The following is a 56,825-nucleotide window of genomic DNA, read 5'->3' as shown; positions in this document are numbered from 1 at the left end:
GGTGAGGGAATCAGGCCATGGTTAACGCAATGAACCATTACACCTCATGCTCTATGTTCTCTATTTTCCGATCCCCAATCCCCAGCCCATGATCCCTATGCTCTATGTTCTATGCTCTATCCTCGCTAGGCACTTGCCGCAAAACGACTGGTGCGCAAGGTTGATGGCGCTTGGCGACGACGAGCAGCGCGTAATGGCCGCACTGGCAATTGCTCACTCACCACGGCAGTGCGCACTGGCAGAGGCTTGCGGGCTGGTTGCTCAATCGTGGCGATGCTATAACCCAAAGCACTCATTTGAGCCATCAAGTTTTGCGGTGCAATCTCGCGCATCACCAATTGATCGTCATCTTGTTCGATGATAATGCGGCGCATTTCGGGGTTCAAACAGTGATGTGCGCCACCTTTACCGCCAATCATGGCTTGGTATGCGCCAACGCCACAGACCGCCAAGACCATGCCTGCTTGGAATTCAGGCAACATCAAGGCTGGGCGATGCGAACGTGGATACAGATCGTCGGAATCGCAGGTGCGGCGGCCACCCAAACGCACTGCTTGCACCGCTGTATCCCAGCCATCCAAGGGCACAACCACAAATTCTTGATCAACAATTAAGGTATCTGGGGCCGAAACCATCAATGAGCCATTCAACAAATACCAAGGCTCAATTGCGCCAGCTTCCTTCACGCGGCCAACTTCAATCAAATATAGGTTGTGGTTGGCAACGGTGTAGCGGCCACATTCAGCGATGATCATGGGTGCTGCCACGCCATGCTCAGCACAAATGGCTTGGGTATTCGCCATCAAGTTGGTCAAAAAGCCAACATAATCAAATTTGAAATTCAAATCGTAGCCCGAGGTTGGCATGCCGCCGCCAAAATTGAACATCGTCAAGCTTGGGGTAGCGCTGGCCAAAGCAGCATAGGCGTTGGCGGAACGAGCCAAACGAGCTTCCCATGCAGCAGCATCCTCAATTTGTGAGCCAACCATGGCGTGATAGACCACCAATTGATGGGCAGTGCCAGCCAAACGTTGAGCAACAAGTTGCATTTCTGCGGGCGTTAAGCCGAAGCGCTCTGCACCAGCATGATTGCGATCCACGACTTCAGGGGCGTGGCGCTCACGAACACCAAACAACATTGGTTCACGGCATTGAGCCAATACATAATCAAGTTCATCGAGATCATCAAGCACTGTTACGACCCGTTCGTAGCCAGCGTGGCGCAAGGCCAAGATCCCATCGAGATACATCGGCTCTTTCGAGCCATTACAGAAGATATAGCGATCTTCGGAAAGCACGCCTTGCCGCCAGAGATGGTGAGCAATCACCACATCGGCAGCAGCCGAGGTTTCGTAGTGAGCACCAGCATTCAAGGCTGTACGCACCACTTCTTCCGAAAAATTGGCCTTGGTAGCATAGGCATACAAGAACGAGCCTGTATAGCCTGCTGCTGCCTGTGCAGCCATCGCATAATCAAGCATATTCTGCACCTGCGTGGTAATTTGCGGGCAGAACGAAACCTCAAGGGGCGCACCAAATTGCTCAACCAATGCACCCAGATCGACCGTATCGCCCAAGAGCAAGCGCTCGTTGCGGCGCGTTAGAAAATCGGTCAAAGCCCCAGCACCCGAAAAGCCAAATGAATCATTCAGGTAGCCAGCATAGGTTTGCTCGATCAACTGGACATGTCCCTCCAAGCCGTGATAGCCACGACGATAGTGCTCAGCCACAACAGGGGACTGAGAGAACAAAGTACAATCAAAATTAGCGGTGTTCGTTCGTGTGTTTATTGACGGAGACTCCCAAGTGCATTGCCCGTTTTTTGGGCATAAAAAAACCACGTGTCATGGCGACATTTGGCTTAAGCACTGGGCATAAAAAACCTGCCCAATTGTGGCAGGTGAGGAGATAGACAGAGAACCATTGCTAGTCTGCTAGCAAGATTTCAATACTCACCAACCTAAATTGAGGGAGGTTCAGCACAGCGCCGCGTAATTTGTCGCAGCGTGCAAAAATTCTGTCTACCGTTCATATAGCCTCGTTGAAAGCCCGCTCGGAAGTCAAAAACCAGCGCTCAAAACAATGTGATGCGCCCCAGAAAACAACCACCACTCATCGTTCCAATTGATGCAGCGACCTGCTGCCGATGAGCGCCGAGAAGGCACGGAAACCGTTGGTGAATTTCGATCACCGTTGCATATTTTAGCGTACTTTTGATGCTTGTCAAATAAGAAATTTGTATAATTATGCCCAAACAAATGTGTGATACTTGAATCGAGCTACATTGCCGTAACTGGAGCCAACTGAAATGCTGGCACAATCAATTGGAAACACGATCCTTGCCCTTGAACACTTTCAACCATAACATCGCCACCTAAAAGTTTAGCTAACGAACGACTAATCGCTAGCCCCAAACCTGTGCCGCCATAGCGAGCGGCGGTCGATTGCTCGGCCTGCAAAAACGGCTGAAATAAATTAGCAACTTGTTCGCTGCTCATCCCAATACCGTTATCGGCAACTTCAAAATGCAACCAGTTGCCATCGCGCCGCACCCGTAGGGTAATTGTGCCTTGCTGGGTAAATTTGGCCGCGTTGCTCAGTAAGTTAAGTAAGATTTGGCGCAGCTTTTGCACATCGCTGTGCATCAAACCCACATTCTCAGCAATATCCAGCACCAAACGATTGTTATTTTTGGCGATTTGTGGCTGGCAATACAGCACCAAATCATCAATGAGCTCGTGAACATGAAAATCTTGGCCAAACAATTCCATACGCCCAGCCTCAATCTTCGCCAGATCAAGCATATCGTTGATCAGCCCCAACAAATGCACGCCAGCGTTGTGAATAACCTTCAGGTCTTGCTCGTAATTGGTTAATTGCTCAGCAGCAGCATCTTCTTGCAGCAGCTCGCTATAACCAATGATTGCATTCAGCGGCGTACGCAACTCATGGCTCATCATGGCCAAAAATTGGCTTTTTGTGTGATTCGCCAACTCTGCATCTTCTTTGGCGGCAAGCAGCGATTGCTCGATTTGCTTGCGTTGGCTAATTTCGTTGGCCAACAATTCGCGCTCGCGCTCAAGCTCGCCAGTTTGGGCCTGAATTGTTGTGAGCAACGAGCGCAACCAACCAATCATGCCAATCATCAGGCCACTCATCAGCGCTGGCGGCCATAATGCGCGCAACTGCACCCACTCCATACCAGCCCAACGCAGCATCCACAAGGTAATCGACAGGCCAATGACTGTCGCCACCAAGCCTCTGCGCCAGCCAAACGACCATGCAACCAAGCCAATCGGAATCAAGACAAAGGCTCCAATCGTGCCACCAACTAAGCGATAAAGCCAAGGAAAGGTAAGCACATAAATCACGACAATTATCAGAATTGTCGCAATTCGGTAGAGCTGATTGATCGATTGGTTAATCGTTTGGCGTTTCATACATACCAATTCTAGCCTTACTCATCAAGATCGGCAATTTCGAGGCTAAGCGCATCGATCGAAACCTGAATTTCGCGCAACGACAAGCCCAGCGAGGTCAACAATAGCAATAAACTGCCCCCAAAGGTCAATTTGCCCAAAAAGGCTTGGCCTGCAAACAACACAAACATACACAGTACGCAGAAGAAAAATGCTGCTACGCCGCAAATTTGCATGCTGCGAATAATCCCAATTCGATAGCGCAAATTTTCCAGTTGGCCACGAATCCGTGGGTCGCGATCGATTTTATAGCGGCCTTTGAGTTCGCGCATTAACGATGCAATTGAGAGAAAGCGATTGGTATAGGCCAAAAACAGCAACGAAATTGCTGGAAACAACAGCGCCGGAGTGGTAAACGTCAATTCCATAATGAGCCTGCTTTGATGCTAAATCGAACCTCATAACCAGTCAGTTTAGCACTTTTAGCGCAAGCAATTGGAAAAAGCAGCACAGCTTACAGCACGCGATTAATCACAATTAACGCCAAAACCGCCCATTCGGACGAATGAGCGGCTTGGAACAGGCGAGCGAGCTTATGAAAGTGACTCATATAAGAGGCCGCCAAGCCCCATATAATCGATGCCCTTCAGTTGATAGCGTTCAACCTCAAGGTCGGTTTGGGTCATCAAGAACGAGCCAAGTTCATTTTTGAACAAGGTATATTCGCGGGCCATAGCATGGCTGCCGCTATATTGAATTGTCACAAAAACCGTGGTTGTGGAGGGCAAGCTAAACATGCGCACCAGCAACTCGGCTTCGGTTGGGGTTACACCGCTGCGTACCAACGTATCTGCTGATTGGGCGGTTTGGCCTTGTTCGGCCAATTGGCGGGCCATCACCAGTTTTTCGCGGCTAATATCGACGTGGAGGTTAACTGCTGCAGTATTGGCTGCATAATCGCTCAATTGAAACACCGTTTCGATCAAGCGGTCAAGATTGGGCATCTGCGCGAGGTTGTGAACTTCGGGGTTGATCACCGTATGCACGACTAAAAATTCATCGCGTACATGGCCAAAACCTTGAAGCACCACCCCATCTGCACGAGTATGATAAACCACCAGTGAGCGTTGTGGATACGCGCAACTTGCCACAACTCCAAGTAAATCTCGAACAATTAATAGTTGACCATTTTCATCGACCGCCGCAGCGTTGCGAGCACGGAGCGAATGTTCAGCCTGCAACAACTCCAAAGCGCGTTGATTCTCATCGGCGGTGGTCGCTTCGACACCCATCAAAGCCGGAGCTTTTAAGAGTGCACTAATTAACAGCAGTTCACTCCGTGAAAGTGTCACTGCGACCAAGGGTTGGGGGGTTGTCATGCCCTAATCTCCTACGGTACAACCGCAAAGGTACTGTCAATTGCAATAGGATTGGAATATTGCTGTTCCCATGCGTGGCCCGAAGCATTGCGATCATCGACTCCACGCTGGCGCGATTCGCGGGTGTTCACCGCAATCCGTTGGATCGTTGACCATTGCGCTTGTTCATTCGGGGCGATGGGAATTACAAATGAACGCTGATTGAGATTACTAACTTTTAATGCCTCTAACCAGTTCGCTTGATTTGGTTCTTCCCGTTCAAATTCGATCGTGGTGAGTTCGCCATTAATCTCTGCATCGACTAAGCCCACGATCAGTCGATAGCCATCAATTTCGAATAAAGCCGTTTGCAAAGGCGCATCGGGAAACTGGCGACTCAAGGGTAGCGAAAAGACTGCTGCGCCTGCATGAGGCTCAAGATAGGCCACGGTTGTGGGCTGGCCTGCTTGGGTTTGAGCCTGAATTAAGCTTAAACGCTGATACCGTGGGTTGTCACCCAACCACGGACTGATATCCAACGTGCCAATTGTCTGAATCGACTGTTCGTCGAGGCCGCTACGCACGGCCTCGGGAACAGCACTTGATCCACATCCAAAGAGTGATGCCAACAAACCCATTGCAAGCATCCTCCACCATACTCTGCACACAAGCTTCATGGGTTATTTCAGATATGGTGCAACTTCGGGATAGCTGTTCTTAATGATGCTAACCACGTCGTTGCTGGTCCAATAGGAGTTGTGATTGCTAATTGGGTTACCCGCATTCGCATTGGTCGTAAAGTAGTTAATCCCAGCATCACGGAAGCCACGATCGGCACCGAGCACCCCAGGCACCACTAATGGCAACGACTTCGGCGCGAGAATCCCTGTCATCAACCCCGGCGTGATGAAATTGCGGCCTTCGTCGGAGCGAATCCATGGCTGGCCAATGTAATCGCCCTTGTCGCTAATGCTGAGGAACTTAGCATGTTGCATTGCCCGATCAGCGTTCGCCACTGGCGACCCCATCGTAACCACCCCGGAAACATCAACGCCCATATTGTTTTCGAGCATTGGCGCAAGATTGCTAACAACCGCACCACCACCGCTATGCCCAAGCAGCATCACCGATTGGCCAGGCAGCAATGGGTTGCGCGCAAGGTCTTGCTTGATAAAGTTGTAGCTTTCTTGGGTATACTTGCCCTGATCTTGCATCGTATACTCTTGCACAACTTCGCTAACCCCAACGACGGTATTGAACAGCTGTGAGCCACCGTTGATTAGGCCTGCACCTGCGCCAGTAACTTTGTTGATTGCACCAGCACCCAAACCAGTCAGCCAATCAACTGGCGACAATAACCCACCATGATTGGTTCCTTTGAGGTCGGTTCCTTTCAGATCGGTCACATAGTTGGTGTTGTAGATAGCGGGCATCGCCTTAACTTGGCTTGGATCGTAGCCGTTGGCGGCTAACAAACGGGCCAGTTCTTGCGGGCCGCCGCCTGGCGTACCATCAGCCTCGGTCGCATTAATCCCATTGACAATGTACATGCGTGGTGGTGGCAATTGGTTGCCAGCCGCCGAGCCTGCTGCAAAGCCTTGAGCCGCAGCGCTGAACGATGTCGACCCATTGCCAGCACCTGCGCCGCCTTCGCCAAACGTCATGACCTTCGAAGCTTCTTGTTCAGCTTGCTGAAACACGCTGCTAATTTGTTGGGTCACAGTTTGGGCTTCCCGTAATACACTGGTTAGACGTTGCATAACGGGAAAGATTTCCGACTGCATTTCGTTAAAAAATGCCTTGGCCGCATCACCCATCCATCCGCCATTTGCTAAGCTATCATAGCTCTGGCGAATCTGGCTGTTGATTTGATCAACTACCTCCGATTGCTTGCCAAACCGACTTGCAACTTGAGTGAGTTGGTCATACTGAGCTTGAACGATTTCAGCTCCCATGCCAATACTCCTTAAAAGTGCGCTTCAACCCCTGGAATATTCTTACTCTCGTAGACCGAATGTGGGGTAAAAAACCGAAATGTAGCAGTATCATCGTATAAAAACAGACTTACGTCAAGATCTTTATTAATAAAAAGCCCGAATCTAGCACCTAGCTAGTTAGTTATTGTTAAGTTTTATTGGTAGCTTAGTAAAATTTGGCTGATTGAAGCCCCTACGAGCCTACCAAACCGTTGCAAGAACAAGACCATGCAGCAAGCAAAAGCCCCATGCTCATTTGATCATGGGGCTTGAATAGGGCTTAAACGAACGGCAGAGCTCGTTAATTTCTAAAGCACTATTAATAATTGCGCGAGCTTAGCCATTATTGGGTAGAGACTTCGCCACTATTTGCCAAAAATTCCAACATCCAATCAGCGTCGTGACGTTGGCTGCCATCAGCTTCGGGGCTAGCATCAAACCAGCCACTAAAGCGCCCAGCTTCAAGCACTACATCCTTAGCCTGTAAACCAGCAACCGCTAGATTTTCAAATCTTTTGAGTTTGCGTAAACTTGCTGCATTCAAGCTCACACCCCGCAAATCGCTGTTATAGAGCGTCGCAAAATCAAGAATGGCATGATCAAGCTGCACCCGTCGCAACGAACTGCGACTAATATTCAGCCGAATTGCATTGGTATAGCTAAGGTTGGCGTGATCTAAAATGCTGGTTTCAAAATCTGTTTTGTTGAGGTCGGCATAGGCTAGGTTGGCTTGGCTAAAATCGCTCATTTTAATAATTGCGCTAATCAGATCAGCCTGTTGCCAATTGCTTTGGCGTGCATCAACCTGCTTACAAAAGCTCGATCCAAAGCAGGCTTTGGCCAAATTGGCTGCTTGCAAATCGACCTGTTGCAGCGTTGCGCCAAAAAAATTACAACCGCGCAAATCACAGCCTGCCAAAACTACATTTTCCAACTGCATGCGCATCAACGAACGGCCACGCAAATCCATACCGCGCAAATCGCAATTGCGTAAGCTTATGGCTTCGCCAAGCTGCTCCTGCAACCATTCGGCATGGGCTTCGAGCAGTTGATCAAGTTTTTGTTGCGAAAAGTAGCGCATCACCAATCCCTCATTCCACGGTTAAGGCCTACAATTACTTAGCTGAGGTATATGCGCTGTTCGATAAGCTCGACTGCGCGGCTAATCCCTTGCTCTGCTTGCAGGGTTTTGGCCATGGCTTGGGCCTTTTGCTGCATTCGAGGCGTATTTGCTGCTTGGGCAATCGCCCATGCTAAGTTCTCTGCCGTTAATTTGTTGCGCGGAATTGCTTTTGGGCCTAAACCCAAGCTGGCGATGCGCTGGCCCCAACGCAGTTGATCGCCCAAATGGGGCACGATTACTGTTGGCAAGCCGGCTGCAAGGCTCGCGCAGGTTGTGCCCGCCCCGCCATGATGCACCGCCGCTTTAACATGACGAAAAAGGATTTCATGCGGCGCAGCGCCAATTCGAAAGACAGTTTTTGGAAGTTCGATTTGGCCCAAACCTGCCCAACCAGCTTGGATAATTGCCCGCTGCCCGCTATGCACTACTGCCTTGAGCAACAGTTCGCTAAAGGCATCGGGGTTGGCCCCAGTCATGCTGCCAAAACCGATGTAGATTGGGGTTGGCCCAGCGGCCAAAAATTGCTCCAGCTCAGCTGACATTTGCCAGATTTCATCAGGCGGCAAGCGCCAAAAGCCCACCGTTTGAATATTGGCGGGCCAATCGTAGGGATGCGGAATAAGCGCTGGGCTAAAACCCTGAATAATCGTGGTTTGGCGAAAGCGTTGCAAATATTCGGCCCTGGTTTGGGCTGGCAATTTGAGGCGCTGCTGACGAAATTGATTCAAAAATTTGCCGCCAATTTGCCAAGGAAATGGTTCAATTATCAAGCGCCCAAACCAATAATTAAGCCAGCTATCATGGCTTTCCAGTAGCGGCGCGACGCTCGATGGCCCAGAACGAGTGGCTAACATTGCTGGTTGCAACGGCGCACTGATATGTACCAAGCCTAAAACCTCGGCCAAGGTGACCGCAAAGGTATCCGAGGTAAAACTGCTGATTAACACATCGCACTGTTGAGCAGCCTGCCATGCATCCTCAATCATCGTCAGCGCATGTTGCTCCAACAAGCGGCGCATCGCTTGCATTTGCTTGGCTGGATTCGCACCATGTTTGACCCAATCGTTGCCTTGGTCGCTCAGCATAAGTTGCTGAATATCAACCCGGGCGATTGCCACCTGCAAGCCAAACGATTCGACCCACGCCTGAAAATTACTGCTGACCAAAAGCGTCACCGGATGCCCGCGCTCTTGCAAGGCCAAGCCCAAAGCAAGCATTGGCTGCACATCGCCGCGCGTACCCAATGCGATGATTAATATTCTCACACGCTGGCTCCTAATACAAAGGCCAAAGGCAATTCTGCTCGTTCGCGCCAAGCTTGCTCGGAGTGGCCAGCCCCAATAAATTTTTTGGTCAGCCAATCGTCGCCTTGACGATAGCCCGCCGCGTGCATAAAGCCATCCATCTCGCGTTGAAATGGCTCGTATTCTGCATCAAGATCTTCGGTGCCAAAATCAAAATAGATCCGATGCTCGCTTGGCTCAGGTAAGCGCTTGCCAAACCACTCAACCAATGCACTACCGCCAATTGGCCAGTGGGTCGAAAGGCAGCCAGCATTGCCAAAAACCTCAGGGTATTGCACCAAGGCATAGAGCGAGATCAAGCCGCCCATACTTGCACCCATAATGCTGGTAGCTTCAGGCTCAGGGTCGGTGCGATAGGTCGCATCAATTTGCGGCTTGAGTTCGTTCACAATCCACGCCAAATAGTGGTCGGAAAGTGGCTCGCCGCCAACCGCAGCCACAAATTGATCTTGCATTGCTTTGCTGCTGCTGTAAAACGGCTTGGCTGGCAGGTAGTCGCGAATCCGCTGCTCGCTATTCCAAATGCCAACCACAATCGCGCCATTAATCGTTTGGCTGGCAATCAAGTTTTCAATTGCCTCATCAACGCCCATATCAATCCCGATGTAGGCCAGCGCTGGGTCAAACAAGTTCTGGCCGTCGTGCATATAAATTACGGGAAACGTTTCCTCGGAGCTATGGTAGTTGGCTGGCAACCAGACATCAACATGGCGTGGCAAGAGGCCAGCAATCGCTACATCAGCGTAGCGTTCTAAAAATCCCGTTGCATCGGATAATTCAATCGTTTGCATAGATACCTCATCAACTAATCGAAACTCTTGAGCATTGTTTTGATCAACTTAATTGCTGGCTTTGATGGCAGCCTCGAACCAGGCCAAACCACTTGCTGCATGCTGCTATAGCTCCGTGGATTGAGCAAAACCATCGAGCGATAATAGCCATTACTCGGTGTCGAAAATGGCAATTGGACTAGCTTTATACATTCGGCGCTAAATGGACGGGCACTGACCGCAATCGTCATTGCATTGGGAATATGCAGCCGTAGCCAGCGCTGACGCGGAAAATTGGCCTCGACGACCGTTAATTGCGCAAGATTCGCTTGCTCTAAAACATAGGCTTGCTGTTCCAACGGAATCGCCAGCCGATCGAAATCCCAAAATGCGAGATCGCTGGTCACTTTGCCAATCAATGGCAGGGCTTCAACCCAACGCAACTGGAGATCGGCTGCTTGAGAGTTGTGCTGAATTGGGCAGCTGTATTGATAGCCATGCTGCGTCAACCAGCTGCGTAATTGGTCAAAGAAGTAATAATTCATGCCATGAGCCACATCCAAAGCGTACCAATTAATAATGATGGTAGCACAAAGATCAAGCCCAATTTTAAGTATTCTTTAGCACTAATTTCAATCCCTTTGCGCCGCAGAATCACGAGCCAAAGCATGGTTGCCAAGGAGCCAACAATCGTTAAATTCGGGCCAAGATCGGCTCCGAAAATTGTGCCGTAGATCAAGGCTGGTGCAGGTTGGGTTGGCAAATGCTCAAGCGTCGAGGTCATCACCAAAGTCATCGGCACGTTGTTGATCATATTCGAGCCAAGCGCACTACCGAAAATCACCCGTGCAATGTTGCCCAAGCTGGCGCTGCTGCCCTGCAACAAACTTGCGCCAAAGCGCTCAGTCCAGCCCAAGTGCTCGATTGCGCGCACCACTAAAAACATGCCGCTAATAAAGCCAAATAAGGCTGGCGAGAGTTCATGCAAGGCATGCTTGGGCTTGAAGCTACCAGCCCACCAGCTCAGCGCTGCCAAAAGCGCCGCGCCCGCCAAAGCCACAAATGCCAATGGCACTTGCCAAAGCGAGCCACCAACATAGGCAAGCGCAATCAATGCCAAGCCAATGAGGGTTGCGCGATACAGTTTGGGGTTGGCGATCGTGAAATCATCAAGCAGCGCCAAATCATAACTGCCCTGCAAATCACACCGAAACAACCAAGCAAATAAGCCAATGTTCCAGCCAATGCACACCAGCGATGGCACCAACAAGTAAGTCCAATATTCCCACAACTCGCGATTAAAGCGGGTCAGCACCAGAATATTGATTGGGTTGGAAACTGGCAATAAGGCCGAGGCCGTATCGGCGATAAAGGTACAGGCAAACATAAATGGCAAGGCCCGCAAACGCAAACGGCTGGTCAACGTCCAAACCACTGGCGTAAGAATCAAGGCCGTGGCATCGTTGGAAAGCACCGCCGTGATTAATGTGCCAACGAGAAAGACCGCCACATATAAACGCTGGGCTGAGCCATTGGCCCAGCGCGCAGCATACAACGCCAACGCTTGAAATACCCCTGCTTGCTCGGCAAAAAAGGCAATCAACATCAAGCCAACAAAAAAACCATAGACATTCCATTCGCGGGCCAAGGTTGGCACAATTTCGTTGAGCGGCAAAATGCCCACCAAGAGCATGGCCAATGCGCCAAGTAACGCTACCCAAGCTTCCGAAATCCGACGCGGACGAACCATCACGCCTAAGAGCGTGGCCCCAAAAATTGTTCCACCAAGCAGCAGTTGCATGATCTTCCTACAGTAAACGAGGGTTTAAGCACCAAGCGCACTCTTTAACGCCGAGGCGCAGAGGCATTCTGGCTTTTGGCTTTTGGCTATTGACTTACGCATGACAAAAGCAACCCCTATGCCGATAATTTATGTTCTACGGGTATTGGTTCATTGCTTTAACCATGCCCTGATCCCCTCACCCCCTAGCCTAGCCCCCTCTCCCGCCCGCGGGCGAGGGGGAACCAGCCAGTCCGTACTCCCCTCGCCCGCGTGCAGTGGGAGAGGGGATGGGGGTGAGGGCATGCTCACGTTGCCAATCCAATAATCAGTAGATATATGTTCTATGTTCTATGCTCTATGTTATTTCACTGGCCTCTAAAACAGAGAAAACCGCCAACCACAGCGTGGTGACGGTTGCTACGAATGATCGTTTTTAAGCGCCTACAAATACTCGAATTGGCTCATGCGTCGTCGCCACTCTTCCTTGATTTGGACAGTGTTTGCGCCGCGACTGGTGAAGAAATCGAGAATTAAGCGATTGAACTGCGAATTGGTTTCCAAAAATGGAAAGTGAGTGCTGTTTTCCAAAGTCAAAACTTGGTGCTCAATCGCCGCAGTTTCAAACAATTGGGCATGATCGCGGGCCACAATTTGGTCGTTGCCGCTATAAATGCCCAAGGTTGGCGTTTTGAGCGTTTCAAGGCTTGAACGCAAATCAGCAGCCAGCACCGAATCAAAAACCCGCTGAATCACCTCGCCAGCAGTGGCGTTGGTATCTTCGAGCACTTCGCGATAGGTATCGTCATCGATTTTGATATTTTTGAGCAGCTTGTTCCAGGTTTCGGTTGGGTTGGCCTTGCCCATCAAGCGCGAAAGCGTGCTCGGCTTGACCAAGCCACTCAACGGCTCGCCATAGACCGGCATATTGGAGGTGATGACTTTGATAAAACTGTTCGGAGCTTGGGCCGCCGCCCGAATTGCGACCATGCCGCCAAGGCCGTGGCCAACGAGGTTGGTGCGAACCATCCCCAATTCGCGCATAAAGGCCAACAATTGCTCAACATAGGCATCGATGTTGTAGGTGCCAATCGCGCGATCCGAATCGCCAAACCCCCAAAAATCGAGCGCATAGGTTCGAAAGCGATCCGAGACCATCTCCATTGATGGCATCCAATAGCGCCACGAGCCAAGCCAGCTATGCAAGAAGATAATTGGCTGACCACGGCCAAAAACTTCATAATGCACAACCCGATTTTCGATAAAAATTGCACTCATGCCCGCGTACTCAACAATTCGCGTACCCGACCAATGAGGGTTGCTGGGGCATAGGGCTTGAGCATATACTCGGTCGCGCCTGATTCCCAGCCTTCCTCAATTTCGGTTTTTTGCCCTTTGGCCGACAGCAAAATAATCGGCGTAGAAGCAAATTGCGGATACGTGCGCAACTCGCGACATGCTTCATAGCCAGTCATCTTTGGCATTTTAATATCAAGAACCAGCAATTCTGGCTCAACCTGAAGGGCTAGCTCAACCGCTTCAGCTCCATTATGTGCTTCGATCACCTCAAACCCGCCAAGGCTCCGCAGGCTGAAGCTGGTCATAAACAGCACATCTGGCTCATCGTCTGCAACGAGAATTTTGATCATGCCCATCGAAGCTCCTGTGTTCTGCCGATGCTAGACCTCATCACGTTCGCCTAAGTCGGGGCGGGGCTGCATTTCTGGCAGCGAGAAGCTAAATGTACTGCCTTCGCCATAAACGCTTTGCACCCACATATCGCCATTATGCAATTCGATAAACGACTTAGCGATTGAAAGCCCTAAGCCTGTGCCGCCAACCTCATCACGTAGGGGACTATCGGCTCGATAGAATCGTTTGAACAGGCTCTTTTGTTGCTCTGGTGTCAAACCGACCCCAGTATCTTTGACATCAAGCTGGATCATGTTGTCCTCGTTGATGAAGGTGCGGATGATCACGCCGCCATCAGCATAGGTATACTTGATCGCATTCGAAACCATGTTCGTTAAGACCTGTCCAATCCGCTTACTATCATACTCGATTAATGGCAATGTGTCGTCAAGTTCAAGCTGTAAGGTCATGTTCTTCTTCTTGATCTCAAGGTCCCAAGTTGCCACTATATCGCGCACTAATTGGTTGATATTGCTTGGCGCAGTGTTCAAGACAATCTTGCCTGCTTCCAAGCGTCCAATTTCGAGCAAGTCTTCGACCAAGCCGACCATGCGCATAGCGTTGGTCTTAACAGTTGTAAGCATTTCGCGCTGCGGGTCGGACATTTGACCAACTGCACCGAGTAAAAGCAAATCGACAAAGCCGCGAATTGGGGTAAGCGGCGTGCGCAGCTCGTGCGAAACGGTCGCGATAAAGTCGCGCTTGGCGCGGTCGGCTTCAACTTCACGGGTAATGTCGCGCAAAACCACCACAACCCCGAAGCGCGAGCTTTCTTCGCCAACCACCGGCGCGAAGTTGGCAGCAATCGATTGGCCAGGCAATTCGATCATGCTGCGATGCACGCCCTCTGAGCGTTGCACAATTTGAATCCCTTCGTGCAAACCAGTGTAGAGCAGCAAAGCCCGACCTTCTTCGTGCAATTCTTCTTCGTTGCGCGGTGCGGCAATCACTTGCAAGCTGTTATGCATCACTTCCGAGCGCGGAATCCGTAGCACATCTTCGGCAGCTGGATTATACAGAATGATCTTCTCGGTTTGGTGGTCGAGCACCATAACCCCTTCCGAAACACTCTGGAGAATAGCAGCGGTCTTGCTGGCTTCTTCGCGTTGTTGCCACATCGCATCGGAGAGCCGGTCAGCAGAATCATAAACCAAGGTGTAAAGGTCGGCGTTGTGCAAGGCCGAAGAAACTTCGCCACCAATCGTTGAGAGGAAGCGCAAGTGGTCTTGGGTAAAGAAGCCGATTTCGTTGCTATAGAGCATCAGCACCCCTTGAGGTGCATCGCTCGAAAGCAATGGCACGGCAATTACCGAGCGTACATCGTCGCCACGCCCGCTTTGGGCATTCGTCCAACGCTCATCCAGCCATACATCGGAGATAACCACGCCTTCGTTGTGCTCGATAATCCAGTTGGCTAAACCTGGGTGCTGGAAGCGCACGCGGGTTTCAATCGATTTCAAGCCCAATTCCTCGTTGAGCACCGCATGACAGACCAAATCTTTGGATTCGCGGTCGAGCAAGAAGACTGCTCCACGCCGAACCATCAAGGCCGAAGCCGCCAAATCGAGGGTTCGCAGCAACAGTTCATCGCGGTCGAGGGTCGTACCAAGCTCGGTTGCAATGTTGTAGAGCGCTTCGACCCGTTCTTTTTCGCCCTTGAGTTCCAAGGTACGTTGATCAACGATTTCTTCAAGCTCAAGGTTGAAGCGGCGAATTTGATCAAACAATTGCGCATTGTTGATCGCTTGGCCAATTTGGGTTGCCAAAATCATCAAGCTCGAAATGGTGCGTTCGTTGAAGGTAAATGGTTCATCCATCCCCACAAAGACCACGCCCCGCAAGCCTTCGCGTAACATTGGCAAGAAGATCGAGCCACGCATGCCGATGCTATTGACGAATGGCGCTAAAGTGGCATCGGTGCTGGCATCAAACACCGCCAACGGATGGCCAGAACGCAATGGCCGCAGAATTTCCATGCTGCCAACATCAAGCTCGTTGGCATTTGGCAACTCTAGTTCCATATGGTCGCGGTTAAGCGCCAACGAGTTGGTGATGGTGTAGCCATCGCCCGAAACCACGATAATGCCGCCAAAATCTGCCCGCGACATTTCAATTGCACTCGACGAGCTGATTGCCATCAATTCGTCGATTTCCAAGGTACTGGCCAAGGAAACGCTGGTTTCTGAAAGCGTCGAAAGTTCGCGCACGCTTTGGCGTGATTCCGAGAAGAGGCGGGCATTTTCCAAGGCTTGGGCTGCTTGCGAGGCAATCGTCAGCAACAATTGCACCAATTCGTCGCTATAAGCATTGTCTTGCTCATAGCTCTGAACCGTCATAACCCCCACAACTTTATCCGCTGCAATCAGCGGAATGCCCAACCACGAGCGTGCCATCTCGCCAACTTGGTCGACCTTCATTTCGGCCATGCGCTCGGCGATGTGTGGGCCTTGCAGCAACAGAGGTTGACGCTTGCGAATCACGTATTCGGTAAGTCCGTTCACGCCGCGCTGTGGCAAGACGTTGCCCGTCGTGCCATGCTCGTAATAGAGCGGGAAGGTCACTTCTTTGTTACGCTCGTCGTACAGCGCCAAGTAGAAGTTTTCAGTATTGACCAACTTGCCAGTTTGTTCGTAAATCACGCGCAGCAAGTCGTCAAAGCGCACCGTCGAACTCAAGGCTTGACCGATGTTATTCAACGTATTCAAGCGTTGAATCGATTGCTCACGCTCGGAGAACAAGCGCGCATTGGCAATCGCCGCGCCAGCTTGAGCCGCAACCGTGGTCACAAAACTCATATCATATTCAGAGAAGGCATATTCCTCGTAGCTCTGAATATTGATAATCCCAATCACATCGACCCCAACCACAATTGGCACAACCAAGTACGATTGTTCAAGTTCGCCGCGGTCGCCAATCCGCATTGCGCTTGCTTCGGTCGTTAATTGGGTTTGAGCATCGCGATATTCGTTGGCTTCTTCCGATGTGTTCAGCAACAGCGGCTGGCGATGTTCAATCACCCAGGCTGGCACCCCAACCGACAAACGGCGTGTGCCGATCGTGACTGGCTCGCCACGGTCGTGGGCTTCGCGGAACTCCATCGAGTGGGTTTGCGGATCGTACAAGCCAATAAAGGCCGTGCTCACATCGACAATTTCGCCCAAGCCAGCATACAAGCGCTCTAAGATTTCATCCAAACTAATCGTCGATGTAATCCCTTGGCTGATGCGGTTGAGCGTATCCAACTCGCGAATCCGGCGTTCGCGTTCGGTAAACAGCATCGCTTTTTGGACTGCTGCCGACGATTGGTTGGCCAATGATTCCAGGAATTGAAGCTGGCCACGGCTAAATGCGTTGGCTTGCGGGCTTTGAATCACAATCACGCCCAACGGCTGATTGATATTCATGCCATAGGTTTGGCTTCCCATCGTGATCGACGCGGCGATTACCGATTCTGGCTCGATAGCATCGGGAATGCCTTCCAGCCGAGGCGAATAGCGTTCGTTCTGCAAATCGTGCTTGCTGTTGAACATCAATGGGCGTTGCTCAAACAACATCGTTTTGAGGAAGCTGTTGCTCAGCACATGCGAAATCAACGAATACTGCTGGCCATTGCTAAACCCAACCGTGGTCGAAATCATATTGGTTGGGGCATCGTAGAACACGATATAGGCGTTGTCGGTATTGTAGATTTCGGTCAAGCCCTTCAAAATTGAGCTAGCCAATTCTTCTGGCGAGAGCGTTGCCGTCATCGATTGGCTGATCGACGACAAAATTGCCGCTTCGGTTACTTGGCGTTCACGCTCAGCAAACAAGCGTGCATTTTCCAAGGCGATTGCGGTTTGGCTGGCAACTGCCTGCAAGAATTGAATGGTTTCGGTGCTAAATGCGCGTGGCAGTGGGCTTTGAATGGTGATAACACCCAAAACCATATCGCCAAGCATAATCGGAATCCCGACCCACGAAGCCATCGGCGTATCGTGGCCCAGCAAGAAGCGCGAGGCGTTGGCGGTTTCTTCAATCGAGTTCAACACAATCGTGCGTCGCCCGCGAATAACTCGACTCAGCACGCCTTCGGCCAATGCTTGGGGTTCGAGCCGTTCCTCGCGACCGCCATTCATCACCACAGGGAAGGTCAAAATGTTGTGATCGCTGTCGTAGAGCACAATGAATGAGTGGCGCGTATCAACCACGCTGCTCAAACGCAGGTGCAATTGGCGTAGCAAGGTTTGCGGATCAAGCGTCGAGGTGATCGCCTGGGTCACATCATTTAATGCTTGCAGCACCGTAATTTGGCGTTCGCGCTCGACAAACAGGCGCGTGTTTTCAATTGCAATTGCCGCTTGATCGGCCAAAGCGCTCAAGAGCGCGGTATCGTCCTCGTTGAAGGCAGCGCCTTCGCCAGACATCACGCTGAGCACACCCAACAATTCGTTGCGATAAACAATCGGCACACCCATAAAGACCGAGAGGCCATGGTCGCGATTGAATTCGACATGTTGCGAGATGATTGGCGATTGACCATCGGTTGCGCTGGTCGTCAACGGCTTGCGCAGCTCGGCGACTGTCCCAACCAAGCCCTCGCCGCGTTTGACCCGCAGGCTTTGGACAAAATCGGTTGGCAAACCCAACGATGCTACTGGCTGAAGCTCTTCATCGCCAGTAAACAAAATCACGGTTTCGATTTTGAGTTGGCGGGCCACCAAGCGCACCAAGGTATCCAACACTTGGGTTGGCTCGTGAATTGAGCTAAGTGCTTGGCCTGCTTCGAGCAACACCGACAATTCGCCAACTTTGCGGCTCAGCACTTGGGCTTGGCGCTCAGTTTCAGCAAACAGACGGGCATTTTCCAAGCCTTGCGAAATTTGATTGGCGATCGTTTGGCAGGTTTCAGCATCGCGTTGGCTGAAGTTGCGCCCTTCGACCATATGATCAAGCCCAATCGAGCCAACCACTTCGCCCTTGACGATCAACGGCACCAACATCAATGATTGAATGCCTAGTTGCTTCGTCGTTTCGCGGAACGATTCGGTCATTTCATGCTCAAGCGGATTGTTGATCACCAATGGGCGGCGATGGCGCTGCATCCAAGGAATCGTGCCGTTGTTGGCAACCGGAACCTCGATGCTGAGATCGCCTTTGGGAAATTCAGCCCGCGTGTAGCCAACTTGCGCCTCGTAATCGAAAATCACCAAGCGCGCTTGCGAAGCATCGGTCACTTGGGCCATTTCTTCGACGGCCAAATCGTAGAGCACTTGGGTATCGAGGGTTGAGGCCGTCAGATCAGAAACGTGATTGATCAGCGCCAAACGCTCAGCTTCAGTTGCTAGTTGATCCAAACCATCTTGGGTTTGGCTATACAACAGCACGTTTTGCATCCCCAAGGTCACCTGATAGGCCACGTTGATCAGCAATTGCAAATCGCGTTCGTCGAACATTGCTTGCTTGTAGTGTTGCAGCAGCAAAATCCCGAGCGGTTCGTCGTTATTGGTGAGCAATGGCACGCCCATCAACGATTGCGAAAGCACCGTGTCGGCAGAGGCAACCCGTGGATGAATATCCGGGTAGGCCTTCATTTCCTCGTCAACCGACTTGAACAGCAACGGCTGGCGATGCTCCAGAATCCACGCGGTCAGCGAGTGCGGCGTAATTGGCGTGGCTTTGGGATAATTGATAATCATGCCACGATCAATCACGAAGCTATGAATCCGTACCGTCAGCTCGCTATCGAAGACGCTAAGATTGAAAATATCAATCGGCAAGAACTCACGCAACACGTTATACACGCCTTGCATCAACTCATCGGCGTTCAAGGTCGAGCTGGTCACTTGACCAACCCGTCGAATCACATCAAGCTCTTTGATTTGGCGATCGCGTTCGTTGAAGAGCTGAACTTTTTGGATGCCCAAGCTGATGTGCGAAACCACGTTGGTCAAGAAGGCCACCGTGCGTTGATCAAAGGCGTTTGGTTGATAATCTTGCAACGAGAGCATGCCAATCGGTGCGCCGTCGCGGGCAATAATCGGCACGCCAACCCATGAACGCGGCGATTTGTTTTTGCCCTGAATTGGGTTGGCCATGGGCTGAACGCCCTTTTGCTCCAACTCAGCTTTATTGGTCACATCGGCCAAAATCAATGGCGCACGATGTTGCACGACCCAGGCGCTCGGGCTGCCAACTCGTGGCTTGCCGCGCGGAGTGCGTTCTGCGGGCACACCTTCTTGCACCGCATAGCCATCGATCACTTGGTCGTGCTCAGCATCGTAGATCATCGTATAGAAGACTGGGGCTGCGGTAACTTCTTGCAAGTATTCAGCAGTCAAGCCCAGCATTTCATTCAGATCAAGCGAGGCGCTCATCAACTGACCAATTTGGCTAATCGCATCCAACTCGCGAATTTGGCGTTCGCGGTCGCCAAACAGGCGCGCGTTTTGCACTGCCAAGGCCACTTGGCTAGCGATCGTTTGCAGCAACTCAGCGTCGCGTTCGCTATAGACATTTGGCTCGTAATGCTGAACTGAGAGCATCCCCACAGCAGTATCATCACGAATCTTCAGCGGCACACCAATCCACGAACGAACCCATTTATCGGGATTGCCAAAGCGTTTGATTGTATATTTGCCCTCAATTTCTTGAGGCATATCGCGGAAGACCAACGGCTCAAGTGAATTAACGACGTGGGCCGAAGGCGAATTAGGCAAGAGCTTTTCGCGTTGTTCTTCAATAAAGAACTTACCTTCTTCAACATTCACCCGCAGCACAATCTCACCCAGCATTGGGTCGTAGACGAAGCTGTAGAAAACATTTAAATCTAAGATTGTGCGCAACGACTCGTACACACCTTGGAGAATTTTCACAAAATCAAGCGTTGAGTTGGTTAGGCTACCGATTTTATTGATCAGCGCCAATTCAGCCAAGCGCGATTGACTATCGCCGTATAAGCGCGAATTTTCAATCGCCACTGCCAATTGATTAGCAATTGTATCCAGCAAGGCTGCATCGCGTTCGCCATAGCGCCCAGCTTCATTATGTTGCAGCGAAAGCACCCCGCGCACCGTGCCATCGCCCAAGAGCAGCGGCACGCCAATCCACGAGCGTGGCACATCGGTGCTATTACCTGCTTCTGAACGCGGTGGGCTATTGCCATCGTTGGCGAGCAACTCGGCGGTCATGTCGTTGAAGAACAATGTTTCGCGTTGTTTGATGATTCTAGCCATCAACGAGTTTTCGTTAATTGGCCCATTGACGACATCGGGCATAAAGTGTTCATCATCAATCGCCAACGATTCGACCACACTATTGCGTTCGGTATCGAATACTGCCAAATAGTAGGCCCGAATTGGCAGATTTTCGCGCAACACGTTATAGACTTCACGCGCCAGATCATTGAATTTGAGACTGGTGGTGGCAGCGCGGCTAATGCGGTTGATAATCGCCAGCTCTGCAATTTGGCGCGAACGCTGATCAAACAAGCGTGCATTTTCAATTGCAATTGCCGCTTGGTTGGCAAAAATTTCCAGCGTTTCGACGGTGCGGCGGGTTGGCGCTTCATGGGTAAACGGATCATCGACCGTCATAATCCCAATTAATTCGCGCTCGGTTGAATACAATGGCACCAGCAGTTGGTCGCCATCGTGCCAAGCACTCGAATCGTTGCCGCGAGTTATATAGTAGGCTCGCCCAATCCGATATTGCGAGTCGAGCAATGGATGGATGGTCTCAATCGCAATATCTTCATTGCGCAATTGCTCCAAATCGGAGAGCGCAATCCCCGCGCCAGCAACCGTGCGCATAATCGTTGGATGGGCTTGATCAATCAGATTGAACAAGACCATCCGATAGCCAGCGGCTTCGGTAACGCTAAATGCAATTTGCTCAAGCAGATTGCCAAGCTCCATATCGGCGCGCAGCGCGTTGCCAATCTCCAACACTTCATTCAAAAGGCTAGCGCGTTGTTGCAACAATTCACGTTGTTTAACTTGCTCTTCGTAGTGTTGGGCATTACCAATTGCCAAGGCAGCTTGGTCGGAAACAGCACGGACAAAATCGAGCGCAGCGTGATCGAAGGCATAGGCTTTGGTATCGCCGGCAATAATTGCCCCAGCCACCCGATTTTCATACAAAATTGGAGCCATGAGCAACGAACGAACTTCGCCCCACTCGACATTATCGTCGAGCGCGGCCACATCGTCATAGATCAAGGCCTCGGCGCGTTGCATTGGCTCGCTCAGCAAGCCATTATTGAGCAATGGCAAGGCCAAAAAGCCAGCTTCTTCAGCAGAGCCATAGCCATTTTGGGCAATCACGTGCAGCGATTCATCATCGTTATAGAGCACGACAATCCCATAGCCACAACCAGTTGCTTGGCTAATTTCGGTCAACATTGCTGGCAACAACTGCTCAAGCTGCAAGGTCGAGGTTAGCTCGCGGCTAATCCGTTGCAGTGCCAAGAGTTCGCGCACCCGTTCGCGCAGCACTTCGTCGGTAGCCTCGTAGCGTTGAACATTGCGCAAGGCTTGGGCTGCTTGGGAGGCAATAATATTCAGCAAGCGCTCATCTTCAGCATCAAAACGCCCAATTGTGCCCGAACCAAGCTCCAGCGTCCCAATCAACTGCTCGCCGATCAACATTGGCACGCCTAAGAATGAGCGGAAGGCCAGGCCACTTGAGGTTTCGTGTGGTCGAATGGGCTTAACAATCTTCTGGCGTTGCAAATCGTCGATCCGCAAGGTTGAGCGATGACGGGCTAACCAGCCAGTCAAGCCCTGATCGATGCCATACGAGCCGCCCTCGCTGGCGTAATGTTGGCGGGTACGCGGCGTGGCATATTGGCTATTGAGCACTTGGGTTTGCGGATCATAGACGCAAATTTCAAGATCAATATTATCAAAGAGCTGGGCAACGCTTTCGCCGATGCTTTCAAGCGCAACTTGCAGGCTTACGCCGGAGGTCAATTTGGCGCTCAGCGATTGTAGCACCGAGAGTTCGGAGTTACGGCGACGCTCATCATTTAATAAGCGGGTATTGCCAATTGCCGTAGCTGCTTGAGCAGCCAAGGTTTGGGCCAAGGTAATTTCGCCGGGGTTGAAGCTGCGCACACGGCTGGTGGTAGTACACAAGAGAATGCCAATTACCCGCTCCTTGAGCAGCATTGGCAGCCCCAAGGCGCTGCGAATACCCCGTGCTTTGAGCCAGGAACGTTGAGCACTAATTCGCGGATCGGTGCCAACATCAACAACCGAGACTGGTTGCTGGGTATCGAAGGCAATTTTCAAAATCGACTCAGGCCGCAACTCATAGGTTGCCCCAATCGACAAATCGAGCGAGTTTGCTGCATCGTCATCGGTAGCTTGGGCCACCAACTCACAGATTTTGCGCCGATCGTCCCAGAGCAATAACAAACATTGCTCGACCCCAAGGGCCAGCAATACATTTTCAGTCAAGCGATTGAGAATATGGGTCAGATCAAGCGAAGAGCCAACTGTCAAGCTATTTTCATACAGCAAGTACAATTCGCGTTGGCGTTGACGTTGGGCATCGAAGAGCTTGGCGGTGCGCATTGCCAGCGATGCTTGAGCCGCAAACGATTCAAGCAAGGCTAAATCGGCGTTTTGAAAACCGCGCTCAGGCTCGATATGCACCAGCACCAAAACACCAATAATCGTCTCGTCGGCGCGTAATGGAGCGGCCATCACCGCAGTGAAGTTAATGCCTTCGGGCAGATTATCATATTGTTCTTTGGCTTGGCCATAATTATTAACCAGCATCGGCTTGCCACTTTGAGCCACCGTGCCAGCCACGCCCTTGCCAACCTGAATCCGTGCGCCATTCCAATTGGCAGGAAACTGCACAACTTGGCGCAGCTCCAAGTATTGCTGGTTGGAATCGGTCATATAGACCCCACCACCAGCAGCGCCCAGCAATTCGGTGGCTTGGGTAACCAAGGTTTGCAAAAATTCGTCTGCATTCAGCTGTTGCGCCAAGCCCTGCAACGATTCGGTCATTGCGGCAACGGTGCGCTCGCGGCGGGCAAACTCCTCTTGCAAGGCCACGCCCTGCCATAAGGTCGTTAATTGCGCCAACAGAACTGTTAATGGCTCTGGCTCTAGGGTAACCGGTGCCACCAAAACGCCTGGCACTTCGGCGGTGCCAATCGCAAACAGCTGCCAACCTTCTGGCAGCCGAACCTCGCTTCCACCATTTAAAACCCGAGCAGGCAACAACCGATTGGTTGCGCGTTTATTCATGCCCCATGCAGTCAACAACGAACGTTGCTGACCTAGGCGGAGGATCGCCCCTTGAGCAAACAAGCCGCTTTGTTTGAGCAAATCGGCACAGCGCTGCGCGAACGTTGGCAAATCAGGCAATTGCTCACGGGCGAGGTGAGCAATGCCTGTTAACACGTGCCAAATTGCGGTGGAAGGAGGAGAGATTTTCATGGGCGTTTGTGTTCTTTAGGCACAGGCAGTAACTCCTGGCTTAGCGGCCAAATTTCACAGCGCTACGAACTGAACCTTCTTGCAGGTTGGGCAATGGGCGCACACTTTCAGCAGTTTCGCTGAGTTCACGGATATCGTAGAATGGCCCATCGGCGCTATCAAGCACCCCAATTGAAACCGTCATGAGTGGCTCTTGGCGTTCAGTACCATCGGCGTTTTTGGCCAAAATATAGCCACGTTTGCGGTCGGGATAGCTATAGTGCAAGCCAATTTCTTGGTCAAAGCGTTCGGCAATCCGCTCCATAATTGGTTTAGCCCGCTCAGGCATCGAGGTAATCAAGAAATCCGGCCCAGTCACTAACTGACCGATAAATTCCTCTTGACCACCCAACTCGCTAACGACTTCGTTGATCAACAATGCGCCAAATTTGAGCACATCTTCGCCAACGACCGAGCCATAGACTTGGGTAAAAGTATCGAAGCCATTGATATGGACGGTTGCCAGCGTCCAGACTTCGGCGGAGAGCAAGCGCCGCAGCTCTTCGTTAATCAATTCGGCGGTTGGCAAGCCAGTGACTGGGTGGGTGCGGCTTTTTTCGCGGGCCAAGGCCAAGTTATTGCGCACCCGCATATGCACTTCTTCAATATCGAACGGCTTAACAATATAATCATTGGCTTGGACGACCCCAAGCCCTTCGGCTTTATCGCCGCGTTCACCACGGGCAGTTAAGAAAATGATTGGAATATGCTTTGTACGGGCATTGGCGCGCAGTGCTTTTCCAATATCATACCCGGTCATATCGGGCAAATTCACATCAAGCAAGGCCAAATGCGGCGGCGTGCGTTTCACAAGATCGAGCGCTACCTGCCCGCGCATCGCGGTCATCACTTCATAACCTTGCGAGGTGAAGTAAATTTTGAGCAAGCCAGAGATATCGGCTTGGTCTTCGACGACTAAGATGCGTTCTTTGCTCACAGTATCCTCCATCATCGCACGCCGCGTGCGATGCAGCGTTAATCACGGAATTGTTCTGCTGGGTACTCATCGGCGACGCGATCGCCCACAGGAATGCGTTGAACGCGGGGATCGCGGTCGGGATAGAAAACTGGTGGGCGGGTGTAAATACCACTCGAAACATTTTTAGGAATGACAGAATGATCATCGCCATAAATCAAGACCGTGCCTGATTCAATGTTGCGGGCTGGATAAATGACAAAGCCTGAGCCAATTTTACAATTATGGCCAATCGCCGAGCCGATGACTGGCAGGCCAACTTCTTCCAAGCGCCCGCGATGGAGCGTCTTGATTGGCTTGCCCAGCAAATCGAAATCGGTACAGGTATTGCCAGCCCCGATAAAGGTATTACGGCCAACGACGCATAACTGCAAACAGGTATTTTGCGCCACCATCGAATTTTCCATCAAGACAGTCATGAACAAGGCGGCCCGGAATGGCAAATAACAACGGTCACTGACCACGCTCAGCATCACTTGCGAGCCTTGCATGATCGTGACGTTATTACCGATCAAGCTATTCGTAATCACCACTCCAGCGCCAATATTCACGTTGTTACCGATTTCAGTTGGGCCTTGAATAATCGCCGATGGGTCGATTGAGCAGTTCTTGCCAATCTTGACCACTGGTGATGATGACAGAAAGTGCTTGCGTTCGATAAACGAGCGAAAGCCAATCTTCAACTTCAAACGCCAACTGTTGGCAACCTCTTGCTCCAGCTTCCGACCCCATGCAAACACCCCGAGCGGAGAGTTTGTCATGAAAATATGGACCCAGCTTTCGATTGAACAAAACGCACGAATTGGCACCTGGAATACCAAATCCCCTTGGTTGGGCGCCATATAGCTTGGAATATGGTAGTAGCCCATCTCCATGGCATTGGTATCGATTACCAGCGGTTGTGGATTCGGGACAACGCCGCGAGGGAAATAGTAGAGGTCGGCAATATAATGGTTACCATGCTTGCGAATACCCTCTTGTAATCGCAAAGCATGGGCCGTAATCATCGCATCATCAGCAGCAAAAGCCACTTGGCAAGGTTGCCCAGTGGCGCGTGCCTCAGCGATAAACGTCTCAATGAAATCGCGGTTGAAATAGAGATTATCTTTATGCACCAAGAGTTCATCACTACTTGGTGAAATTTCAGACCAATCGTCTACTTCCGCAACACTTTGGCAGTGGCGTGCAAGCAGATCACGGTGTAGCAGCCACAGCGGCTTATTGAGAATCCGCAAATCACGCGCTGGTTCTCCAAAGGGAGCGATAAGCGTAGGATCGCGGAGAACAATCCGTTTCATAACGAGTCCCTGCAGCTCAAGACGTTTCGACCACCGAAACCAACTGGTATCTGCTGGTACTATACTCGAATTTTCACGAATATGGGCAGCAAACAGATTACAGTTGGATGTCTGTGAGCGTCCTGCTCGTCGCCAGCGCACAGATTGGCAGACTTACATCGTCCTAATCTATTGGCTCCTTGTCAATGGCAAACGCACAGTATGGGTCGCCATTGCGTGGACTTGCAACTTGTTCGACCTTGAAGTTATGACCGCCGGTCACCCACGTCAAGGCTTCTTCGATAATCCCTTGCGCCAAATAGAAGATCGGGGTGCTATTGCCGCGTCCCCAGAACACTGGTGATTTATCAATGTAATAGAGGAAACGACCCTTTTGGTCTTCTACCCGACTCGGCTGATCGCTGAAGCGGTCGAATGTTTGAGCTACCGCATTCAAAACGATCTTCATTTTCATGGTCATGGGCATCAGTTTGAGCGCAAGGTCGGCCATCCCCAATAGTGGGCCAAATTCTTTCAACCCAAGACTAAACGCATACCGTCCGGCCCGCAGTTCCATCCCACGCGCACCCCGTGGACCGAACATTGTTTCGGTGGCTTCGCTGATCGTTGCGAGATCAAAGAACGAAAATTCGCGTTTTAAGTCGTTGGGCGGATAGTTATTGACGAGGTGTTTCATCCCTGCCATATTTAGCAGCGCATTGACCCCCGTGCGGCCCATAACATCTTCCAAACTGAGAAGATACAATCGTGCGATTTTATTGGGGTAGAACAGGCGCTCAAGCTCGTCAGACGTATTGGTGCGCTCTTCTGCCATGAGTAACTCCTTGCACTATGCTGTGAGCTTCGCAGTGGGGCAACACGGCGTGGTTCGGAACGTGGCCCGGCCAGCACGCACATTGTACATTAAGGCTATACCTTCGTCAACACAATGTGCCTTTATAATGCCCCAAATTCACAGTTGCTGTTCACGCTTTGGGCATACCGTCAAGCTAACACGGTTTGAAGGAAACGGCCAGTCCATGAAGCTTGATTCATAGCGACTACTTCCGGCGGCCCAGCCACAACCAGCTGGCCACCAGTGTCTCCACCTTCAGGCCCTAAATCGATCACCCAATCGGCGGTCTTGATCACGTCAAGGTGATGTTCAATCACCACAACGCTGTTTCCTGTATCAACCAAGCGTTGCACGATCGCAATTAACCGTTCAACATCTGTCCAATAGAGCCCTGTTGTTGGTTCATCAAGAATATACAGGGTTCGGCCTGTCCCGCGACGTGCTAGCTCTGCCGCTAGTTTTACCCGCTGCGCTTCGCCCCCCGAAAGAGTCGCCGCTGGCTGGCCTAGGGTCAAATAGCTTAACCCAACCTCAACTAAACTCTCAAGTTTCCGCGCCAAGGCCGGAATGCGCTCGAAAACGCTTAAGGCTTGGCCAACTGTCATGGCGAGTACATCAGCAATGGTATACCCACGATAGCGAATATCAAGGGTTTCCCGATTATAACGCAACCCAGCGCATGCGTCGCAGGTCACCGCTAAATCTGGTAAAAATTGCATGGCAATCGTTACCACACCTTCGCCACGACATTGCTCGCAGCGCCCGCCCTTAACATTAAACGAAAATCGGCTGGCTCCATAGCCCCGCACTTTGGCTTCAGCTGTCCCAGCAAACAATTGACGCAATGCGTCGAAAATACCGGTGTAGGTCGCAGGATTGGAACGCGCTGAACGCCCAAGCGGCGTTTGATCAACCGCAATCACTTTATCAAGTTGCTCGTAGCCTTCAAGGCTGCGATGCCGACCCACTGCTAGCCGGCTACCATGCAATTCGTTGGCCAGCCGTGGGTAGAGAATCTCATGAATAAAGCTCGATTTTCCCGAGCCAGAAACGCCAGTAATGGCCACCAAACAGCCTAAAGGAATCGTTATATCAAGATCTTTGAGATTATGCTGCTTGGCTCCACGTAGCAGTAGTGTAGCATGGGTTGGCTTTCGCCGTGTTTGAGGCAAACCAAGCTGACGTTGGCCAACTAAATAGTGGCCAGTTTGCGAATTGGGCTGGGCCATCAGTTGTTCAACTGTGCCACTCGCAATAATATGCCCACCTTGCAAGCCCGCCGTCGGTCCAACCTCAACCACCCAATCTGCCGCCGCAATAATCGCTGGGTCATGCTCAACCACTAACACTGAATTACCAAGGTCGCGCAGTTGTAATAATGTTTGTAATAAGCGCGCTGTATCACGTGGATGCAAGCCAATCGACGGCTCATCCAACACATACAAAACCCCTGATAACCCAGCTCCAATATGGGTGGCTAACTGAATCCGTTGCGCTTCACCACCAGATAAGCTATCAGCAGTGCGCGCCAAACTCAAATATTCTAACCCAACATCACGCAAAAACTGTAAGCGCAACACCATTTCACGCACAATCGGTGCTGCAATCTGCTGATCGCGCTCGCGTCGCAACGTATTGGGCAACGCACTGAGCCACGCAAAACACGCCTCAATCGATAAGCTCGTGATTTGATCAATCGCCCGCCCTTGTAGTGTAACTGCCCGCGCCTCTGGTCGCAAGCGCGAACCTTCGCATGCAGAGCAAACGGTGCCTTGGCGATAGTGGCTCAGGCCTTCGCGCTCTTGTTCGCTCGCCTGTTGCCAATGTTGGCGCAACCAACCAAGCAACCCAGGCCAAGACTCCAATTGGCGGCGCAAGGTCTTGGTTAAAGGCAATTGCTCAGCGCTTGGCAGCGTGCCTTCGAGCCATAAATCTAACGCCCAGCCCGCCATTGTGTCAACAGGCTGTTCGAGATCAATGGCCAAAGCGTCTGCTACAGCCTGAATTGTTTCTTCCCAATATTGTTGGTTGGTCGTCGTGCTGGTGCGCAGTGGGTTCAAAAGCAATTCGCCAAGAGTTTGCGCTGCGTAGGATTGTAACAGGTTTCGATCAAAATCATCAACTGTGCCCAAACCGTCGCAAACTGGGCACGCGCCATGTGGGCTGTTAAATGAAAAAATGCGTGGCTCCAAGGCCCCACTGGCCAATGGCCCATGCTCAGGGCAGGCCGCATGCTCGCTATAGCGCATCTGCTGACCATCGATCGGCTGAACCAGCAATACGCCAGCGCCTGTTTTGAGCGCAGTTTCAACCGAATCGCTGACGCGCACCCGATCAGGATGGTCATTCAAACTTATGGCTTCGCTGTGGCGAATAATCAGACGATCAATCACTACCTCGATGCTATGCGCCGCATGATGATCTAAATCGATCTGATCATCAAGGTCAATAATCGCCCCATCGACCCGCACCCGCACAAAGCCCGCCCGCCGCGTTTGCTCCAAAACCGTCGCATGCGAGCCAATTTCCTCGTTGACCAAGGGCGCTAAAATCATCAAGCGCGTGCCATCGGGATAGCTCAAAATCTGATCGATAATTTGGCTAGCGGTTTGCTGCTCAATCGAGCGGCCACAAATTGGGCAATGCGGCTTGCCAATTCGCGCATACAGCAAGCGCAAATGATCGTAAATTTCGGTGATTGTGCCAACAGTTGAGCGCGGCGAACGATTGATTGTTTGCTGGGCAACCGCAATCGCTGGCGCTAAACCACGAATGCTATCAACTTCGGGCCGAGGCAATTGGCCCAAAAATTGGCGCGCATAGCTCGAAAGCGATTCAACATAGCGACGCTGGCCTTCAGCATAAATCGTATCAAACGCCAAGCTCGATTTGCCCGCTCCCGATGGCCCGGTAAAAACCACCAATTTGCCTTTGGGAATGGCTAAATCGATATTTTTAAGATTATGCTGGCGTGCGCCAACAATCTGAATCTGGTCAATTTCAGCCATAACCGCTTCCTTTAAATTCGCTGTAATCGAATCAAGCCACCTGAACGGGGTTGGTTAGTTGGCAACCAAACTGGCCGCAAATCTTGATTGGGCACAAGTTGCCAATCATAATTGGCGATTAATTCACGCACAACCAAGCGCATTTCGATTTGAGCTAATGCCAAACCAATGCAAATTCGTGGCCCGCCGCCAAAACCAACCAAACTATAGGCTTGTTTGCCCTCGTTGCTTGGTGCTGCAAAACGATCGGGGTTGAACTGGGTTGGATTATGCCACAAACTCGGCATCTGGTGAGTATAAACCGATGAGTACATTGCCAACCAACCCTGCGGCACATGATAGCCAGCATACTCAAAGGCTTCAACCACGCCGCGAAAACCACCAGGCGCGGGCGGGTGTAAGCGCTCAGCCTCACGCAACACATGATCAAGCAAACTATGTTGATTAGTACTGATTTCTTGGCGCAAACGTTGCAGAATTTCAGGCTGCTGAGCCAATTCAAGGCAAATCCAGGTCAGCAACGAAGCAACTGTATCGTGGCCAGCCCACAGCAAGAGCAATAATTCACTCATTAATTGATCGTCGGTCTGATTCGGGTCGGCGTGTAAAAGCAAACTTAAACTATCCAACGCATCAGGTTGCAAGCTCAAACGCCGCAACTCGATCAGATAGCCCAAGCTTTGGCGCAAACGTCGCCCAGCCTGTTGCGCCCGATAATAGGGCGTGGCCGGAATTGGGTAGGGCACTGGGGTAAATAAGCCAGCGGTAAAGGCCGCAAAATCGTGGTGCAAAGCCTCAGCAATCGGGGCTGGCGTGTGCCCGCAAACCACGAGCAAGGCCACATCAAAGGCCAATGCCTGCAAACGCTCCAATAAACAAACTTGATCAGCAGCGAGCCATGTTTGAATTTGGGCTTGAATCAAGTGCTGAATCTGCGGTTGCAATTGTTGCAGCGCTGCATGAGCAAAAGCAGGCTTGAGAATATGCCGTTGCTGATCGTGCTGGTGACCATCAGTTAATGATAAGCCGCCACCGATGAGGCGCAGCATAGCGCGGCCCCAACCAGCGCGCCACGAAAAATGCTGGGTTGCTTGGCTGAGTATAAAGCGATTGCCCGCTGGCTCCAATAAAACAACACAAGGCCGACCCAAAAGATGGGTCGACCAAATCGGGCCATAGCGTTGAGCGCGTTCTTGGGCAAATTGCAATGGGTCAGCAGCCCACTCACGAATCTCACCAATGAGCGGCAGCCCAAACGAACCAGGCGGACAGCCAGCAGGCGGAGCTAAGCGTCGTTTCACGGTTTAGCGCATAAACTTCAACCCAAAACGCCCAATCAAACCGAAGCCAATCAAAGCCACACCAAGCCATAACCACGTATTTGAGGTTGATGGGCTACTGGTGACTGGCAAAGCAACCGGAGCGGGTTTGACCACACCGGTATCAGGCAAGGTTACTGGAGGCATTGGGGTAGCGGTAGCCGGCACGAGCGTTGCGCTTGGCAAGGCGGTTGCAGTTGGCGCAATCGCGGTTGGTTCAAGGGTTGCAGTTGGCTCAAGCGTTGGGGCAATTGCGGTTGGTTCAGCAGTAACCACCGGAACTGCGGTTGCAGGTAAACGAGTTGCCGTGGGTAAGGGCGTTTCTGTCGGCAGCGGCGTAGGCGTTAATGTTGGACGAGGTGGTTGAGCCAAGCTACTTGCAGCTGCTGGCCGGAGCAACACCAAACTGAGCACTCCGAGCATAACGACAGCAAGCAAGCCAGAGAAACGACGAAACATAAGCAACCTCTCGACAAAACTGATTTGATGATTCAATTGAACGTTTCGGCGGGCATAGCAGCATTATAGCAGCATGCATGCCGAAAACCTATCAATCTTAGGCTGTTTTGCAAAGAGCCTAGCCACGGCAAATTCTTGCACTAGGCTTGGCTACTACTTGGAATAATCACCACGGCCAGTTGTACATCGTCGGGATTAATTGCTTGCTCGCTATAGAATTTGCGCGCTGCCTCGCTAGTTGCCGATTGCCAGCAGCGTTCAGCTGCCAAGACAATTTTGTCGACTCCTTGAACTGCGGTAAAGCTAGCAAAGGCCATTGGAGCATCGCTTGGCGCGCCACCAACGATTGCTGGCGAAGCAAGCACATCAACCTGTTCTACGCCCAACGCGGCATAGGCTTGGGCAATTTCGGCCTCAACATCAGGGGTAATTTCGCCATGCGGCGCTGTATGATAAACCGTTGTATTCAAGACAAAGCCAGGAGTCGTCCCAGCTAAATTAAGCGCAGTCAAACCAACCAACGCTGGATCGACAGCACCAGCTTGATCAAGAGCAATCAGAAACTTCACAACACGCCTCCATCAGCGAATAAGACAAAGTTATTCAGTATTATAACAATCGTTGAGCGGAGGAGTTAGGGCAAAGAGCAAAGAACATAGAGCATAGAACATAGAATATAGAACACGAAGAGTTGAAACCGCGAAGAACGCGAAGGTTGAGTTGGCTATTGGCTAGGTTTACTGGTTGATTGGATTGGCAACGATGGGAATGCCCTCACCCCAACCCCTCGCCCACTGAACGCGGGCGAGGGGAGCCACCCGTTTTCATTGACGAATTTTGCAAGAACCACAGCGTTAAAGCCCCTCGCCCGTTGGACGGGAGAGGGGTTGGGGTGAGGGGATCAGGCGGTGGTTAACTGATGTACCAGTACAGCCCTCACTTCTTTTGACCTCTGATTTCTGACGTTACTTTTTCATCCCTCATCCCTCATCCCTCATCCTTTTCACCCCTCATCTCTCATCCTTCACAAAGGCCTAGCGCAATTCGCGTTTGAGAATCTTGCCAGTGGCACTAATTGGCAATTGCTCGTGGAATTCGACAATGCGTGGGTATTTGTAGGCGGCAAATTGTTCGCGACACCAAGCCACAATTTCTTCTTCGCTGGCTTCGGCACCTGGCTTTTTGACGATAAAGGCCTTGACTTCTTCGCCCAGTTTTTCGTCGGGCACGCCCAGCACGGCCACCAACGAAACCGCTGGGTGGGTCATCAGCACTTCTTCGATCTCGCGGGGATAGACATTGTAGCCACCACGCAAAATCATATCTTTCTTGCGATCGACGATTGAGAGATAGCCATCTTCGTCAATCGTGCCAACGTCGCCGGTATACAGCCAGCCATCTTGAATTGCGGCGGCAGTTGCATCGGGTCGTTTGTAGTAGCCCTTCATTACGTTATGGCCGCGAATCAGAATCTCGCCTTTTTCGCCTGCGGCAACTGAATTGCCAGCATCATCGACGCAGCGCACTTCAACGCCCCAGACTGGTTGGCCAACCGTGCCTGGCTTCGAGGGCAGATCGATATGATTGAAGGTGGCAATAGGTGAGCATTCCGAAAGCCCATAGCCTTCGAGCACCCGCACGCCGAACACTTCTTCGAATTGGCGCATCACTTCAACGGGCATCGGCGCACCGCCCGATGAGGTCAGGCGCAAGTTGGCAGCAATCGGCGTGGGATCGATCTTATTGGCGGCGATATATTGCAAGAGCGCCCAAAACATGGTTGGCACGCCCGTCCAGAGATTGACTTTATCGCGCTCCATTACGGCCAGAACTGTGGCTGGCTCGAAACGCGGCAGCAAGGTCAGGGTTGCGCCAGCAAAAATATTGGCATTCATCTGCGCGGTTTGGCCGGTTGAGTGAAAAAGTGGCAAGGTAATCAACACCACATTCGAGCCATCGAGGCTATTATCAAGAATTGGCCAGGCCAAATCGCGGGCCACCATGGCATTGAAAAACATATTGGCGTGGCTGAGTTCAGCACCTTTGGGCTGGCCAGTCGTGCCCGAAGTATAGAAAATTACCGCCGTATCGTCGGCTTTGGTAGGGTGGGTCGTAAATGTTGGAGCTTGATTGTACATCAATTGACCCAAGGTTTTGACCCCTTCGATGGGCGATGGCGCAGCAGGATTGACGGTCAGCACGATCATGTGCTCGCAGTTTTCAGCTTGATCAAAGCCAGCTTTGCCCATTTGGCCCAACGGCAACTCGGCAGTGCCCTCAAAACAGAAGAAAGCCTTGGCATCGCAATCGTTAAGGTGATAGGCGATTTCGCGCGGCTTCAACATAATATTCAAACAGACGATCACTGCGCCAACTTTGAGCGCAGCGTAGTAGACCATCGGGAAATAGGGCAAATTGGGGCACGACAGCGCCACATGATCGCCAGGCTTGATGCCAAGCGCCAGCATGCCATTGGCAATTTGGTTGGTCATGGCATTCAGCTGGGCATAATTGAAACGCATATCGTTGAAAATGAGGGCAGTGCGGTTGGGGCGCTTGCGGGCGTGATCATCGAGCATTGTGGCCAAATTGAGCGTCGTAGCCGTCTGGGGAATCATCAATGAAACCTCCTAAAAAGCCATAGAAAAATCTACCACCGCACTGCCGAAACCTTAGTTTGTCAGAGCCGCAGCAATTGTTGATTCAATTTCGTGAATATCAAAGGGTTTGGTGAGATAGCGCCAGCAGCCCGCTTGGAGCGCCCGATCGCGGTCGTGGTTATGTGCCCGGGCACTCACGCCAGCTACCCGCAGTTGGTCATGCTGAGGATGCGTACCCAAGTGACGCAGAAATTCAAAGCCATCCATCTCGGGCATCATCATATCGAGCAAAATGAGGTTTGGAAGTTTGGATTGATCTAAAAGCCAATTAAGCGCTTCTCGCCCATTGGTGGTTTCCACAATCTCGCAATCGGCATAATCCTCGAGAATTTCGCGCAAAATATCGCGGTTGTATGGATCGTCTTCGACCAGCAGAAAAACTGGTTTGTTCATGGAGTATCCGATTCCTTCAACGGGGCAAACCGTTGGACTTCAGCAACCAGCTTACGCATACTGAGGGTATGTTTCGTCTGAATGGCTTGCGCAGCTTGGCGCAATTGGCGAATTTCATCGTTGGTTAAGTCGCGTGCTGTCACAATAATCACCGGAATATTGCGGGTTTCAGGGTTGGCACGCAGTCGTTCGAGCAGTTGGAAGCCATCAACCACAGGCATCATCAGATCAAGCAAAATCAGTTGGGGATAATTGCCCTGTTGAATCAGATCAAGCGCCGCAGCACCATCATATGAGGCTTGAGTAGCATAGCCATGCTCTTGCAAGGTTGCACACAGCAGTTCGGCCATATCATAATCATCATCAACAACGAGAATAAAGCCCGATTGAGTTTGCACCCCAAGCAACTGGCGAATAATCCGAATGAGAATTTGGCTATCGATTGGCTTGACAACGTAGGTGGAGACACCAACCCCTGGTAGCTCATTGTATAACGAAGCGTCGCTTGCGATCAAGACGGGAACTTGGACTAAATGGTCAATTTCGCGCAACGCCGCCAGCGTTTCCCAGCTTTCGCTATTGGGCATCACCAAATCAAGGGTAATTGCTGCTGGTGAATGCTGTTTGGCCCAGGCCAAAGCACTATGCCGATCGGCGGCAACAATCACCTCGAAGCCAGCGGAATTTAATTGTTCTTCGAGTTGCAAGGCCAAATGTTGATCGTTTTCAATTACCAGAATGGTGCGCCGCACACCTTGGTTGAGCCGCACCAGCTGCGCACCACGACTCACTGGCAACATTAGTGTAAAGCTGCTACCTTGGTTTTCGCCTGCGCTGGTGGCCCAAGTGCGCCCACCATGCAGCTCGACCAATTGCTGAACAATGGATAAACCTAAGCCAGTGCCGCCAAAACGGCGCGTCGAGCCACCCTCAACTTGATAAAAACGATCCCAAAGTTTCAGCAAAGCTTCGGCTGGCACGCCAACCCCGTTATCGTTGACCTGAACCAACACATATTGGCCTGCCAACATCGGCGGCACTTCGGTCTCTAAAGCTTGGGACAACCATTCAACTTGGCCTTGTTCGTTGATATTCAAGGCCGCTGAAGCCAAGGTAATTGTGCCATGCTCGGGCGTAAATTTAATTGCATTGCTCAAAAGGTTGGTCATTACTTGGCCAATCCGTTCAGGATCGATCATCAGCAAGGGCAGATCATCGCTCAATTGCAAAATCAGCGTTTGATTTTTCTCGCGAATCATCGTTTGCAACATGGACACTTGCTCTTCCAAAAGGCTATTGATGAGCGTCGTTTGGCGCTGCAACTCAATTCGGCCAGCATCGAGCTTGGCAATATCCAGCAGGTCATTGACCAAACTCAGCAAGCGCTGGCCGCCTGTGCGAATGCCATCAATTTTGGTGGTATGCCATGGTGTGAGCACTTCGGTGCGTCGTTTGAGCAATAGCTCGCTATAGCCCAAGATTGCGGTCAGCGGCGTGCGCAACTCGTGGCTCATGTTGGCGACTAATTCTTCTTTGAGCCGATCAAGCTCTTTGCGGGCGGTCAAATCGCGGGCGACCAGCACAATCCCCTCGATAATGCCATCGCCAGAGCGCAAGGGCGAAACGCTGACCTCGTGAATAATTGGCACGCCATCGGCGCGGGGCAAGGCAACCTCAACATCGCGCACAGTTGTGCCAGCCAAGGCTTGCTGCACTGGATGTTCATCGAAGCCAAGCACATTGCCCTTGGCGGTTCGCCAAACCAAGGTCGTCGAAAGAAAATCGAAGTGGCGACCAGCAAAAAATTGCAAGCCAGCCTCGTTAATCCTGGTTTGATGGCCTCGGCTATCGTAGGCAACCACAATATCATCGATGCTATCGAAACTGGTTTGCAACTCGTTGGCTTGCTGCTTGAGCAAATAAAACAGTTGAATATTTTCGAGCCATGCAGCTAAGCGATCAGCTACTTGGCGCACAAACAAGGTTTGATCGTGGTCGAGCAGACGTTCGGGCGAATCAGAGGCCGCCGAAATTAAGCCAACTGCTTCATCTTGAATTTTGATTGGCACTGCCAAATACGAATAGAGCGTAAACGGCTCTAAATGTTCGCGTACCTCGCTAGTCAGATAATTCGGATGACGTTGCTCAGCTGGCACATTGAAAAGCTCAACCACCTGAGCGCGTTCAGTAAAGATTGGCGAATATAGGCCGTTATCAATTCGAAACTGAACGCTTTGCACCATTTGGTCGATGTAGGCTTGGCGACTTGGCAATGCATGATACGAAGCCATCACATCGAGAAACTCTTCGCGTGGCGGCGGAAAACGCAGAGCAATGCTACACCACGTATTCAAGACGTTGCCCACCGTTTGGGCCACAAACGTATAGGCTTCAGCAGGAGTCGGATTAGTCACCAAATAATCGCTAATTTCGCGCAACACCCGCGACTCGTTGATCCGCACGCCCAAAATACTGTTAATAATTGATAATTGATTGGTATTGAAACTCAACTCATGATTACTTTGCAGCAATTGGCTGCCTTTATCCTCAATCTCATGAATTAAATGCTGTTGGGTGCGCCAAAAACGCAGCGTAACAAGCATCGAAACCACAATCAAGGCCGAAAGCAAGCCAATCGAGGCAAATTTGATCCAGTTGTAGGTATCGATTTGGGCGCGATAGCCATCGGAGCGTTCGCGCAACTGCGTGCGCAAGATATTCGTGGTATCAATCACCGCTTCGATTTGCGGGCGGCCTTGTTCAAGGGTCAATTCGGCCAAAAGCATGTCTTGCTTGGCCACCGAATCCAGCACTGGTTGATAGGTGTTGTTTAGCCATTCGTCAATTTGCTGCACAACCTGAGGCAAGCTAGGATCGGGCGGGTTGAGGGCCAAAACTTCAAGCCCTTCGGTAACAATCGCATGCTGTTTTTGAATCTCGTCGTAGAAAATAGCCGAGCCGGTGGTGGTATAGCCACGCAAGTTATTATGTAAGGCCAGCAAGGCAATATTGACTTCGTTTAAGCTCACCCGATAGCCCAGCAAACTTGCATCGCGAGCGCTCAGCCGGTTCATGCCAAACGTCAAGAGCGTTGATGCGATGAGCAATACAACGACCAAAACCGCTTGGATACTCATTAACCAGACAAAGCGTGAGCGCTGTTGAGCTGAGCTATACGGGGTTGCAATCACGAGTTATCGTCCTTTCCACACAGGTGGGCGTTTTTGCAAAAAGGCTTGGAAGCCTTCAAAGCCATCCTCGCTATTAAAAATTTCGCGCTGGAATTCAGCTTCGCGGCGGAGCGCATCGCCAAAGCTTTGATCGTTTTGAGCCGCCAGCATCGCCTGTTTGCCTCTGGTTAACGCCAAAGGAGCTTGTGCTGCAATCGTCGCAGCATAAGCTTGCACATCGTTGGCAAAATTTGCTTCATCAAAGACCGCATTGGCCATACCCCAAGCTAAGGCCCGTTCAGCCTCAACCATCGCCCCAGTTAACATCAGTTCCATGGCGCGACCAAGGCCAATCAACCGTGGCAAACTATACGTCCCACCACCATCGGGAATCAAGCCAACTTTGATAAAGATTTCTGAGAAGCGGCCTCTGCTTGAGACCAAGCGCAAATCGCAGGCCAAAGCCAAATCCGAGCCAATCCCTGCGGCAACGCCATCCACAGCGGCAATAACTGGCCACGACGATTGGCGAATGCTCAACAAGGTTGGGCCATACGATTCGGTCAAAACCCGATATACATCATTTGGCGTGCCACCAGATTGCAAGGCCGCCATAATATCGGCCCCTGATGAAAACGCGCCACCAGCGCCAGCAATCACAATACAACGAGTGCCATCATGTTCGCAAGCCTCAATCGCTGCTCGCAGCGCGTCCATGGTTGGTTGGTCGACCGCATTGCGGACTGCTGGGCGATTAATCGTGAGGGTCGTTACATTGTCGGCTTTGCTAATCAGAAGCGTGTCAGTCATTGACGATCTTCCTTTGTGCTAAAGAACCTTGGTGTCAGCGAGGAATGGCAGTAGTTTGGCCTAATCATAGGCCATCTTACGCAGAGCGTCAACGCAACCAGTCACCACAAAAAAATGCTGATTCCGTTATAATAGTCGGTTGGTACTCAGTTTTGGCTGAACCACCCGATTGCTTCTAGCTTGGAGTTGCCATGACACGCGCATTACTGGCATTGGAAGATGGACGCACCTTCTGGGGGCGGGCTGTCGGCGCACGCGGCGAACGTGCAGGTGAAGTTGTGTTCAATACCAGCATGACTGGCTACGCTGAAATTTTAACCGATCCGTCGTATCGCGGTCAGTTAGTAACCTTAACGGCCTCGCATATTGGCAATTATGGCATCGATCAGCTTGATCTCGAAGCCGCTACACCATGGGCCGAAGCGCTGATCGTGCGGGCCTTTACCGAGCGTCCTTCAAATTGGCGTTCCAGCGAATCGCTCAGCGAGCTTTTAGCACGGCGCGGTGTTATGGCAGTCGCTGATCTCGATACGCGAGCCTTGACGCGGCATATTCGGGCAGCAGGCGCAATGCGCGCAGTGCTCTCAACCGAAGACCTTGATCCGGCGAGTTTGGTCGCCAAAGCCCAAGCTATCCCAGTGATGGAAGGCCGCGATTTGGCCAGCGATGTTGGCACCCAAACCAGCTATGAGTGGAACGAAGGCACACCAACTGATTTCACTACCTTGCAACTGGCACTGCCTGAAGCAATCGATAACCGCCATGTCGTGGTTTACGATTTTGGAGTCAAACGCAACACCCTGCGCCGCTTGGTCGACTTTGGCTGTAAAGTCACGGTTGTGCCAAATCGCACTTCTGCTGAAGAAAGCTTGGCATTAAAGCCCGATGGCGTGTTGATTTCCAATGGCCCAGGCGATCCAGCCACCTTGGATTATGCAGTTGACACAATTCGCAGTTTGATTGGCCACGTGCCAGTTTTTGGCATTTGCTTGGGCCACCAATTGATTGGCCAAGCGCTGGGCGGCACAACCTTCAAGCTGCCATTTGGCCATCATGCAGGCAATCACCCAGTGTTCGATACCAGCACAGGTAAGGTGCGAATCACGGCCCAAAATCATGGCTTTGCGCTCGATCCTGCCAGCTTGCCCAGCGATGTTCAAGTGACCGAAGTGAGCGGCAATGATCACACCTGCGAAGGCTTGCAGCACCAGAGTTTGCCAGTTTTCAGCGTGCAATATCACCCTGAAGCTGGGCCTGGCCCGCACGATGGTGATGAGCACTTCCGACGTTTTATCGCGCTCGTTGATCAACAACGCAACTAAAAAACACTCAGCTTAACGCCAACCCCGCGCTGATTGTAGCTGATCAGCGCGGTTTATTTTTTAATTCGTGCTTGAAACTGAACCTTTTTGCCCAGCCCTCAGTATAGTTGAGCAAGCATGCATGAGGGAAAGCTCCGATGAATTCATCTGTTATGACAGAATTTCAGCAATTGCACAGCGAAACACTCGAATCATTGCATAGTCGTTATCACGCAATGGTACTCCGAACTGCCTATTTAATTTTGGCAGATTGGGGTCATGCTGAAGATGTCGCCCAAGAGGTCTGGATGCGGGTTAATCGGGCTTTGGTACGCTTTGATCCTGAACGAGGAGCATGGTCAACTTGGCTGCACCATATCACGGTAAATTGTTGTTTAAGCACCCGCAAACGGCTAAGCCGCTGGCTGGGCGAACAACTCCGGCCTGAGACAGAACAACCGCAAGCGACGACCCTTGATAATTTGTTACGCAGCGAGGAGGAGCAAGTTATCTGGAACGCCATTAGCAATTTATCCTTAAAATTGCGCAGCGTGATTGTGTTGCGCTACTTTCACGACTTAAGTTACGAACAAATTGCAGCTATTTTAGAATGCCCAATTGGCACAGTGCGGTCGCGTTTACACACTGCCCATACCCAACTACGCAACCACTTGGAGGATGTATGAACCATGATCTAGCGGCAGTGCTTGATTATCTTGATCAGCGGTTTGGCACGAGTGATCGTCAAGCCTTTGAACAACGCCTTGATCAAGAGCCACAACTGCGCGAATTACTTGAAAAAACCAAAACCATGCAACGCAACCTGCGCTCGATCTTTGGCCAGAGCGAGCGTTTGGCTGCGCCAAGCCATAACATTAAGCATTTGACCAAATTAAGCACCTACAGACATACCCTCAACGCGTTGTTGATTGTGGTCGTATTATTGGGTGGTATGTATTTGGCCAAACGCACAAATGCCTATCCAGAACTCAACCACGATGCGCTTGCTTTAGCCATGGCCGATCACGCGCCAGACACGCCAGAACAACAACTGCTTTTGATCAAAGGCGTTGATCACGAGCAAAATCATTTTGTGCGCGCCATGCACGATGCGCAGCAAATGTGGCAAGCAAATAATGTCGAGGCATTAATTATCGCCAATAACGGCGATCGTGTTGAGCTGAGCAAGCATGAATCACACTATCTGCTGAGCCGTAAAAGCAGCGACGAACAACCAATTTGGCAACAATCACTGCCGTATGAACCAGATTCGAGCACAATTCTTGGCTTGTATAGTAGTCCCGATCAGGCTGAGCTGTATCTCAGCGCCTATGCTCCAAGCCATGCAAATCAAACAGCCAATTTCAATCAAGCACTCAATATCATTCCAAAACAGCAACGTAGCTCACAGCAGGAACCATTAGCCTATGCCGTACCCGTCGAAAGTAATCCAAATTCAATCTACGATGTACTTAACTCGGTCACAGGCTCGCATAGTGAGGCTAGCATTAGCCCAATTACTGATACAAGCGATATGCTCCAAATCGAATTTCCGCAACCAGCGGCGGGCCAAAGCCCAGATGTAACACCAATGAGCACACAACACCTGATTATTGATGCCAACAGCGGCGCGATAAAGCCAGCAACGTCTGAATGCCCATGTCGTTATCTTGAGAGCAATACTATTTTGTATCGTTACGATCAAGGCTTGCCGTTTAGCGATTATCTCGATTATGAAATCTCCCCAGCCAACCCCAATCTGCTCACGCTGCTGACTGCTGATCAACAAGTGCTGACCTATGATCTGCAGCAGCACAAAACCATCAATTCAACCAAACTAGAACTTGAGCCACAACTCAACCAAAATCTGCATCGATCAATGCAATTTGAGATGTTTAGGTTTGATAGTTCGAATAAGTCTGTCCTTAGCATGGCTGATGTTCAAATCAGTGGCAATCAACAAATGATTATTATTCGTGATAGCGATGCATATAGCACAAGCTTCTATGCCTTCGATCGCCAGAGCGGCAAGCAAATCTGGCAGAATTCGCTCTTGCAATCAATCGATAGTTTTACCACCAATTGGGATGGCTCAACGGTCTATGCAATCGATGCCAGCCCAAGTTCAGCCCAAAGCCAGAGCACACTCTATTCAATTAGCGCGAGCGATGTAGGATTGACCAACTATGAACAGCAACAGCTAGAGGAAATTCACATGATCTATGATTTTTGAAGACCCGCTGCTTGATGTGAGCAGCGGGTCTTGCATCCTTGCTTAGTTTTTAATCACCAGCGGCGTATGAATATGGTAGAAACTAGCGTCATTTGGCACAGTGGCGCTAGCATCAACCCCAGTGTGTGCAGCCTCGCGATTGTTCACATGATCGATTGCGCGGCTGCGAAAATCGTAGCGATGATCGGGCTGACCAATAAATCCTGGCGAGCTGCTGGCTGGCACAACTGTCCAAACCGACCATTGACCATCAGCTTGGTCGCGCACGCTAATTTCAATCTGGCGTACGCCGCTGCCAACATCGTTGCTATTTAAATTCAGTCGAATCACGCCCGTTGGCTCAACGATGGCACTACTTACCGTTGAGCTAGGCGGGCTAGCATCAACTTGCCAACTAAGGCTGCGCGTCGCTTCCAAATTGCCAGCAGCATCACGAGCGGCATATTCCAAGGTAAAGTTGCCGCCACCAGGTGTAAAGGTCAACATGCTGCCTGCATCTTCTTCCCAAGCACTGCCGTTCCAGCGCCAGCGAATGCTAGCAACGCCCGAGCCACCATGATCATCAGCAACGATGGTCATTTCGGCATTTGGCGCAAAATAGTTGCCATAGCGCACAGCTCCAGCCCCGATATTAACTGGAATTGGGCTGAAATCGTTACTCCCAGGCGTTTGCCAATCGTAACTCAACACCGCTTGCGAGGTGCGCTCAAAATATTTGAAGCCAAGCTGATGCTCGCCGGCGCTCAGCCAACGCTCGCCAATCACTTCGCGCTCAGGGTGCAGGCCATGCGCCTCGGCCACCAATTCCTCATCAATCCAGAGCCAAGCGCCATCATCCGAGGTTAGGCGAAAACGATAGTTGCCAGCGACCGGAGCCACAAAACTCCTAGTTTGGCGCACGATAAAGCGATCATTTTGGCCGAACAAGCCACCATCGCCTAAATCGAGGCGTGTGCCGCTCCAACCAAAACTGCCCAACAAAGCACCTTCGGGAATCGAAAGCGGGTTGGCAGTGCGCGCCAGAAAATCATCGGGGATCGCGCCCAACTCATAGACCAAAGCCTGTGGCTGCCAATCGTTATAGATCAACGATTGCGGTGGATCGTTTTCAGGATTGATCGTAATGGTCTGACTGGCTTGGTTTTGGCTAAAGTAACGCACATATTCTTGCACTAAACCAGCACGTAAGGTTACTTGGCGCGGGCTGGTGGTGTGATTACGAAAGCGGACATAGCCAACCAAATCGCGGGCCTCGCCGGGCGCAAGATCGCCGCCAATGCTCCAGCGCCATGGATAGCCGCCAGTATCGCCGGCACAGGCCAACGTCAGGCCATCGCCGCCAAGCACAACCCGAAAACGCCCAGATTCTTTAGGATAGCTCGGGTAGCCGTCGTTGCCATTGCCAAGGAAACATTCGCCTTCGTCGTAGGTGTAGCCAGTGGTGCTATCGCTTGGGCTACCAGCATCGGGCGCTTGGGTTTCCAGGGTCACATTGCCAGTGTTGCGCACCCGAAAGGTTACTTTGAGCAATTCGCCACCAGCCAAGGTTGTGCGCTCATAATTGACTGATTCGAGCGCAACGTTGACTTGGGTATCTTGCTTGACCCAGCGCACAGTATCGAAAATCACTTTGCGCTCAGCGCTCAACGGCTCGTTGGTCAAATCGGTTAAGTGAACTTCGACAGGCACACCAGAAAGCGCTAATGGGCTAGTCGTAATTTCAATCCACTCGGTGGTGGTATCTTGGCTCAACACCCGTTCGCCAATTTGGACTCCATTTTGCCAAACTGTGTAGCGCGCGCTTTGGGTCGCATTCAGCGCACCACAATTTTGCGGCACATGGGCAAAAATTCGATAATTGCCAGCCACAATATTCGCATTGCGCCAGCGCCCACTATTGCTACTTTCCAGCGGATCGTTCGTCGAGTAGGTGTAGAAAATATGCCCGCCATCGCCGCAAGCTGCCTCGTACCATTGAGCAGCCGAGCGCGTAAAGCTCGATTCCAGATCATCGATCGTCATATCGCCATTATCGGGCATGCTGCTCAAACGCGATTGCACCCGCGAACGAATGGTTGGCAATAAGCCATACAAATTATCGCCAGGGCAGGACGTGTAGCCCACTGGATTATTGGTCACATCGCGATGACCACCAATATTCGGGGTAATCGCCCCAGGATTCCCACAATAGCGTGAAATATCGCAACCATAATAATAGGCTCGACCAAGCGGATCGATGCCGCGTTGTTCAGCTTTCCACGCCAATAATTCGACCAAGCTATTTTGGGCGGTGCTAGTTGGCGGCACGCTGGCATAGGTGCCAACCATCGAAACGCCCATCGAGCCATAATTGCCGGTATCGTGAAAAGCTACTGCGTTATCGCCGCCAGCGCGGCCTTCGAAAATCGTGCCATCGGGCGCAATCAGGTAGTTGTAGCCAATATCGCCCCAACCACGAGTAAAGGTATGAAACGACCAAATTGCCCGAATCCGATCGCCCCACCAGCCTTCGCTGCCGCCCAAGCTATTTGCATCGGCGGTATGGTGCACAACCAAATGGGTTACTGGATAGTAGGCAGGAGCCACGCGGCTGCCTTGGCCATCGGGGCTGCCCCAACCAGTCCGGCTCACCACAGGCGGCTTGGCCACATCGGTTGCTCGTTCGGCACTTGCCTCTGGCTCTGTTGGGGTTAATGCACCAACATCAACCGTGCTAACCCGCAGCTCGCGCAACGTTGGCAAACTGCCATCTGGGGCAGGCCCAAACTCAATTTTGGCTTGCCACCATGTTGCTAAGCCAGCAAACATTGGCGAACCCCAATGCACATCGGCTGCATCGCGTTCATCCAAAAAATCATGCGATTCTTCGATCAACGCCCAGCGAGACCAATTGCTGCCATCGCTCGAAACCCGCATGGAAATATGCAAGGTCGAAGAAAGCGGCTCATCGGCCCGCCATGAAGCCAGCAAATCGCTAAATTGATTGACCTGTTGCGGTACAGTAATCAGCATCCCGCCAGCAGCTTCTGGCTGAATGCCATCGGGCGTGACGCGCGTGCGCTGCCCATTGCCGCGACCTAAGGCATTGGTATCGAGCACAACTTCAACTGGCTCGAATGAACTCGAACGGCGTTCGCCAGTTTGGGCCGAAGCCGCCACCACAAACAAGGCCGCAATAATGGCCACAGGCCAAGCCAACCACCGCAATGGCTGACGAATGCTACGCACTTGCGCAACCAACCAAAATGCTACTTGTTTCATCGCAACCCCCAGAACTAGGTTAAATCGTAGCCGTTGCTACACACAGTAGCATGAGCCTGACAGCAAAAGCAGGCTTTTAAATGACAATCGGATGACAAGGGGGAAATTATGAAGGATGAGGGATGAGGGATAAATGCTGAAAGCAGAAGGCAGAAGGCAAAAGTCAGAAATCAAAAGTCAGAAATCAAAAGTCAGAAATCAAAAATCGAGAGCCAATACCCAATCATAATCATCTGTGGCTAAAATACTGACCCTTTGTGCAATTCGTGTCCTTCGTGGGTCGGAATTTTAATGCAGAGGCGCAGAGACGTGAGGGCTTTGGGCTAGTAGGACATAATCCAAATAATCTGTGGCAATCTGTGGCTAAAAATACATTCTTCGCGCTCTTCGCGCGCTTCGCGGTTTCCGGCCTTCGTGCTCTTCGTGCGCTTCGTGGATCAAAAAAGAGGATCAGGCCATAACAGCCCGATCCCCAATTTCGCTATTGCTAAATTTCGGCCTCACGTTCAACCGCTGCTTCACGGGCCATAAACTCATTAATCGTGCGTTCGAGTTTCTTGGCCGAGAAGGGCTTGGCAATCATCGGCGTGCCAATTTGGCGCATTGCAGTCAGCGTCGCTGGACTCATCGTATCGCCGGTGATGAAGATAAAATGCTTGGCTAAATCGGGCGATTTTTGTTGCAAGGCCCGATACAGTTGAAAACCGTTCATACCAGGCATTTTGACATCGCTCAGAATCAAATCGAACTGTGCTTGATCGACTGCTTGCAAGGCAGCCTCGCCGCTGGCCACAACCATCGGCTGATGGCCCAAATCGCGTACCAAGCGTTGAATGACTTGGGCCACACCTTCTTCATCGTCAACGACCAAAATTTTGTAGGCTTGGTCGGGCTTGACGGTGGTTTCACGATCATCATCGTTGATCAGTTCAGGATTTTCGCCCTCGACCACCGGCAAGGCCAAATGGAAGGTAGTGCCTTCGTTGGCCACGCTATCGACCCAAATATTGCCACCATGATCATGCAAAATGTTGTAGCAGATCGATAACCCAAGCCCTGTGCCCTTGCCAACAGGCTTGGTGGTAAAAAATGGATCGAAGATCCGCCCAACCAGATGTTGAGGAATGCCCGGACCAGTATCGCCGATGTTGATCCGAATTTCATCATCAACTCGCTCAGTTTTGACCGTCAGGAAGCCACCGCTGCCTTTTTCGGCCATCGCCTGATGAGCATTGCCAATCAAATTCAGAAAAACCTGTTGTAATTGGTATGGGTCGGCCACGGTATTGGGGAGATTTGGCTCGAACTGACGTTGCACTTTGATGTTATCAACTCGCAAATGATAGCTATGCAAGCTCAGCGTGTCATCGATTACTTTATTCACATCAACTGCCACCCGCTGCGGCTGATGCTCACGCGCAAAGGTCAAGAGGTTGGTCACAATGCGCGCTGCTCGTTCTGCTTGGTTATTGATGTAATTGAGGTCGGTCCGCGCATCGTCATCCAAATCTTTGCGGCGCAATAATAGCTCGGCAAAGCCTTTGATGCTGGTCATCGGATTGTTCAACTCGTGGGCAACCCCAGCCACCAATTGGCCAATTGCTGAGAGCTTTTCTGCTTGCAGCAATTGCAATTCCAAACGGCGGCGGTCGGTTACATCACGCGCAATACAGTGCAGGCCAATCACCTGATCGCCGCGTTGCATCAGTTGGGCGCTGACCTCAATATGCAAATCTTCGCCATTAGCGCGACGCAAAGTTAATGGAAACGCACCGCCATCGCCAGCAGCTTTGGCCAATTGACGTTGCAATTGATGCTCAATCGCTGCTTGGTCATCGGGCACACACAGCGAAATCAGCGTGCGCTGCATCAATTCGGGCAAAGCAAGGCCCAATAATTTCACCCCTTGACGATTGATCGAAGCAATCCGCAACTGTGGATCAAGGGTGAAGATCATATCGTTGGCGTTATCGAACAATTCGCGGTAGCGTTGCTCAGAATCGCGGGTCGATTTAAACAGACGCGAATTTTCAATCGCAATCGCTGCATAATCGGCTATTGCTGAAAGCAAATATTGGTCGTTTTCGCTAAATGTGCGTTGCTGCACCCGATTATCAACCGCCAACACGCCAATTGCATGGCGGCCAACAATGAGTGGCACTTGCAACATCGCCTGCACCAAAAGCCCAGTCCGCAACTTAAGATCTTGGTGTTGCGAGCGATCAAGGCGAATTGGCTTGACCGTGCGAATAACCTGGCCAGCCACATTATCATCCATCTTGACCCGAAAACGCTGCACGCGCTCCTCGCCAAGATTTTTGGCCGCCCGCAGATACAGCTCATCACCATCGCGCAGCAGCAAATAGCCTTCTTCGGCGTGCGTCAGATAGACCCCAGCATCAACGATCCGTTCGAGCAATTCTTCAAGGTCAAGTAGCGACGTGACCGATTTGCCGACGCTTGAGAGAATCGTTAACTCCTGCAAGCGCTGTTGTAAAGTGCGGGTAAGCACCTCTTTTTCGCGCTGCAAACGGCGTTCGCGTAAGGCCCGCTCAATCGCTGCGCCTGCTTCTGAAGCCTCAAACGGCTTGATCAAATAATTTTTGGCACCAAGTCGAAAGGCCTCGACAGCGGTTTGCTCGGTACCATGGGCGGTCATCAAAATCACCGGAATATCGTAGCCAAGTTCGCCCATTTGGCGAAGCACATCAAGCCCCGACGTATCAGGAAGTTGGAGATCAAGCAAAATGAGGTCGGGCTGGCGTTGTTTCAAAAAAGCCAGACCTTCCCAGCCTGTGGGTACGACGCGCGAACGATAGCCATAGTATGGCAGCACCGTCTCAGCCAAAAAATCGGCTATCTGACGGCTATCGTCGATGATGAGGATTTCTTCCATGGGACATCCTTCGCGTGTGGTTGCGTGTTGTATGGGCAGATTGTTGGACTCATAGCTATTCTAACGAGTCGCATCGCTCTACGCAATAGGGTTAACCGCAATCTAAGGCCTTAATCGTTATTTTCTGCTTGGCGCAAAGCCAAAATCGCCAACGAGGCTTGCTAGTGCGCCTTCTGCGTCGATTTTACCTGTTTTAATGCTGTGGTCAATTTGCACCACGCGTTCGTGGAGCAACCGCAGCTCAGTTGGGCTAAAGTTGCGGGCTTGTTCTGCCGCTTTGCGCGCGACAAATGGCTTTTGGCCCAAAAGCTTGGCCAATTCATCGGGCGCAACCTTGCCTGCGCTCTGGGCAGCCAACATCAAGCGGGCCTGACGGGCGATCATGGTCAAAATATAGAGCGGCGCAGCATCATCGGCCAATAAGCCATTCAGGCCTTGCACCGCCGCCGCACCACGTCGCGCACATAGCGCATCAATAAAATTAAATAAATTGGTTTCGGTTTCGTCGGCCACCAGCAAATCAACTTCGCGCACGCCAATTGTGCCTGGTTCGCCGACATAGGCAGCGAGCTTGGCAATTTCGTTATGCAGCATCCAACCGTCACTGCCCACATAATCAACCAAATGTTGGGCTGCATCGGGGCGCAGTTGCACGCCGTTGGATTGAGCTTCTTGCTGCATCCAACCAATTAGCGCATTGCCTTCCCGCAATTTGAATTCACGTAGCTCTGCTTGTTTGCTTTTGGCCAAAGCCTGAATATCCTTGACCACGCTCAAACGACTATCAGGCGCATCGCTTTCGTTTAGCACCAAGTCGGTTGTATTGGGCAAACGTTGAACCAAGGTTTTAAGGCCATCACGCACTTCAGCAGATTTAGCGTTCTTCAGCAGATCATGCACAATCACCAAGCGGCGATCATGGAACACGGGATAGGCTTCGCAGGCAGTACGCACATCGTTGAGTTTGGCAGATTTGCCATGGAGCACCACCACATTGAATGCAGCGGCATCAGGTGGAAAGGCCGCCTTGAGCGCGTTAATCGTCGCTTGGCGGGTATAATCGTCGGGGCCAAAAAAGAGATAGAGCATAAAAGAAAACACCCTTCAATCAGCCGTGAGCGGGGTAGTTTTGAACCTGCTTTCGCAGGTGGGTGCCAGCCCTTGAGTCGTGCAGCACCAGCCGCACTAGTCGCGGAACCCGGCTCCCCTTCATAAAGTGTTGGCTCAAAACTAATTCCCACCGCACGTACAGCGAAGGGTGCACCTTATTGTACTATAGCCCACTCAGATCTGCAAAAATAGCATGTCGTTATCCCAACACTAGAATAGATTTAGCCAATTTCGTTGCTACTTGGCGGGTACAAATCGCGCAAGCCTTGGGCGGTTGCTCGCATCATATCAATCAGCTCTGGCGGCTCTAGCACACGGCAATTGTCTAAGTAGCGCAAGAGAATTTGGCGGGTTTGCCAAAGATTATGCACCGTGGCTGTTACCAGCGCCGAGCCATCGTCGCGATATTGAATGTCGGTATTATCGAACCAGTGGGCGACCTTTTTATTGCGCGCCACAACATCGCGCAGCTCATACTTCACCGTCCACGTTGGGCGTTTGGGCAAGGCTGGCGGCAACACACGAGGCAAAATCGTCAAGCTATTTTTGCTGATATAGTCAATGCGATAATCGACATAGCGCCCAATCCGCTCGACCATTTGTTGCGGGCCTTCGAAGCAATAGCCCAATAAATAGGCATGGCCATCGCGGGTAAAAATATTAACTGGGCCAACCCGATGATTTTCTTCGCCTTCGCGTTGGCTTGAGCTATAGCGAAAGCGAATTTCGCGCCGTTGAGCAATTGCTTTGCGCAAATTGCGCATAATTTGGGCATCGTGATCGTAGGGAGTAACTGGGCCAGCTTGGTGTAAAATTGGCTCGCCAGCATTCAAAGCCCCGCGCCGCTCGATCGGTAAGAAATCGATAATCCGCTCGACCAAACGCCGCACCTGTTGATGATCGGGCAAGCTGCTATTGGCGGGATAGCTAGCATCGAGAAAGCGCAAAGCGGCAATTTCATCATTGGATAAATTGAGCAAAGCCAAATCGCCAACGCTAACCAAGCGATAACCCACCGAAGCGGTATACTCGATCACACAGCCAAACACCTCGCGCAAGGCCCGCAAATCGTGGCGTAATGCTTCGCGAGCAGCCTTGGGATACGCTTCGAGCATCTGGCTATTAACTTCGTCGATCAAGGCATCGCTCGTTTTAGGGCCACTCCCCAAACAGCGCAGCAATAACATCTGGCGCTGAACTTTCATCACCGATGAACGCTTGATTCCGCGTGCTTGTCGTTTTGTATTCACGGATTCCTCACTATTCCAAAAGAGGCCCATTGCAATGTAGGGTGGAATGTGGGGCACATATGGAACTCCAAACAACCTAGGCAAGCGCAACGATAAGCACTCGTGGATGCAACGATTGAGGCTCGTCAACAGCTTGCACTGAATGTGGTAGCATAGCACGTATCGACCAAAGACCAAGGCAACGTTTGTACCATTCGTTCTTTTTGCCTAGGAGGATGCATGAATTACTATCAGGATGTGTTCCCATGGGAAGTAGTGGTCGCAAGCTCGATTCTTTTAGCTTCGATCGCACTCTTCTCAACAGTTCGTTGGATTTTTCGGCCACAACCTAAAATGTTTCCAGGCAAACGGATCGTACTGTTTGTGATTTGTCTTGGCTTGGTGTTTTATGCCTTCCGCTTTGTGCCAAACTTTCGCGATAAATTTGAACGTGGGCTAACCACCAATCGCGCGGCAACCAGTGACACCCCGCTTATTCCCGAACTGATGACTCCTCGCTTCAGCCAAGATCAAAAGACGCTCTATGAAGCAGGGATTCGGTCGATTCAAGCTCAACGTGGTTGGACGATTACCAATCGTTCCGATAGCCAAATGTCGCTCAAGGTCGATATTGATGTGATGTTTGGAATCTTCACCGATGAGTTAACTGTTGCCTTTACTGATGAAGGCGGGCAAACTCGCGTGGATATCCAATCGGCATCCAAGGTTGGCGGTGCAGATCTTGGGGCAAATCGGCGGCATATTCGCCAATTGGTGCATGCACTTGAGGAAGATTTAGGGACACCAAGTCAGTAAGCAGTTTGAGCCAACAAGGGTAGTTTGATCGGCTACCCTTGTTGAAGCGAAAGCATTTACCACAATTCGCTGCGTAAACCAAGCACAGCGCCCAACTCATGCAGGGTACTGGCGGCGAGATCAGCGTCGTCAATTTCACCATTGATGCTGGCTTCAGCCAACGTTATCAATGCTTGCAAACATGCTGGTGTTTGAAAATCGGCATCAAGTGCTGCGATTGCCTCATTGCGCAACTCTTCAGCATGAAGTGCGCCACCAGCTACACCACTATTAACCGCCAGTTTGAAGCGCTCAACCGTGCGCTCACCCCAAGCCACATCTTCGTCGCTATACTCAAATTGATCACGATAATAGTATTTGAGCAAGCCCAGCCGAATCGCATCGGCGCTGTAGTGTTCGAGGGTTTTGCTGGCCAACACCAAATTGCCCAGCGATTTGCTCATCTTCTCGCCTTCGTAAAAAACCATACCAATATGCGACCACGCTTCAACGTGCGGGCTTTGGCCGGTAAAATTCTCGGCTTGGGCTAATTCACAGGCATGATGCGGAAACTGCAAATCGCTACCACCACCATGAATATTAATTTGTGGCCCAAGGTACTCCAGCACCATGGCGGTGCATTCAATATGCCAGCCTGGCCGACCGCGACCCCATGGGCTATCCCACCATGGTTCGCCGGGCTTGGTCGCTTGCCACAACACAAAATCCAATGGGTCGCGTTTATGCGGATCATTGGGGAAATTGCCGCGCTGGTTGGCAATCTCCAGCATATTGGCATAATCGCTATGCGCCAAACTGCCAAAATCGGGGTCTGCATGCACATTGAAATAGACATTGCCTTGGTTTTCGTAGGCCACGCCCCGCTCAATCAAGCCACTCGTCACTTCGATGATTTTGGCGATCGCATCGGTCGCTTTAACATAGTGATTGGGCATGCGCACATTCAGCGAATCCATATCGCGTAAGAAACGCTCAGTTTCTTGGCGGCCCAGCTCATCCCACGTCAGGCCGAGTTCAGCGCTTTTGCGCAAAATATCGTCATCAATATCGGTCACATTTTGCACATAAATCACTGGCAAACCTTGCCATTCCAAATAGCGCCGAATCGTATCATAGACCACATAGGTGCGAGCATGGCCCATATGGGTGGTATCGTAGGGAGTCACGCCACACACATACATGCGCACAAAGCCATCGATTGGCTCCATGGCAACCGGGTTTTGGCGCAGGGTATCATAAAGCAACACGCCTAGGCCTCCCCTTGCTCGTCGAGGGTTTGATCGATGGCATCATCACGCTCAATCCGCAAGCCATCTTCATACGAGCCAGCCCGATCCTCTACATCGCCCGATTCAGCAATTTCAGGATTGGTATATTTGCCATCTTGGAAGCCACTATCGTAGCCAGCTTGGCCTTCAAAGCCTTGATCATCATCACGTTTGGGTGGTTGTTCAGTCATGATTGATCCTCTAACACAAAAGAGTCCTGTACTACTGTACCTCAAAAATGGCTAAAATAGCATCAGAGCCTAATTAATATTGCAACAATTGATTGAGACTTGTATCATAGCGCCCATGCAAGCATCACAACCTTTAATTATCGCCATTGTTGGCGCAACTGCGGTTGGCAAAACCGCCTTTTCACTTGATTTAGCTCAAGCCTTGAACGGCGAAATCGTCTCGGTCGATTCCCGCTTAGTCTATCGCGGCATGGATTTGGGCACGGCCAAACCAACGCCTGCAGAACAAGCGCTGGTCAAACATCATTTAATCGATGTAGTCAACCCAGATCAGGATTATAGCTTAGCGACCTACCAAGCAGCCGCCTATGCAGCGATTGCGAGCATTGTTCAGCAGGCCAAACTGCCAATTTTGGTTGGCGGCACTGGTCAATATATGGCAGCATTGTTAGAGGGTTGGAGCATTCCTGAGGTTGCGCCCAATTACGAATTGCGCACGCGCTACGAGCAACAAGCTGAGCTTGAAGGCCATGCAGCGCTGCATCAACAACTGCAAGCCATCGATCCCGAGGCGGCAGCGGCAATAGACTCTACGAATGTACGGCGGGTTATTCGAGCGCTCGAAGTTTTCGCGGTAACTGGGCAGCAAATTAGCCAGTTGCAACGTCGCCAGCCACCAGCTTATCGCATCCTGACGCTCGATTTGGAGCGGCCTCGTGACGAACTGTATGCACGGATCGATCAACGAGTTGAGATCATGGTTCAGCAAGGGCTGATTGCCGAGGTTTGGGGTTTAATTCGTCAAGGTTATGGCTGGGAACTGCCAGCGATGTCTGGCTTGGGCTATGCAGAATTTCGGCCATTGTGGCAGGGCCAACAGAGTGCCACTGCCTGCATCAGCCAACTCAAATTCAATACCCATCGTTTTGCACGCAAACAAGGCGCATGGTTTCGGCGCTTGCCCAATCGGGTTAGTCTCGACGCTCGGCATACGAATCTGCTGCAACAGGTGCAGGCGCTGCTTGCTGCAATGCCTGGGCCCGAACCAGCACATATTGATCGTTAGCCTGTTGCAAAAACTGCTCAGGATCGCCAGGCACGCTATAGCCAAGCCGACCAAAGAGCGCATACGCCAATTGAGTTGCAATCCGTAAGCGCCGATCAGGGGCTAAAGTGCCACGGCGCAACAAAAAGTTTTGAACCAAATCCATATCGACTGGGCGCAAGGCTGTGATATTTGGCAGCGTTGCGCCACTATCTTTTAATGCACTCGCAACTTTATCGTTACGAGTCGATTGCAACAACATCTCAAGCGTAACCCGTTGGCGATCGCGCACCACAAACGTACTTGCGGCTAAATCGCCCAAACGACGAGCGCGTTTATCGATCATCATAGTCAATAAGCCAATCGAGTAATACGCTGGCACAAAATCAATCAAACGAATCAAATTGCGAATCAAGCTACCGGTGAACGTGAGAGGTTTGCCAGCCTCTTGCACCACCCGAATGCCCAAAAGCCGCTTGCCTGGGGTTTGACCATTCCAAAAGCGTTCAAAGGCGATATAATAAATCACAACGGTAAAAATAGAGAATGCAAAGAAAATTCGGATAGCCATCGGATTAACGAAGAGGATCATACCGATATCGCCGATATACAAGCGAAAGGCAATAAAGAGAATAATGGAGAAGAGGGCAGTATCGATTAATGCAGCCACAAAGCGCGCCCCGATGCCAGCCACATCATACCCAAACTCAATACTTTCCGGAGTATCAATAATATAGCGATCGTTCATCCGATTATCAATCATCTCTATCTCCAAACAATACAATCAGTAGAGGAGTTGCTTTATGGTAGCAGAAGATTTTATCAATGCCAAACATCATGCTTGGGAGCGATTAACCCAGCTAACCAGCCGTGCTCAGAGTAATATTATTGCCATGAATGCAGCCGAATTGCAAGAGCTTGGGCGGTTATATCGCCAAGCAACGTCCGATTTGGCCCAAGCGCGGCGCGATTTTCCTGGCCATCCGCTCACGATCTATTTAAATGATCTGGTGGCGCGAGGCCATAGTAGCATTTATCGTGAGCGCACATCGCCCATAACTGGCATAAAAAACTACTTTTTATATCAATTACCGCAGGCATTTCGTGAGCTACTGCCATTTACTGGCATTGCATTTCTGGCGTTTTTTCTGCCAGCGCTTGTTGCATGGATCATCAGCTATCAAGATCCAGCCCGTGGCGTGGCGCTCCAGCCAGAAAACCAAGGCATGATTGAGCGAATCCAACAGGAAGATGAATGGTGGCGAACATTAAACAATAACAATGCTCAGGGTGCGACCATGATTCTCAGCAATAATATTATGGTTTCATTTCAAGTCTTTGTTGGTGGCCTAAGTTTAGGTATCCTAAGCTTGTATGGGCTTTACTATAATGGCTTACACCTAGGGATTGTTTCGGGAGCGGCCCAAAATATGGGCTTTGCCGATAATTTATGGGATTTCGTTGCCGCCCATGGCCCAGTTGAATTTAGCATCATCTTCCTCTCTGGGGGTGCTGGCTTACAACTTGCTTGGGCAATCTTACGGCCAGGCATGGTTTCACGGCGGGCAGCCTTGGCAATTGCCGCCCAACGGGCCTTCACAGTTTCTGGCGCAATCGTAATGTTTCTCATCCTAGCGGGCTTGATTGAAGGGTTTATATCACCCCAATATCTCCCATTGTGGTTTAAGATTGCAGTTGGTATTATCAGTGCTGGTAGCATGTATGCCTATCTTTTATTAGCTGGACGCAACGTCCAAAAACAAGAATCTGCTGAAGCAAGCGCCTTGAAGCTTGAAACCCCAGCACTCTAGAGGATCATGATGAAACGACGAGATCAATTAGCAGTTGGTTTGATTTTGGCAGCGTTAGTAGGCTGCGGCACGCCTGTTGCCAGCCGTCCAACGCCAAAACCAATTGTTAATCTAACCGCAGCTCCAACTATCGATTTAGATGCAACCCGTGAAGCCTATAAAAATGAATTACAGCCAACCGCCCAACCATTGGGCTTGTATATTGTGCGTGATGGCGATACGCTTGAATCGATAGCCTTAGCCTTCAACACCAGCGTTGAAGAAATTTCAGCAACCAATAAGCTCGAAGATATTAATGTTATTTCAATTGGGCAACCGTTGATTATTCCATCGCTGATTAGCGGCACCAATAATCTGACAATCACAATGCCATTAAATCAGTCTAAAGACCTAACTCCAACACCTTGACAATGATTTTCAGCGTGCTATACTTCATACATAACCTTTATTGATACCTACCGCAAGGGATAAAGGAGGTGATGCTAATGAGTGATAGTAGTCATTGTAGCATCACGGGGGGACTTCTCTAGTCCTATCGTGAAGCAAAAAGACGAAAGCAAACCGCCAGTTCAATGAACTGGCGGTTTCGCATTTTAGGCTACTTGAGGCTTGGCAAGGTTATGATTAATAGCGGAATGGCATGAGCCCAGCGCCGCCAAGTGGGCAAAGGATTCATAAGGTTGCTAATGAGTCGACCTGAGCAAAAAACGTAGAGATACAAAAACGCGCTAGCTGTTTGAAACAGCTAGCGCGTTTATTTGGATGGTACGCATCCCCCTACGTTCCCACAGCGGGTGCTGCAGTAGCCTCGGTGTGTGTCGCGTTCACGGCCTGGTTCG

At 51.1% G+C, this 56,825-nt stretch carries 39 protein-coding genes and 1 other RNA gene; 7 read left to right on the top strand and 33 right to left on the bottom strand.

Annotated features, from left to right (window positions below; genetic code table 11):
- Window positions 1-125: 125 nt before the first annotated feature.
- The 25 genes from ACFMKP_RS19415 to ACFMKP_RS19295 form a co-directional block, all read right to left on the bottom strand.
- Window positions 126-1,730, bottom strand: a complete 1,605-nt coding sequence (locus ACFMKP_RS19415) for an arginine decarboxylase (RefSeq protein ID WP_382294231.1) — start codon at window positions 1,728-1,730, stop codon at window positions 126-128.
- 549 nt (window positions 1,731-2,279) lie between these two features.
- A complete protein-coding gene (locus ACFMKP_RS19410) occupies window positions 2,280-3,440 on the bottom strand; it encodes a sensor histidine kinase (protein ID WP_382294229.1) in 1,161 nt (386 codons plus the stop codon).
- A 17-nt stretch (window positions 3,441-3,457) separates the two neighbouring features.
- Window positions 3,458-3,847: a DUF2721 domain-containing protein gene (locus ACFMKP_RS19405; protein WP_054535447.1), complete on the bottom strand. Its 390-nt coding sequence runs from the start codon at window positions 3,845-3,847 to the stop codon at window positions 3,458-3,460.
- Between the two features lie 165 nt (window positions 3,848-4,012).
- On the bottom strand, window positions 4,013-4,798 hold the full coding sequence (locus ACFMKP_RS19400) for a hypothetical protein (RefSeq protein WP_110513343.1): 786 nt from the start codon (window positions 4,796-4,798) through the stop codon (window positions 4,013-4,015).
- Between the two features lie 11 nt (window positions 4,799-4,809).
- Window positions 4,810-5,415: a hypothetical protein gene (locus tag ACFMKP_RS19395; RefSeq protein ID WP_382294226.1), complete on the bottom strand. Its 606-nt coding sequence runs from the start codon at window positions 5,413-5,415 to the stop codon at window positions 4,810-4,812.
- Between the two features lie 42 nt (window positions 5,416-5,457).
- Window positions 5,458-6,732: a WXG100 family type VII secretion target gene (locus tag ACFMKP_RS19390; protein WP_382294225.1), complete on the bottom strand. Its 1,275-nt coding sequence runs from the start codon at window positions 6,730-6,732 to the stop codon at window positions 5,458-5,460.
- Window positions 6,733-7,096: 364 nt separating this feature from the next.
- Window positions 7,097-7,834, bottom strand: a complete 738-nt coding sequence (locus tag ACFMKP_RS19385) for a pentapeptide repeat-containing protein (RefSeq protein WP_382294223.1) — start codon at window positions 7,832-7,834, stop codon at window positions 7,097-7,099.
- A 38-nt stretch (window positions 7,835-7,872) separates the two neighbouring features.
- Window positions 7,873-9,141 carry a glycosyltransferase gene (locus tag ACFMKP_RS19380; RefSeq protein WP_382294221.1) on the bottom strand — a complete coding sequence of 423 codons (1,269 nt, stop codon included), beginning with the start codon at window positions 9,139-9,141 and terminating at the stop codon, window positions 7,873-7,875.
- Window positions 9,138-9,971, bottom strand: a complete 834-nt coding sequence (locus ACFMKP_RS19375) for an alpha/beta hydrolase (RefSeq protein WP_382294219.1) — start codon at window positions 9,969-9,971, stop codon at window positions 9,138-9,140. Before ACFMKP_RS19375 ends, ACFMKP_RS19380 begins: the two co-directional genes overlap by 4 nt.
- 14 nt (window positions 9,972-9,985) lie before the next feature.
- Window positions 9,986-10,495, bottom strand: coding sequence for a hypothetical protein (locus tag ACFMKP_RS19370; protein ID WP_382294218.1), 510 nt, complete (start codon window positions 10,493-10,495; stop codon window positions 9,986-9,988).
- A complete protein-coding gene (locus ACFMKP_RS19365) occupies window positions 10,492-11,751 on the bottom strand; it encodes an ArsB/NhaD family transporter (RefSeq protein WP_382294217.1) in 1,260 nt (419 codons plus the stop codon). The genes ACFMKP_RS19370 and ACFMKP_RS19365 overlap by 4 nt, the downstream gene beginning before the upstream one ends.
- A 423-nt stretch (window positions 11,752-12,174) precedes the next feature.
- Window positions 12,175-13,008 carry an alpha/beta fold hydrolase gene (locus ACFMKP_RS19360; protein ID WP_204755089.1) on the bottom strand — a complete coding sequence of 278 codons (834 nt, stop codon included), beginning with the start codon at window positions 13,006-13,008 and terminating at the stop codon, window positions 12,175-12,177.
- Window positions 13,005-13,385, bottom strand: coding sequence for a response regulator (locus ACFMKP_RS19355; RefSeq protein WP_382294215.1), 381 nt, complete (start codon window positions 13,383-13,385; stop codon window positions 13,005-13,007). Before ACFMKP_RS19355 ends, ACFMKP_RS19360 begins: the two co-directional genes overlap by 4 nt.
- A gap of 24 nt (window positions 13,386-13,409) precedes the next feature.
- Window positions 13,410-23,858: a GAF domain-containing protein gene (locus tag ACFMKP_RS19350; protein WP_382294213.1), complete on the bottom strand. Its 10,449-nt coding sequence runs from the start codon at window positions 23,856-23,858 to the stop codon at window positions 13,410-13,412.
- A 40-nt stretch (window positions 23,859-23,898) separates the two neighbouring features.
- Window positions 23,899-24,834, bottom strand: a complete 936-nt coding sequence (locus ACFMKP_RS19345) for a response regulator (protein ID WP_382294211.1) — start codon at window positions 24,832-24,834, stop codon at window positions 23,899-23,901.
- Between the two features lie 38 nt (window positions 24,835-24,872).
- A complete protein-coding gene (locus ACFMKP_RS19340; RefSeq protein ID WP_054535432.1) occupies window positions 24,873-26,171 on the bottom strand; it encodes a DapH/DapD/GlmU-related protein in 1,299 nt (432 codons plus the stop codon).
- Window positions 26,172-26,334: 163 nt separating this feature from the next.
- Window positions 26,335-26,985, bottom strand: coding sequence for a hypothetical protein (locus ACFMKP_RS19335; RefSeq protein ID WP_012191641.1), 651 nt, complete (start codon window positions 26,983-26,985; stop codon window positions 26,335-26,337).
- A gap of 170 nt (window positions 26,986-27,155) precedes the next feature.
- Window positions 27,156-30,014, bottom strand: coding sequence for an excinuclease ABC subunit UvrA (uvrA, locus tag ACFMKP_RS19330; RefSeq protein ID WP_382294209.1), 2,859 nt, complete (start codon window positions 30,012-30,014; stop codon window positions 27,156-27,158).
- An 11-nt stretch (window positions 30,015-30,025) separates the two neighbouring features.
- Window positions 30,026-31,315 (bottom strand): cytochrome P450, encoded by a 1,290-nt coding sequence (locus ACFMKP_RS19325; protein WP_382294206.1) that lies wholly within the window; start codon window positions 31,313-31,315, stop codon window positions 30,026-30,028.
- Window positions 31,316-31,318: 3 nt separating this feature from the next.
- Window positions 31,319-31,792, bottom strand: coding sequence for a hypothetical protein (locus ACFMKP_RS19320; RefSeq protein ID WP_382294204.1), 474 nt, complete (start codon window positions 31,790-31,792; stop codon window positions 31,319-31,321).
- Window positions 31,793-31,932: 140 nt separating this feature from the next.
- Complete coding sequence (locus tag ACFMKP_RS19315; protein ID WP_382294202.1) at window positions 31,933-32,361, bottom strand: hypothetical protein; 429 nt, start codon at window positions 32,359-32,361, stop codon at window positions 31,933-31,935.
- A 465-nt stretch (window positions 32,362-32,826) separates the two neighbouring features.
- Complete coding sequence (locus ACFMKP_RS19310; protein ID WP_382294200.1) at window positions 32,827-34,410, bottom strand: long-chain fatty acid--CoA ligase; 1,584 nt, start codon at window positions 34,408-34,410, stop codon at window positions 32,827-32,829.
- A 54-nt stretch (window positions 34,411-34,464) separates the two neighbouring features.
- Entirely contained in the window at window positions 34,465-34,845 is a 381-nt protein-coding gene (locus ACFMKP_RS19305) for a response regulator (RefSeq protein WP_382294198.1), read from the bottom strand.
- Window positions 34,842-38,036, bottom strand: a complete 3,195-nt coding sequence (locus ACFMKP_RS19300; RefSeq protein WP_382294196.1) for a response regulator — start codon at window positions 38,034-38,036, stop codon at window positions 34,842-34,844. Before ACFMKP_RS19300 ends, ACFMKP_RS19305 begins: the two co-directional genes overlap by 4 nt.
- Before the next feature lie 3 nt (window positions 38,037-38,039).
- Window positions 38,040-38,825, bottom strand: a complete 786-nt coding sequence (locus ACFMKP_RS19295; protein ID WP_382294194.1) for an enoyl-CoA hydratase/isomerase family protein — start codon at window positions 38,823-38,825, stop codon at window positions 38,040-38,042.
- Window positions 38,826-39,016: 191 nt separating this feature from the next.
- Here ACFMKP_RS19295 and carA point away from each other — a divergent pair, with 191 nt between their 5' ends.
- The 3 genes from carA (at window position 39,017) to ACFMKP_RS19280 (ending at window position 42,359) form a co-directional block, all read left to right on the top strand.
- Window positions 39,017-40,147 (top strand): glutamine-hydrolyzing carbamoyl-phosphate synthase small subunit, encoded by a 1,131-nt coding sequence (gene carA, locus ACFMKP_RS19290; RefSeq protein ID WP_382294192.1) that lies wholly within the window; start codon window positions 39,017-39,019, stop codon window positions 40,145-40,147.
- Window positions 40,148-40,284: 137 nt separating this feature from the next.
- Window positions 40,285-40,812: an RNA polymerase sigma factor gene (locus ACFMKP_RS19285; protein ID WP_054535423.1), complete on the top strand. Its 528-nt coding sequence runs from the start codon at window positions 40,285-40,287 to the stop codon at window positions 40,810-40,812.
- Complete coding sequence (locus ACFMKP_RS19280; protein ID WP_382294190.1) at window positions 40,809-42,359, top strand: hypothetical protein; 1,551 nt, start codon at window positions 40,809-40,811, stop codon at window positions 42,357-42,359. Before ACFMKP_RS19285 ends, ACFMKP_RS19280 begins: the two co-directional genes overlap by 4 nt.
- A 42-nt stretch (window positions 42,360-42,401) precedes the next feature.
- Here the strand turns inward: ACFMKP_RS19280 and ACFMKP_RS19275 are convergent, their stop codons facing one another.
- From ACFMKP_RS19275 to ACFMKP_RS19255, 5 genes are all read right to left on the bottom strand, one after another.
- Window positions 42,402-45,620 carry an N-acetylmuramoyl-L-alanine amidase gene (locus tag ACFMKP_RS19275; RefSeq protein WP_382294188.1) on the bottom strand — a complete coding sequence of 1,073 codons (3,219 nt, stop codon included), beginning with the start codon at window positions 45,618-45,620 and terminating at the stop codon, window positions 42,402-42,404.
- Between the two features lie 487 nt (window positions 45,621-46,107).
- The gene (locus ACFMKP_RS19270) at window positions 46,108-48,516 is read right to left on the bottom strand and encodes a response regulator (protein ID WP_204755104.1); all 2,409 of its coding nucleotides are present in this window, start codon (window positions 48,514-48,516) and stop codon (window positions 46,108-46,110) included.
- 117 nt (window positions 48,517-48,633) lie between these two features.
- The gene (holA, locus tag ACFMKP_RS19265; RefSeq protein WP_204755105.1) at window positions 48,634-49,605 is read right to left on the bottom strand and encodes a DNA polymerase III subunit delta; all 972 of its coding nucleotides are present in this window, start codon (window positions 49,603-49,605) and stop codon (window positions 48,634-48,636) included.
- A 6-nt stretch (window positions 49,606-49,611) separates the two neighbouring features.
- A non-coding RNA gene (ssrS, locus tag ACFMKP_RS19260) (6S RNA) lies at window positions 49,612-49,779 on the bottom strand.
- A gap of 68 nt (window positions 49,780-49,847) precedes the next feature.
- Window positions 49,848-50,876: a helix-turn-helix transcriptional regulator gene (locus ACFMKP_RS19255; protein ID WP_382294185.1), complete on the bottom strand. Its 1,029-nt coding sequence runs from the start codon at window positions 50,874-50,876 to the stop codon at window positions 49,848-49,850.
- 219 nt (window positions 50,877-51,095) lie between these two features.
- On the opposite strand from ACFMKP_RS19255, the gene ACFMKP_RS19250 reads away from it, so the two are divergent.
- Entirely contained in the window at window positions 51,096-51,671 is a 576-nt protein-coding gene (locus ACFMKP_RS19250; protein ID WP_382294183.1) for a DUF1499 domain-containing protein, read from the top strand.
- Between the two features lie 56 nt (window positions 51,672-51,727).
- Here ACFMKP_RS19250 and cysS read toward each other — a convergent pair whose 3' ends face one another.
- The gene (gene cysS / locus ACFMKP_RS19245; protein ID WP_382294181.1) at window positions 51,728-52,918 is read right to left on the bottom strand and encodes a cysteine--tRNA ligase; all 1,191 of its coding nucleotides are present in this window, start codon (window positions 52,916-52,918) and stop codon (window positions 51,728-51,730) included.
- 2 nt (window positions 52,919-52,920) lie between these two features.
- Entirely contained in the window at window positions 52,921-53,130 is a 210-nt protein-coding gene (locus ACFMKP_RS19240) for a hypothetical protein (protein ID WP_054535415.1), read from the bottom strand.
- A gap of 115 nt (window positions 53,131-53,245) precedes the next feature.
- On the opposite strand from ACFMKP_RS19240, the gene miaA reads away from it, so the two are divergent.
- Entirely contained in the window at window positions 53,246-54,196 is a 951-nt protein-coding gene (miaA, locus tag ACFMKP_RS19235; protein ID WP_382294178.1) for a tRNA (adenosine(37)-N6)-dimethylallyltransferase MiaA, read from the top strand.
- Here miaA and ACFMKP_RS19230 read toward each other — a convergent pair.
- Complete coding sequence (locus ACFMKP_RS19230) at window positions 54,102-54,938, bottom strand: RDD family protein (protein WP_382294176.1); 837 nt, start codon at window positions 54,936-54,938, stop codon at window positions 54,102-54,104. The genes miaA and ACFMKP_RS19230 overlap by 95 nt on opposite strands.
- Window positions 54,939-54,978: 40 nt before the next feature.
- On the opposite strand from ACFMKP_RS19230, the gene ACFMKP_RS19225 reads away from it, so the two are divergent.
- Both ACFMKP_RS19225 and ACFMKP_RS19220 read left to right on the top strand, forming a co-directional pair.
- Entirely contained in the window at window positions 54,979-55,986 is a 1,008-nt protein-coding gene (locus ACFMKP_RS19225; protein ID WP_382294175.1) for a stage II sporulation protein M, read from the top strand.
- Window positions 55,987-55,992: 6 nt separating this feature from the next.
- Window positions 55,993-56,394: a LysM peptidoglycan-binding domain-containing protein gene (locus ACFMKP_RS19220; RefSeq protein WP_110513312.1), complete on the top strand. Its 402-nt coding sequence runs from the start codon at window positions 55,993-55,995 to the stop codon at window positions 56,392-56,394.
- Window positions 56,395-56,825: the final 431 nt, after the last annotated feature.

The organism is Herpetosiphon sp. NSE202, assembly GCF_042688385.1.
Lineage (GTDB): Bacteria > Chloroflexota > Chloroflexia > Chloroflexales > Herpetosiphonaceae > Herpetosiphon.
The sequence above is the reverse complement of the archived record's forward strand: the minus strand, read 5'-3'. Positions and strand labels throughout refer to the sequence as shown.

Excerpts from the sequence above, each read along its gene's own strand:
- ACFMKP_RS19410 (WP_382294229.1), bottom strand. The coding sequence starts at position 3,440 with ATGAAACGCCAAACGATTAACCAATCGATCAATCAGCTCTACCGAATT.
- ACFMKP_RS19405 (WP_054535447.1), bottom strand. The coding sequence starts at position 3,847 with ATGGAATTGACGTTTACCACTCCGGCGCTGTTGTTTCCAGCAATTTCG.
- ACFMKP_RS19400 (WP_110513343.1), bottom strand. The coding sequence starts at position 4,798 with ATGACAACCCCCCAACCCTTGGTCGCAGTGACACTTTCACGGAGTGAA.
- ACFMKP_RS19395 (WP_382294226.1), bottom strand. The coding sequence starts at position 5,415 with ATGGGTTTGTTGGCATCACTCTTTGGATGTGGATCAAGTGCTGTTCCC.
- ACFMKP_RS19390 (WP_382294225.1), bottom strand. The coding sequence starts at position 6,732 with ATGGGAGCTGAAATCGTTCAAGCTCAGTATGACCAACTCACTCAAGTT.
- ACFMKP_RS19385 (WP_382294223.1), bottom strand. The coding sequence starts at position 7,834 with ATGCGCTACTTTTCGCAACAAAAACTTGATCAACTGCTCGAAGCCCAT.
- ACFMKP_RS19375 (WP_382294219.1), bottom strand. The coding sequence starts at position 9,971 with ATGCAAACGATTGAATTATCCGATGCAACGGGATTTTTAGAACGCTAC.
- ACFMKP_RS19370 (WP_382294218.1), bottom strand. The coding sequence starts at position 10,495 with ATGAATTATTACTTCTTTGACCAATTACGCAGCTGGTTGACGCAGCAT.
- ACFMKP_RS19365 (WP_382294217.1), bottom strand. The coding sequence starts at position 11,751 with ATGCAACTGCTGCTTGGTGGAACAATTTTTGGGGCCACGCTCTTAGGC.
- ACFMKP_RS19360 (WP_204755089.1), bottom strand. The coding sequence starts at position 13,008 with ATGAGTGCAATTTTTATCGAAAATCGGGTTGTGCATTATGAAGTTTTT.
- ACFMKP_RS19355 (WP_382294215.1), bottom strand. The coding sequence starts at position 13,385 with ATGGGCATGATCAAAATTCTCGTTGCAGACGATGAGCCAGATGTGCTG.
- ACFMKP_RS19350 (WP_382294213.1), bottom strand. The coding sequence starts at position 23,858 with ATGAAAATCTCTCCTCCTTCCACCGCAATTTGGCACGTGTTAACAGGC.
- ACFMKP_RS19340 (WP_054535432.1), bottom strand. The coding sequence starts at position 26,171 with ATGAAACGGATTGTTCTCCGCGATCCTACGCTTATCGCTCCCTTTGGA.
- ACFMKP_RS19335 (WP_012191641.1), bottom strand. The coding sequence starts at position 26,985 with ATGGCAGAAGAGCGCACCAATACGTCTGACGAGCTTGAGCGCCTGTTC.
- uvrA (WP_382294209.1), bottom strand. The coding sequence starts at position 30,014 with ATGGCTGAAATTGACCAGATTCAGATTGTTGGCGCACGCCAGCATAAT.
- ACFMKP_RS19320 (WP_382294204.1), bottom strand. The coding sequence starts at position 31,792 with ATGTTTCGTCGTTTCTCTGGCTTGCTTGCTGTCGTTATGCTCGGAGTG.
- ACFMKP_RS19310 (WP_382294200.1), bottom strand. The coding sequence starts at position 34,410 with ATGATTCCCCAGACGGCTACGACGCTCAATTTGGCCACAATGCTCGAT.
- ACFMKP_RS19305 (WP_382294198.1), bottom strand. The coding sequence starts at position 34,845 with ATGAACAAACCAGTTTTTCTGCTGGTCGAAGACGATCCATACAACCGC.
- ACFMKP_RS19295 (WP_382294194.1), bottom strand. The coding sequence starts at position 38,825 with ATGACTGACACGCTTCTGATTAGCAAAGCCGACAATGTAACGACCCTC.
- carA (WP_382294192.1), top strand. The coding sequence starts at position 39,017 with ATGACACGCGCATTACTGGCATTGGAAGATGGACGCACCTTCTGGGGG.
- ACFMKP_RS19285 (WP_054535423.1), top strand. The coding sequence starts at position 40,285 with ATGAATTCATCTGTTATGACAGAATTTCAGCAATTGCACAGCGAAACA.
- ACFMKP_RS19280 (WP_382294190.1), top strand. The coding sequence starts at position 40,809 with ATGAACCATGATCTAGCGGCAGTGCTTGATTATCTTGATCAGCGGTTT.
- ACFMKP_RS19275 (WP_382294188.1), bottom strand. The coding sequence starts at position 45,620 with ATGAAACAAGTAGCATTTTGGTTGGTTGCGCAAGTGCGTAGCATTCGT.
- ACFMKP_RS19270 (WP_204755104.1), bottom strand. The coding sequence starts at position 48,516 with ATGGAAGAAATCCTCATCATCGACGATAGCCGTCAGATAGCCGATTTT.
- holA (WP_204755105.1), bottom strand. The coding sequence starts at position 49,605 with ATGCTCTATCTCTTTTTTGGCCCCGACGATTATACCCGCCAAGCGACG.
- ACFMKP_RS19250 (WP_382294183.1), top strand. The coding sequence starts at position 51,096 with ATGAATTACTATCAGGATGTGTTCCCATGGGAAGTAGTGGTCGCAAGC.
- ACFMKP_RS19240 (WP_054535415.1), bottom strand. The coding sequence starts at position 53,130 with ATGACTGAACAACCACCCAAACGTGATGATGATCAAGGCTTTGAAGGC.
- miaA (WP_382294178.1), top strand. The coding sequence starts at position 53,246 with ATGCAAGCATCACAACCTTTAATTATCGCCATTGTTGGCGCAACTGCG.
- ACFMKP_RS19230 (WP_382294176.1), bottom strand. The coding sequence starts at position 54,938 with ATGATTGATAATCGGATGAACGATCGCTATATTATTGATACTCCGGAA.
- ACFMKP_RS19225 (WP_382294175.1), top strand. The coding sequence starts at position 54,979 with ATGGTAGCAGAAGATTTTATCAATGCCAAACATCATGCTTGGGAGCGA.
- ACFMKP_RS19220 (WP_110513312.1), top strand. The coding sequence starts at position 55,993 with ATGATGAAACGACGAGATCAATTAGCAGTTGGTTTGATTTTGGCAGCG.